Genomic DNA, 57,671 nt, shown 5'->3' with positions numbered 1-57,671 from the left:
TGGGTCATATCCCAAAAGATTTTTTGCTTTGGCAATAGAAGCTAAAGAATGAGGAACATCTCCCGGTCGCTCTGGTCCAAATTTAGGTTGAATGTCAATTAAATCGCTGTTATAGTTAAGCAAACGATCTTTGAGCAAATTTACTAATTCAATCAAAGAAGTACGCGCTCCGTAGGCAATATTATACACCTCATTAAGTGCATTTTTATTGTCGGTAACCAACGCCAATAAATTGGCCTGCACCACATTGTCTATATAGGTATAATCTCTAGAAAAAGAACCATCACCATTTATCACGGGAGACTCCTTATTCAGTAAGGATGAAATAAATTTCGGAATCACCGCCGCATAAGCTCCGTCGGGATCTTGTTTTGGGCCAAACACATTAAAATAACGTAACCCAATAGAATTAAAACCATAATTACGCTTATAGACACCAGCGTAATATTCGTTTACAAGTTTGGTTACTGCATAGGGAGAAAGCGGTCTTCCGATCTCGCTTTCGATTTTTGGCAAAGCTTCATTATCCCCGTAAGTCGAAGAACTAGCGGCATAGACAAACTTGGATACTCCGGCAAGTCGAGAAGCCTCCATCATATTTAAGAATCCGGTAACATTAACCGAGTGTGTAAGCAAAGGAGTTTTTAAACTACGTGGAACAGAGCCAAGCGCAGCTTGATGGCTTACATACTGACATCCTTCTACAGCTTTTTTACAGGTTTCAAAATCCCGTATATCTCCTTCAATAAAACTGAAATTGTCATGTTCTAGAAAAGGTTCTATATTCTTTTTCTTTCCTGTAGATAAATCGTCTAGACAAGTAACAGAAGCTCCTGCCTCTAAGAGCGCTTCAGTGAGGTTAGATCCTATAAATCCGCAACCTCCGGTGACGAGTACGCGCTTGCTTTGTAAATCTGTAAAATTCATTTTAGTAATGAAGTAGGGTTGAATTTTGCTAATGTATTATAAAGTGGTGTAATTCTCACACATAATTTTAACTTTTTTTTAACTGAAAAATGTAAACTTAACAACTTTTAGGTTTTCCAGTTAAACTTATACTAAACGGTTTTAACACGCTCTTAAAGTGAAAAATGCCGCTTAACTTTGAGTATTAACTTTTACGATAATTAGATCATGAACTATTTAAATTTAGATCCAAAAAAAACTGAAGCTACCGTTGAGCAGCTTAATGTTTTATTAGCAGATTATCATATTTATTATCAAAAACTGCGCAACTTTCACTGGAACGTTGTGGGTGAAAATTTCTTCGATCTTCACGAAAAGTTCGAAGAGATGTATAACGACACCCTGATCAAGATCGATGAAATTGCCGAGCGTATTTTGACGCTGAGATACCAGCCCGTTAGCCATTTATCAGAATATCTTAAAATGGCAAACCTCAAAGAATCCCCTAGTGAAACTGCCGATTTAGAAATGATAGAACTATTACTCGAAGATCACGGCAAACTACTCACACAGATGCGCAAAACCGTAAATTTTGCAGATGAAGGTGGCGATGAGGGAACAATTGATTTATTAGGCGCTTACATCAGAGAACTTGAGAAAACGAGTTGGATGCTTGACAGTTGGAGAATGACAAAATCTGAAACGCATAAAAAATCGTAATTTATACAACAGAACTAATCAACCAAAACGTACATATGCTTTTACTTCAAGAAAACACAAATTCTGATTGGACCATTTTTGGTTTTGACCTTTACAAACTTATTGAGAAACTTCAGGGATGGGGTGAAAGTTTTATTCTAAAATTGCCCAATTTTCTTGTTGCGGTTTTAGTTTTTGTACTCTTTTGGCACGGTGCTAAATACGTCTCAAAATTTGTTCGCAATATTTTGATGCGTGGTGTGAAGCAAGATTCAATAAAAGTGATGGCAGGTCAAACTGCCTTTGCCATCACTGTTCTCATCGGCTTTTTTATTGCCCTTGGAATTATGGATCTTGATAAAGTACTTACATCAGTTCTTGCAGGTGCCGGTGTTGTAGGTCTTGCAATAGGTCTTGCCTTACAAGGAACTTTAAACAACACCTTTAGCGGTGTGATTTTAAGTTTTATGCCTAAACTTCAGCTTGGTGATTGGGTTGAATCTAACGATTATTCAGGTATTGTTGAAGATATTACCTTACGCAACGTTACCATTAGACAAGCTGATAACAACTATGTAATTATCCCTAATGCAAACATTGTTGACTCGCCATTTAAAAACTGGAGTCAAACCCAACGTTCTCGTGTATTTTTGAGTTGTGGAGTAGGCTATGAGAGTGACTTAGAAGCTGTAAAAAAGTTAACTATTGAAACATTGACAAACGAGTTTGAGCAGCAAAGTAATGAAGATATCGAATTTTTCTACGAAGGTTTTGGCGACAGCTCTATTAACTTTGTAGCGCGTTTTTGGGCACCGGTGACCAAAAGAAAAGATATGTTAGTCGCTCAAGACCGTGCCATTATTGCTATCAAAAAGGCTTTTGACGCGCACGATATCAATATTCCATTCCCAATTCGTACGCTAGATTTTGGTAAAAATAAATTTAGATCAGAAACCATTACCATAGCTAATTCTGATAATTCTAAACGCTAAAAACAATGCTACGGTTCTTAATTGGTGCTAGTTTTGCTTTATTCTTAATCAGCTGTCAAGATTATGGCCAATTGGAAATGAAAGGCAGCCTTGAACGAACGTTAGCAGAAGTTTCAGGTCTTGCCTTGTTTGAAGGGGACACCCTTATTTATACCGCTACAGACCACGGTAATCCAAACATAATTTACGGCTTGGATACTTCAGGAAACATCGTAAGGGAATTAAAAATAAGTAACGCTCCCAATGAAGACTGGGAAGATTTGGCCAACGATGCTGAAGGTACCTTATACATTTCTGATACAGGAAATAATGAGAACGACCGGGAAGACCAATTTATTTACATTATTAGAAACTTCAATGAGCTTCCCCGCGACGCAACTTCAGCCACAGCAGAACGCCTTACGTTTACCTTATCTGATCAGGAAGATTATCCACCAGATCTTAAGAATCTTAACTTTGATATAGAGTCGCTCATTTATAAAAATGAATACCTGTATTTATTTACCCGAAACAGAAGCCGCAACTTTGACGGTGTTACAAAAGTCTACAAATTACCTGCACTTCCCGGCAATTTTGAAGCCGAACTCATAGATGAATATTACGTTTGTGATGATTTAAATACTTGTGCGATCACAGGTGCAGCTATTTCTTCAGATGGAAAAACCATAGCGCTCCTTACAACCAACAAAATATTGCTTCTATCTAATTTTAAAGAAGAAAGGTTTTTCTCAGGAGATATCACGACTTATGAGACCGGCTACAATTCTCAAAAGGAAGGTGTGGCTTTCAAAAACGATTCTACACTATATCTCGTTGATGAGCGTCGCGCGCAAACCGGAGGAAATCTCTATGAATTCAGTCTAAAATAGATCATCTCGTTTTTATAAAGGCAACATGCTGCAATGCGCAGCGTTTATAGTATTTTTAAGCTGCATCAGACAATAATACTATGATTGAAGAACGACTTTCTCAATTAGAAGCCGAAAATCAAAAGCTCAAGGAGCAATTAGACCGTCAGGAAAACAAGAAAAAGAACCGCCGTAAACTGGGTTGGAATTTTCTCAAACGCTCTTCAGGAATTATTTTAGGCGCACAACTAAAAAAGAGCATTGAGAAATTTCTGGACGAAATCGCAGAACAGCAGCGCGTCTCCAGAGAGACCCTTTCAGACTTGCTAAGCAGCATAATTATCAGATTGACACGAGTAGGGTTTTTATTGATCCTTACTGCTGTACTCCCTTCTATCCTACTCATTTTTCAAACCTATTATTTAGGAAAACAGAATATGTTGATCACCGGTCAAAGCGAAATGTTTAAACAACAAAACAAACGTTTAGATCAACAAACCTACCTACAAGAAGCAGAGCGCCGTGGACAAACCTTGCTCATTATGGACAATATGCTGAAAGAAATAAGCACCGATGTTTCCAGAAGCAGTGCTAACGCGATTGACGATGCAACGGCTGGTAGACTCATTTCCTTGAGCAAAATGCTGAAACCTTATAAATATCTGGAAAACGATAGCTTAATCGCAAGAGTTACAAGCCCCGAACGCGGGTATTTGTTGGTTTCTTTATTAGAAACAGGAATTAACCTCAACACGACCGCCCGTTCACGATCTAACGGAAGACTCATTGAACGTCTTGATTTTACCTATGCAGAACTACGCAATCTATCACTAAAAGGTGCAGACTTGATACAAATCGATTTATCTAACGCCGACTTAAGAAATTCAAGTTTTAACGGGATTGATTTTGAAAAAGCAAATCTTCAAAATACGTGGTTACACGAGACCAACCTTACTTATGCCAGCCTAAAAGAGGCCAATCTGGAACATGCCGTTTTACAAAATGCTATTTTAGATTATTCAAACCTGCAAAATGCTAACTTATCATCTGCAGATTTGCGTAATGTGAGTCTGGTAAAAACAAAATTATTAGATGCTGATTTCACCAATGCCAGAGTAAACAAAACTTTTGAGCAAGATGTAACGCAACAACTCAATGCCGCTCAAAGGGAATGGTTGTTTTCAACCTTTGAGGTGGTCGAAATTGAAAAGGACAACTTTCAGCTGTTACCCATCAGCAATTGATCAGGCTATTTTTTCTTCCACTTAAGCTGAAATAAATCTTTTCTTCGGTCTACCAAATTATGAACACTACCAAATTGATTTAGTTCTTTCAATAGATCAAGATCTACATCTGCAACGAGAATCATCTCAGCATTTGGCGTCGCTTCCGCCTTAACGCCGTTTGTAGGAAACTGAAAGTCACAGGGTGTTAACACCATACTTTGTGCAAATTGCATATCCATATTATGTACTTTTGGGATGTTCCCCACGCTTCCGGCGATAGCCACATAACATTCGTTCTCAATAGCCCGTGCCTGCGCACAATGACGCACACGGCTGTATCCATTTTGCGTATCGGTTAAGAAGGGAACGAAGAGAATATCCATTCCTTCATCTGCTAGTAAACGACCCAATTCTGGAAACTCAACATCATAACAAATGAGGATTCCAATCTTACCGCAATCGGTATTGAAGGTTTTCAGTTTTTCGCCACCGCTCATCCCCCAGGCTTTGGCTTCGTCCGGTGTTACGTGCAGTTTATAAAACTTTTCTATCGTACCGTCACGTTTACATAAGAATCCCACGTTATACAACGTACCGTCTTCCATATACGGCATACTCCCTGTAATGATATTGATATTATAGCTCACCGAAAGCTCACTAAACCGATCTCTTATGCGCTCGGTATATTTTGCTAATTCTCGTATCGCATCAGGTTCTGATAAGTGATTGTACGCTGCCATAAGCGGAGCATTAAAGAACTCTGGAAACAATGCAAAGTCTGAACGATACCCAGAAATGGTGTCGATAAAATATTCGGCCTGCTCAAAAAGTTCTTCAAAATTTTTATAGGTACGCATCTGCCATTGCACCAAGCCTAAACGTACAACGGTTTTGATCGCATTTGGCTTTTTTGCCGGCTTTTGATAATAGATATTGTCCCATTCTAAAAGCGCCGCATACTCTTTTGATTGCTTATCTCCTTCTAGGTAATTTGTAATAATCCGTTTTACGTGAAAATCATTACTCAACTGAAAGTCAAGCACGGGATCGTTAATCTCACGCGCACGCACTTTCTCTATGTAGGCTTTTGGAGAAAGTTCTTTGGCATACTGATGATAGTTGGGTAATCTTCCGCCAAAAACAATGCGTTCTAAATTAAGATTCTCACACAATTCTTTACGATAATCATAAAGACGTCGACCAATGCGCATGCCACGGTACTTATGAGAAATAAAGATATCTATACCGTACAATACATTTCCCTTGGGCGTATGCGTACTAAAAGTTTCATCGCCTGTGATTTCCATATAGGTATGCGAATCAGAAAACTTCTCGTAATCTACCACGATAGAAAGGGCACAACCAGCGATCTCCCCGTTTACCTTGACCACTACTTGACCTTCCGGAAAAATGGAAACCAGTTTTTGCAGCTCCTTTTTCTTCCAATAAGGATCTGGAATATTGGGATAAACAGCGATCATGATCTCCTTGAGTTCTTCAAAGTCTTTTACTTTTAAATACTCAAGATTGATGGTGTCTATGCGTTCGCGCTTTTCTGCACTGTCTGAATTATCTATGTGATCTACTTCTTTCATATGTTATACACCTTTCGGCAAAAATTATTCTAAAAATTAAATCCAAAACCAAACGAAACCCGATACCCTTCGCTTGACTTAAATAAGTTAAATGTACCGCTCAAAGCATCTGCACTATTTACCCAAAACCCGATGCCGTAGGAATCGTGCCAACGCTCTGACCCCTCATCCAGATCTGACCATACACGACCCAAATCATAACCGCCAAAAACACCTATTTGTAACGGCAGAAAACCGGTCTTGAATGTGTTAAAGGCATATCGCAAATCTCCCGAAGCTGCAAAAGAACGCTCTCCGGTAAAACGGTCAAAACGGTAACCGCGTAACCCATTTGCTTGCCCTAGGGTTGCAGCCTGATAAAACTCAGTATTATCTCCAAATCTAAACTGACTGCGTGCTGTCGTTTTTAAAACCAATTTACGGTTGGCACTTATTGCATTATAAAATCCCAGACTAGGATTGAGGTAAGCAAAACGCTTCCCGCTCTCGCTAAGGCTGTTGGTAAACCCGCCGTTTAGAACAAAATCCATACCTCGGGTGGGCGCCAGTGCATTGTCTTTACTGTGATACTCATAACTTGCATCAAGAGTCGCAAAATACTTACGCTCTTCCTGTTCTATGATATCAACAATATCAATGTACCTCAAATAATTATTATCAACCTCAATACCTTCAAAAAGCCCACGTATAGAAAAAGTGCTTCCATAATCTGAATTACGCAAGAGTCCGGCAGATGCTTCCAGCCTGCTTAAACGCACGCGATTAAAATTCATTCCCAGTTCATCATCATTGTTACTGGTCTCGTTTCCGTAGCCGAAAAAGTTTCTGGCGTAATTAGGTGTCGTATAACGCGCACTTAGCGATAAATTCCAGTCGTTCATTATCCCTGCAAATTCACCGCTATACTTAAAATCCAGTCCGCTTGTTGCAAAAAAGTATAACATCTTAAAGCGATGCTGTTGCGAGAACGGGTTTTGTCTAAAGCCTTGAATGGTATAAACGTCTGTCAAACCAAGACTGATCCCATTGTCTGGATTGTACCCAAAAGCAGGTGTTATTCCATTGGTGCGTAATATTTGTTTCTGATAATCGTAGGTGTTGTAATCATAAACATCGGTAAGTCTAAAGTTTGCTCCACCCCGCTCTTCAATGGTATTGGGTAGACTTTCGTGATCATAAACTTTTACCTTTCTTCCATTCTTGATGCGGTAAATATCGTTGTTCTGCCCTCCAATAATTCGCATAAAAATTGGATTATCTCCGGTTCCTTTCACTTCAAAAACATCATCATCATCAAGGCCGTAAATCCATAATTGTTTGGTTTCATCAGAATAATAGGTGCGGTCAAGCATTACATCTGCTTTTTCTCCCCCTTTAATTCTATAAACCTTTACGTGCGTTTGATCATCAGATCGGGTAATCTCAAAATAATCATCTTTATCTGTCCCGGTGACCATTTGTAATTCTACCAGATAATCATAAAACGAATCTGCGATGCTTACCAAATTATCTCTGCGCCCTTTAAGATTCTTCTTGATCTCATCTATAGACTGCCCGCTTCGTACTTCCGGAGGCAAATCGTTAAAAGCTTCTTCTATAATCTCATCGGTGATGTGCTCTTTTATAAACTGCGCTTCGTCGTGCCAAACCGCTCTTCCCGAGCGCTGGGCTAATGCCCGATCAAGTTTAATCCCTGCGTTGTTAAACCATTTCATATCGTCAAGATTCTCATCATAGACCTGAAATTGTCTCGCCATACCAAAAAGTGTTCGTGCAATGTCGAGAATCGCTCCGTCAAAATTGGTGAACACCTGATCCCGATCTCTTGGGATAGGTATAAAAACATCCTTTCCGTTTTGATTTTTATATTCTGCCCAGCGCCATTGATCATTGTGACGATCCCAGTCTCCAACAAGCATATCAAACATACGTGCGCGTATATAAGCTTGTTCATCTACGATGTTTTCTTCATCGCTACGCAGTTTATCAAGAATATCATCTGTACTTTCAATATCATCAGGATATGCAAAAGTAGCTCCCGAATATTCCTTTGCTGGTCGCTCTACAATCATGTAAAGTTGCTCTCCATAATCTTCATTATACTTACCTAAAGCGGGTTGCTTAGGTACATAATAAAGACGTGGCGTCGTGTGTAATACTTGAGCGGCCTCGCTCAATCTTGGGATGGCAAAAGCTCCGTAAGGATGTGCAGAAGTATAAAAATCCTGTATTAAAGATTCCGGTAGTGTATTGTCAAGATCTTCTTCAATATCTGCATTTTCCTTCAGAATAACCTTTTGTAAAAACTGAACCGCGCTTTTACGCAAGGCACGCATATTATATTCTCTTCCACTCTTATCTTTTAAACGAAGTGATACCGTTTGATGTCCTCCGCCGGGACGCACAACTTCCAATCCTCCATAAAGCGTATCAAGAAGTGCTACTGGAGCTGTTATTTGTTTGCCATAAACCTCGCGATAATGTTCTCCCCAAACACTTTCAAAAAGATCTGAACGCTGGGTTTCTTCAATAGAATAAACTGAGGTTTTTAACGTCTGCGGAAAGCTTGTAGGCAATTGTGAATAATCTACAATTGAATCAGGCGCATAGACTTCTTGCTGAAAAAATAACTCCGGTTCACCGGTTTCCTGATTGGTACCGTAATATTGAACCCAGGACGAACCGTCTTCAAAAATATCGAGTTTCGCAAATCCCTCATAGTCAGAACTGAAAAGTCCGTCGTTACCCAAATAAGCATAAGATGATTTTGAACCTGATCCTGAAACGATCTGCCGCACTTCATCATGTTCTATATATTGTAAGCCATGCTCGTGACCAGAAACAAAAACGATCTTCTTATGTGTTTGACCCAGGACACGAATGCGCTTCATCAATTCGTTATACTTTTCATTAAAGCGGTCTTGCTTAGAAACACCGCCTTGCGTTCTGATCTGCGTAACGAGCGAACCTAAAATAGGCACAGGAATTTTTTGTTGAGAAGGAAATAAATGTTTGTCTATTGCAAATTTCCCACCGTGAACCCCATTGGTATACATTGGGTGGTGCATAGCTATAACCAGCGTTTTTTGCTGATTTTTTTTAATCTCCCCCTCAAGCTCTATAAAGAATTTTTCACGGTCTTTAATGTTATCACAATTGTCATTGATCTTCGGGCTCTTATCCCAATCTTCAAGATACCATTGTGTGTCTAGAATGATCAAATGAACCGATTCATTAATATCATAACTCACTAGCGGGCAGCCGTCCTTTGGCAAAAAGATATCATCAAGCCCCGTAACCTCTTTTAGATATTCTTCTTCGCGATTTAAACCGTGCAAGTGGTCGTTGTACCAGTCGTGGTTTCCGGGAATAAAAATGGGAGTTCCTGAGTAGTTGTCAAAAGTCTCCACTTGTGCATCTAGACGGTGCTGTGCCAGTGGACGTTCTTCAGTGCCTTCTGGTGGCATCCCCACAGGATAAATATTATCACCCAAAAAAATAGCAAATGAAGAATCATCATTTGCTTTGTCTAAAAATTTCTTAAATAATTTAATGCCTTCTGTACTTTGACCCATCTCAGAATTCCCTGCATCTCCTAACAGATAAAAGGTTCTGTCAACCTTCTTAGATGTTGGGTAAATCCCTTGCTCTACGCCGTCTTTATACCTTGAAGTATAGGTTGCACAAGCCGAAAAAAACAGAAGTAAAATAAGTGTTAGAAGTATGTTATTTTTTATCATGCAAATTATTTTGGAAATTCTTTTTCGTATTTTTCCTTACTTTAACAAGTATACTCTATGGCTGAAACAGCAGAAAAATCTACAGAATCTTTTTCAAAAGCAGATCAGTTTGTTTTAGAACTTTTCAAGGAAAAACTTCCAAACAGTTATCTCTATCACAACTACAACCATACTGTGAGAGTTGTTAAAAGTACAAAGGAAATCATCGAAAATTCTCAAATTAATGTTAAACAGAAAGAGGCATTAATACTAGCCGCATGGCTTCATGATACCGGTTATACCGTTACTAGAGACGGGCACGAAAAAGCAAGTGTCGAGATCGCTAAGGAATATATGGCAAAGGAAAATATCGATGCCGAAACTCAAGAACTTGTCGAGCAACTTATCGCTTCGACCAAAATGGGTGTTGAGCCTCAAAACGAATTAGAGCGCATTTTAAAAGATGCCGATAATTCGCATTTTGCCAAAGATTATTACGCACAAACCAGCGAGTTTCTGCGTCAAGAATTACTGTTGACTGAAACCAAAAAATTCTCTCCGGCAGAGTGGCGCGAGGAAAACATTCAAATGTTTACCCACAAGCATAAATTTTATACCGATTATGCAGCGCGCAACTGGAAAAGTCAAAAAGATGAGAATTTAATTTCTCTCCTTAAGAAAGAAAAAAAGAAGAAGAAAAAATACCGAAAAGAAGAAGTAAAAGCCAAACTGAAGGCCAAATATAAAGATGAAAGTCCAGATCGTGGCGTTCAAACCCTATATCGTACTACGCTAAGAAATCATATCAAACTAAGTGATATTGCAGATACTAAAGCCAACATTTTATTATCTGTAAATGCGATTATTATTTCGCTGGCACTTTCTAATATGATCCCAAAACTAGATGCGCCAAGTAACCGTCACTTATTGATCCCAACATTAATTCTTGTGATCTTTAGTGTTGCTTCGATCATTATGTCTATCCTTTCTACACGGCCCAATGTAACTTCAGGAGAGTTTACACGTGAGCAAGTAAAGAAGAAACAGGTGAACATCCTTTTCTTTGGGAATTTTCATAAAATGAAATATGATCAATATCAATGGGCGATCAATGAGATCATCTATGATAAAGATTACATCTACGAGGCGCTTACAAAAGATTTATACCTTCTCGGTGTGGTGCTCAATAAGAAATACCTGCTATTGAGAAAAACCTATACCGTTTTTATGGTTGGAATTATCGTTTCGGTAATAAGTTTTATTATCGCATTTTGGTTAATTTAAATCAGCATTCAAAATTAAAAAAGCCCCGAAAATCGGGGCTTTTTTAATTTGTAAACGTGAGCTTATTAATCTAAGATTTCCATGAGATCTTCGTAAGTGATCGTCTCTTCATCATTTTGTCTAGGCAATTTAGAAGTGTATAATACATTTACACGAATTGCTTTCAATCCTACTACACCTTGTACATCTTCCAATTCTAGATACTCTACTTCGGTACCTAAATATTCTTTGCGCTGCAGGTAATTGATATATCTCGTGTATTCTTCAGCATCTGCATCCTGAGAATAAATGATCGCAATTTTTCCTTTTTGTGTGATACGCTCTTCGGTTCCTTTTACTAACGCTTTGTCGATGCGTTTTTTGATGATTTCATAACGTGCGTTGTACGTTCCATCTACATCAAATTTCTTTTCATCCATTCGATATCGAATAGACAACGTAGTACTAAAAACCAAAATTAAAGAAGCTGCATCAAGCTGTAGCTCTGCCCCTTCCTGCTTGTGGTAAAAATGATTTTCCATTTCACACATCGTGCACAGCTGCCACAATCTCAAATTATAGAGATATACTTTATTAAACTTATCACTAGGCGTCATTGAAGCACCAATGTAGATGTTGTGATCTACACCGTCTGTTTTGTAACGCTCAAAATAATGTGGAAAAATCTGTTGTGCTTCTTGTTGTTTTCTGTCTAAGAACGTTGCCAGATTTTGATTGATCAACTGTACCGTATCATCGTAATTCTTGCGGTTCTCATAGATCAACCCCGTATCTTTATTGATCGAAGTTTTATAATTATCGATCGCTTTTTTAAGTTCAGGGATTTTGGTGTTTAAATGACTCAATAACGGATTGACTTCATCCTGGAGCAAAGCAAACACTTCGCTTTCACTATTGGCATTCAAACGCTCGGTAATTTGTTCTGTAAATTCTTCTATCCTGAATTTTACTTGCTCGTAAATAGGCATCGGAGCTGTTTCTATCGCTAATTCAAGAATAGTATGAACCATTTTCAACTGAATCAAAATATCCTGCTGAATTGCTTTATTACGCTCGTCAGACGAACCTACAATATCTATTTGACCATATAAAGGATAAACATCTTCAAAAGCAATATCCTTAAACGCAGCAAATTTTCCTTGGTTTTGATTGGCTATAAAACGCTTAGCCTCCTCTTCAAAAATCCATAATACACTAGGATGAATACTTGTGCATTCACTTTGGATTACGGCTTTGATTCGGTTTTCTAACTCAAACTTTTTACGTTCTACCGTTGAAACAATGTATGGCATCACATCATCCAACTTGGTCGCATTAAGACTATGAAGTGCATTTTTCTTAGTAGAGACCAACTCAAGCACCGCCATAAGTTCGTTACCTCTAGCCACAGGAGCTAGAATACAACTCTTTATACCTTGAGCTTGTAAATTTTTTGCCAGCATATTTGAACTATGCTTATGCGCATACTCATCAACATCTGCAATGGTAAAATACTTCTTGTCTTTAATTAAAGTGTCATAAGAACACTCGCACATACTTTGTCTACAATCTGTGCGCATCTTATCGTTCAAAATAAAGCTAGAGCCTACACCGCCGTTCATTCGAGTAAAACAGTCGTCTTCCTGATTAAACTCGGTAAAACCAACTTGTAGATCTGGAATATTAAAGATCGAACTGAATATACTCTGAAACTGCTTTTCAGCATCAGTTTTGATGTTTTTTTGAGAAAGTAACGTACTCTTTAAGTCAGAAATTGAATCATCTACCGTAACATCGGTTAAATTTAAAATGGTAAGCCCTTTAAGAATCCAGCTTTTTGGAGGAAAATATTCTTTCCACATATCAAAGTCATCACCGTTTTCTATAAGCTTATCTACGATCTCAGGAGTGATTTCAATAGAATTTTCGGTAGGCTCGCAAAAGGTAAAATCGGCATTCATCGACGCTCTATACGTACGCATCACACCATTTTTATCTGGAATTTCATAAAAAAGCGGACGTTTAAAATCGATCTCGTAGTTGTAATAACTATTCAGAATGATCACACATCCGATGATATAAAAGTATTCAGGATCAAGATTGCGTATAGAAAGACTAAAATCTTCACCGGCATCATTCATAATTGCAGAAAAACGCTTGGTAGGATTAAAGATCTTATTCATAAAAGGCATCGTAGCCGCTTTGATCTCATTCTTGGTCAATGCTGCCGGAAATAGATTGTCTAAAAGCGTCCCTAAAATATCCTGATATTCGTCAATCTTATCAGGATCTTCTATTCCTTCAATCAATTCTGGATAGCTTTCGGCATAGTTCAAGACCGACTTGAGGTACTCTCTAGTAACCTCATTTTGCGACTGTTTCATGCGCTTTTTAAATTCCTCTAAAACCTTAGCGAAACTCAATTGTACTTGCAGTGGAAACTCTTGTAAATCTTCCATAAGCCTTTTATTTCTAATCAAAATACTAAAATTGATGGGAACCCGTTAGAACCTATTGGTCTTTAACAAAGGTTTAAACTTACACGCCAGGCTATAAAAACTTAAACCTATTTTCAATGCGTTGACCGATCATCGATTAAACCTCAAAATCCCGTATATTGCACGCCTAATTAAATACCTCTATAATGAATAAATATTTTTTAGCACTTGCAGCAACAATGCTACTTATATCCTGTGGTTCTGATGGAAATTTTAAAATTACAGGAACCACACCCGACATCAATAATGGAACCTATGTTTACTTGCAGAAAATTGACATCAACAATCAAATTCTCAATGTAGACACCACAGTTATCAAAGATGGAAAATTCAGTTTTACTGAAGATCCTGTTGAAAATTCAGAATTGATGGCATTATCTTTTCAAAAAATTCGTGGTAATGTTTTCTTTATTTCTGAAAACGAAGAGATTTCTATAAAGGCCTACAAAGACAGCTTATACACTTCTGAAGTTGATGGCGGCGCAGAAAACGACGTGTTCAAATTGTATTATGATGATGTGGTGACTTCTAACAATGAAAAGCAACGACTTCAACAAGAAGGAATGGCCGCTATGCAAAGTGGCGATACTGCAAAGGTTAACATCATTCGTAACGAGTTTGAGCAAATTAACGAGGCAGATACCAGAAGACGTATAAAATTGATCAAAGAACATCCTAATAGATTTATTAGTATTATCAGTCTTTCTGAACTTGTAGGAACCCGCGCTATTGAATCGAGCGAGGCTGAAGAATTATTTGAAAATCTTGATGCTTCTTTAAAAGAAACCAAAAAAGGAAAACGTCTTAATGAGATGATCGCAAAACTTAAATCTCAGGAAGCGGCAGCTGCTCAGGCAGAAATAGGAAATAAAGCTCCGGCATTTACCGCACCTACTCCAGAAGGAGGAGAATTGGCTCTTGCGGATGCTATGGGATCAAAATATACGATTATCGATTTTTGGGCGAGCTGGTGTAAACCTTGTCGTCAAGAAAATCCAAATGTAGTTTCAGTGTACAATACATATCACGATAAAGGTTTAAACATTATAAGTGTTTCTTTAGACCGTGCTTCTGCAAAAGATAAATGGCTTGCTGCTATAGAAAACGATAAGATGGACTGGTTTCACGTATCTAACCTGATGGAATGGCAAGATCCGGTTGCTCGTAAATATGGAGTAACTGCTATTCCTGCCACCTATCTTATTGATGCTGAAGGCGTCATTATTGATAAAAACTTACGCGGTGAAGCCTTAGTTGCTAAAATGCAGGAGTTATTAGGAGAAGGTTAATCTTCACTTTCTAAACGCTTGAAAACTTAAAAATAGAAAAGCCCCGGATGAATATCCGGGGCTTTTTTAAATATCAATATTAAGTATTGAATGCTTAATTCACATCCCACCAAAGTCTGGTACCACCGGTATCAGGACCTCCAAGTAGGTTGATCGCTTCAGTAACTGCTTCTCCGTTTGAAGAGATCTCATTAGTTACATAGATCACACGTTTCATCAATGATGTACCTACTCCTGCATCAGGATTATCTGTATAAAGAAGAGGATAGATCACTTGCTCATCTGTTCTTCTTAAATCTGCCCAGGTTTCCCAAGATTCAGGGAAAAGTGCAAGATATTTTTGTACAGCGATCTGCGTGCGTTGTTCTGCTTCATTTGCAGACCAGCTTACCGGTAGATCAACAGGTGTGTCATACAGATCAAGATCAGGATATAACTCTGTAATTACTGGTACAACCGGAGTAGAATTTCCTGCGATGTAAGAATCAATCGCAGCAGAATCTGTAATATTCCATTGGTTCATAGATAAACGGATACCGCTCTCGTAGAAGCTTTCTGCGTTTCCGTTCATATTCCATCCATTTAATGCTCCTTCTGCTCTGTTTAAGTAACATTCAGCAGCCATTAAAATTTCGATAGGTTTAGTTTCTCTGTAGTCATTACCTAAAACATCATCGTTAAATGCTGAGAATTCAGTAGTACCAAACTGGTCATTTAAACCTCCTGCAGGCTGACCTCTAAACTCTCCATCTTCAGTAGGTGCAAACCAAACTTCCATTCGTGGATCATCGTATCCCTTTAAAATACTTTCCATAGAAGCAGTCATATAATACCCCCAGCTGTTAACAATCATATTTAAGTTGTTAGGAGTAATATCACTTGTTGCAAAATATGCGCTCTCGTCATTACTTTCCATAACTCCGTTGGCTACAGCCAATTCTGCTTGTGTTTGTGCTCTTTGAGGATCTACATCAGAAATTCTTAAAGCAAGTCTTAAACGTAAACTGTTTCCAAAAGTTCTCCAGTTTTCAATATCTCCATTATAGATACGGTCTGAAGTTTGAAAAAGTCCGGCTGTAGACTCAGAAGTTGAACTCAATACAGCGTCTGCTTCATCTAGAAGAACAAAAAAGTCATCATAGATTTCACTTTGAGAATCATAGGCTACGCTTTCTGCTCCAGAACCTGCTTCAGTATAAGGAATAGGACCGTAATGATCTGTCATCTGGTTGTACATAAATACCTTCCAGATTTTTAGAATTGCCTGCGCTTCATCGTCACCTTCAGTTGCTAACATTGCATTTTGCAATGCTGGTACTGCTACGGTGTAAAATCTCAACCATCCACGTGATTCAAAGCCTCCAAAAGCATTTCTTTCGGTACTAAAACCAGTATTCATATACTGTACGAAGGTTGAAGAAATAATTCCTGTCGCGATACCCCAAGTTCCCTGATCATCAACTCCCGGAGAAGAATATGAACCATTGTGGGTCCCAGCATACTGTGCCGAAGCAAATGCAGGCCCTGCAAGACTCGCGTCAAGCTGATCTGTTGTTAGGGTATTATCGTTTGTATTTATCTCGTCAAAATCATCTGTACACCCAATAGCCAATGCGACCATAAGCGAAACAGCTGTTGTTTTTATATTTAAGTATTTTTTCATTTTGCTATTTTTTAAAATCCAAATTTCACACTAACCCCATAATCTCTTGTAGAAGGGATGTTAAAAGACTCTATACCTTGAAGGTTACCGGTACCTGCTCCTTGCTCAGGATCAAAATATTCTGCTTCGTTAAGAATAAAGAATAAGTTACGACCTACTAAAGAGATATTTACACTTTTGAAAGGTGAGTTCTCTAATAAACGCTGTGGCATTGCATAACCTAAAACCAATTCTCTTAAACGAATATTTGTTGCATCAAAAATAAACGGCTCTGCTACCGGAGTACGCTGTCCTATAGCGGTCCAGTACTGTTCTGCTGTAATATTTGTCGTGTTTTGTGAGTATGTACCATCACCATTGTCTACAACACCATCTACAACAAAACCATTTTCACGACCTGCAAGAGTCATTTCATTTACCCCTAAACCTGCTTGTCTAGCTTGAGTATATGAGATCACATCACCACCTATACGCATATCGATCAAGAAGCTTAAAGAGAAATCTTTGTATCTAAAGTTGTTCTTAAGACCACCGGTCCAATCTGGGTTAAAGTTACCACCATAAACATCAAAACTATTTGTTGCTAACGGAATACCCGCTTCATTAACGATAACTTCTCCTGCATCGTTTCTTTGGAAACCTTGCACGTATAAGTCACCATATTGACCACCAACAACAACTTTACTTCTTACTAAACGTCCTTGACCTAAAACAAGTTCGTCTCTTCCTTCAAAGATCGAAACGATCTCTGAATCATATGAAGCATAGTTTGCTAAAATATCCCAAGAGAAGTTTTCAGTTTCTACCGGAGTTGCAGTAAGCGATACTTCTATACCACTGTTTTGTACTTCTCCTCCATTCACGATGGCATTAGAATATCCTGAAGACTCTGGAGTATTGATGCTGAAGATTTGATTCTTGGTATTTGTTTTGAAATACGTGAAATCAACTCCTAATCTATTGCTTAAGAAACGTACATCTGCACCAAATTCAACCGAATTTGAAATCTCTGGCATCAAGTTAGGGTTTGCTGCTGTAGTTTGCGCATAAAGCATACCGCCGTTACCACCGATGTAAGAAAGCTGTGGACTTAACTGATAAGGATCTGTATCATTACCTACCTCTGCGTAAGAAGCTCTCACTTTTGCATAGGTGAAAAATTCTGGTAATTCTACCATTTCTGAAATGATACCAGAAAGACCTACAGAAGGATAGAAGAATGAACGGTTTTCTTCTGGTAATGTAGAAGACCAGTCATTTCTAGCAGTAACATCTAAGAATAATTTGTTTTGGTAACCTAACTGAGCAAAACCGTAAACAGAATTAATCTCTTTTTCTCTCTTTGTTGAAGATGAACCAATAGTTTCTACGTTAGCTAAAGCAAAGAAGTTACGTAAGCTCAATACACCTCCAGAAGTAAGAGAAGCACTGGTTTGCTTCAGCATGTTTGCACCTGCATTTACATTTAAACTGAAGTCACCAAATTTATTTTCATACGCTAATAATGCGTCACTGTTGATCTCTCTTACAGTCTCGTAGTATTCGCTGTAAGCACCTAAGTTGTTATTGAACGCGTTAGTCGCATAGCGATTTCTAAACGTTTTATTTGTCATATCATCGATACCGGTACGCACTTGTAAACTTAAATGATCGGTAAACTGATACTTTAATGAAGCCAAACCTATAAAACGGTTTCTTCTATCTGTACGAGCATCATTTCTAAGTGCAGACCAATATGGGTTACCACCTGGCGCACCTACCTCATCTCTAAAGTAGTTTGTTTGTAATTGCCCTTCAGCATCATAATATTCAAAATCACGATATTGACTGTGTGCAATACTACGTGGTAATAAGTAAGCTGATGTACCAATAGACTCCTCACCTGTTCGCAATAAGTTATCTATATCCTGAACGATGTAATTGGTTTTAACATCAACAGACAATCTATCTGTAAGCTGACTGTTTAAACGCAAGTTTGCGTTATGTCTGTTCAATTTGTTTCCTCCTACGATACCTTCAGCAGTAGTATTGGTATATGAGAAATATGCCTGTGTTTTATCACTTCCTGTAGTAATAGAAAGGCTATTTGCAAGATTATAACCTGTTTGATAAAAATCAATTACGTTATCCGGTTGTGGAGAATAAGCGTATGTAGCTGGACCATCATAGTCAGGGTTTCTTACAAGTTGCCAAGCTTCTACCTGACTTCCATCAAGTCTACCACCCCAGCTAGAGCTTGAATTAGGAACATAAACTCCGTTTGTACCTTGACCATACTCATTTTGTAAGTTCAATAAGTTATATGCCGAAGATGCCATAAAGTTTGAAGAAACTGTAATACTTGTTCCTTGTGCTCCGTTTCCTGATTTTGTTGTAATTACAATCACACCATTACTTGCACGTGTACCGTAAAGTGCGGCTGCAGAAGGACCTTTCAAAACACTGATGCTTGCGATATCATCAGGGTTGATGTTTGAAATTCCGTCTGGTTGTGTTGTACCTCCCGTATCTATATCAGAATTACGGTTTCCTGATCCATTACTAATAGGCACACCATCTACTACATAGAGCGGTTGGTTATTCCCGGTAAGCGATCTGTTACCACGTAAGGTAATTCTTGAGGCACTACCTACACCGTTTGAGGTTGTAGAAAAGTTAAGACCTGCAACCTTACCCGATAACGAGTTTGCAACGTTTAACGAGCGTGCTTCAGAAACTTCATCAACTTCTACGTTTTGCGCAGAATACGTGATCGCTTTCTTTTCTCGTTTAATACCTAAAGCTGTTACAACGACCTCACCAAGTTGTTGCTCATCTTCTTGTAATTGAACATCAATAACGGTTTGATCTCCAACAGTAATTTCTTGAGAAGTAAAACCTAAAGAAGAAAATGTAAGAACCGCATCTGAAGTTGTTAAGTCAAGAGTGTAGTTACCATCAAAGTCTGTTGAGGCACCGTTGCTCGTTCCTTTTTCAATGACATTTGCTCCGGGTAGGGGCATGCCGGTATTATCTGTTACCTTACCGGTAATGGTTTGCGCCACCACGCCTTGCATAAAGAGCAGTGTAACAAACCCAAGTATGTACTTTACCTTCACATTCATGTTTGTTGAATTTTGAGTTAATTAATTGTTATGAAAAACTTAATACAACTTAAAGGTGTCTATAAATTTGTGTTAAAAGAAACTATTTCGACATATAACATCTGTGAATAGGTTAATAACGTCGCAATTCGCATAAAGGAACCCTAGTACACCCTAAACGACATTACAGCATTTTTATAGATTTAAATCTATCAAGCGAAGAATCACTTCGATTTGCACAATACCTGATATATTGTCTAACGAACGCTCTTGAAGAGTGAGAAATCCGCAATTCAAAAAGGGAGAGAATTGGGCTTCTTATTTAGGATGAATTCTAAAAAAAGACATAAAAAAAGCCTGATTTCTTTCGAAATCAGGCTCCTCATTTTGTTATCCTTGGTGAATTATGCTTCCATTGAAGCTTGAACACCTGCAGACAATCTTTTATAAGTTCCGTTTTCTAAACGCTCTCTAATTGCTGAAAATGCATCAAGCGTTTCTTCAACATCTTGTAAGGTATGAGATGCTGTAGGTATTAATCTTAGAAGAATCAACCCTTTTGGGATTACAGGATATACCACAATAGAACAGAAAATGCCGTGGTTTTCACGCAAGTCCTTTACAAGCGCCATCGCTTCAGGAATACTTCCTTTTAAATATACCGGCGTAACACAACTTTGTGTCGTACCAATATCAAAGCCACGTGCTTTAAGACCATTTTGAAGCGCATCTACATTCTCCCAAAGTTTTGATCGAAGCTCTGGCATAGAACGCAGCATATCTAGACGCTTTAACGCCCCCACAACCAACTGCATTTGCAATGACTTAGCAAACATCTGTGATCTTAGGTTGTATTTTAGGTAATCTATAATTTCTTGATCTGCTGCAATAAAAGCTCCAGTACTTGCCATTGACTTTGCAAAAGTTGCAAAATATACATCGATACCATCTTGTACTCCTTGCTCTTCTCCTGCTCCAGCTCCGGTAGCTCCTAAGGTACCAAAACCGTGCGCATCGTCGACAAAAAGTCTAAAGTTGTACTTTTCTTTAAGCGCTACGATTTCCTTTAAGCGCCCTTGCTCTCCACGCATTCCAAATACACCTTCTGAGATCAAAAGGATTCCGCCTCCGGTTTGCTCCGCAAGTTTTGTTGCACGCTGTAAGTTTTTCTCGATACTTTCAATATCATTGTGCTTGTAGGTAAAACGCTTACCCATATGTAAACGTACGCCGTCAATAATACACGCGTGCGCATCTACATCATATACAATAATATCATCTTTTGCTACCAATGCGTCTACCGTAGAGACCATCCCTTGGTAACCAAAGTTTAACAAGTAAGCTGCTTCTTTTTTAACGAACGCTGCAAGTTCATCCTGCAATTGCTCGTGTAATGAAGTATGCCCACTCATCATACGCGCACCCATTGGATATGCTGAACCGTATTGTGCGGCAGCTTCTGCATCTACTTTACGAACTTCTTCGTTATTTGCAAGTCCTAAATAATCATTTACACTCCAGGTAATAACGTCTTTACCTTGAAATTTCATACGGTTTGAAATAGGCCCTTCTAACTTAGGGAAAACAAAATATCCTTCTGCCTGTGCTGCCCATTTTCCTAAAGGACCTTTGTCCTTATAAATTTTGTCAAATAAGTCTTTCATACATCAATATTCCAACAAAAAGCTTCTACTCATACTTTTTGTTATTCATTCTAATTTCTTACCAATTTAGGATTATTCAATTCTATTGTACTTCTACAATTTAAAAGTACTATTTAATAAATTCTATTTTTTGTGCTGCAAATTCGTTTTGACTGTCAAAGAATCCTTGCTCATTCATCCAGTCGTCACTATAGATTTTACTCATATAGCTTCGGCCGTGATCAGGAAACATAATTACCACTTTAGAATCTTGATCAAACTCCCCTTGTTCTGCCATTTGGATCGTTCCTTGCACTGCTGCGCCACTGGTATACCCCACAAACAGACCTTCAGTTTTTGCAATCCTACGTGCGGTATGTGCACTATCTTCGTCAGAAACTTTCTCAAAGTAGTCTATCACATCAAAATTGGTAGCTGTTGGGATCAGGTTTTTACCAAGACCTTCTATACGATATGGGTAAATTTCGTTTTTATCAAATTCCTGAGTCTCGTGGTATTTCTTTAGCACACTTCCGTAAGCGTCTATACCAAGAATTCTAATATTTGGATTCTTTTCTTTTAAATATTTAGCGGTTCCCGAAATTGTCCCTCCGGTTCCACTACAAGCAACTAAATGCGTGATCTTACCTTCGGTTTGTTTCCAAATTTCAGGACCGGAAGATGCATAATGCGCATCTGCATTTAATTGATTAAAGTATTGATTGATATAAACTGAACCTTTGGTCTCGCTATGTATACGCTTGGCCACTTGGTAATAAGATCGAGGATCGTCTGCGCTCACATTTGCAGGGCACACATAAACCTTTGCGCCCATTGCTCGTAGCGCGTCGATTTTATCTTTTGAAGATTTAGAACTAACGGCTAAAATACATTTATAACCTTTAATTATACTCACCATAGCAATACTAAAACCTGTATTACCTGATGTAGTTTCTATAATGGTATCACCCGGTTTTAAGATTCCTTTGCGCTCTGCGTCTTCGATGATGTAAAGCGCGATTCGGTCTTTTGAAGAATTTCCCGGATTGAACGCCTCAACCTTTGCAAAATAAGACCCTGGCAGGTCTTTTGTAATTCTGTTAAGTCGTACTAAGGGCGTATTTCCTACCAGCTGAAGGACGTCATTATAAACGTTAAGGTGTTCTTTCATAGAAGAATTATCGTTTCGAGTACTCGTTTAGTATTTCCTAAAACCGTTATTTAAAACCTTGCAAATTTACGGGAAATATTTGGATTTAGTTGGCTTTTCCTGCTAAATCAATTAAAAAGGCATAATCTTTAGCAGTCTCTTTTAAGGCTTCAAAACGTCCTGAAGCCCCGCCATGACCTGCATCCATATTGGTTTCAAAGTAAATTTTTGTGTCTGCAGTATTCTTATCTCTCAGACGTGCAACCCACTTCGCAGGCTCCCAATACTGTACTTGGCTGTCATGATACCCAGTAGTAACCAAGATATTAGGGTAATTTTGCACCGTTACCTGATCATACGGCGAGTACGATTTCATATAATCATAGTACTCCTTATCATTAGGATTTCCCCATTCATCATACTCTGAAGTTGTAAGTGGGATCGAGTCATCAAGCATAGTAGTAACCACATCTACAAAAGGTACTGCTGCGATCACACCGTTATACAACTGCGGAGCCATATTCAAGATTGCGCCCATAAGTAAACCACCAGCAGAACCACCATAAGCATAAAGGTTTTTCTCACTGGTATAGCCTTCTGAGATCAAATGTTTTGAGCAGGCGATAAAATCGGTAAACGTGTTACGCTTTTTAAGCAATTTCCCGTCTTCGTACCAATTTCTTCCTAGATACTCACTGCCGCGAATATGGGCTATGGCAAACACAAACCCATTATCAAGCAAACTCAATCGAGAAGTGGAAAATGAAGGATCTGTGGTGATCCCGTAACTTCCATAGGCATATTGTAGTAACGGATTACTTCCATCTAGTTCTATTCCTTTTCTATAAACTAAAGAAATAGGCACCTTTACACCATCTTCGGCGGTGGCCCAAATGCGTTTAGACTCGTAATTGGCTTTATCAAATTTTCCTCCTAAAACTTCAACTTCTTTAAGCACTTCCTTTTCCTTAGTGATCATATTGAAAGAAACTACAGAGGGCGGCGTATCAAGTGAGTTAAACGCATAGCGTAAATACTGCGTATCAAAGTCGGGATTTATACCACTGTAAGCAGTATAAGTCTCACTATCAAATGGAAGATAATAATCTGCCGTACCATCCCAGCGCTTGATATTGATTTTGTTCAAACCGTCATTGCGTTCTTCGATAACCAGAAAATCTTCAAAAATCTCTACGTCTTCTATAAGCGTATCGTCGCGATGCGGAATCACATCAACCCAATTATCTGCTGAAGTTTGACTAACCGGAGTTTTCATCAGCTTAAAGTTGGTCGCATCATCTTTATTGGTAACCAAGTAAAAATGCCCCTTAAAATGCGAAACACTATACTCCAAACCTCTTGTTCGTTCTTGCAGCACCTTAAACCCAAAATCAGGTCCTTTTGCTTCGGTAAAACGGTATTCTGTGGTTAACGTACTTGAAGCACCTATAAAAATATACTCCTTCGACTTTGATTTAAAAACGCCCACGTCAAAGGTTTCATCTTCTTCTTCAAAAACCAAAACATCCTCTGAAGGATCAGTCCCTAAAACGTGTTTGAATATCTGACTACTACGCAACGTTTGAGGATCTTTCCGCGTATAAAAAATAGTCTTATTATCTCCTGCCCAAATCGCTCTGCCGGTTGTATTTTCAATTCGAGTATCGTAAAGCTCGCCGGTTACTAAATTCTTGAACTGTAACACATACTGTCTTCGGCTTACGGTATCAATACCAAAAACAGCGATCTCGTTATTTTCAGAAACAGAATAACCTGCTTGCTTGAAATAGCTATGGCCTTCAGCCATTTCATTATTATCAAACATCACCTCTTCTGGGGCAGTCATCGTTTCTTTTTTTCGGCAATACAGCGGGTAGTTCTTACCGGTTTCAAAGCGCGTGTAATACCAATATCCATTGTATTTGTAAGGTACGCTGGCGTCATCTTCTTTAATGCGCGCCTTCATCTCTTCAAAAAGCCTTTGCTGTAACGGTTTTGTATGCGCAGTCATTTGCTCGTAATAGGCATTTTCTGCTTCGAGATAAGCGATAACATCAGGATGATCCCGTTCATTCATCCAGTAATATTCGTCAATACGAATATCACCGTGCTTTTCTAATTCGTGAGGTATTTGCTTGGCATCCGGTGGTAAAACCGACGCGTTTAGCGCTTCTAATTGATTTTTCATACAGAACGCAAAAATAGCAGTAATCGCTACAATCAACGAGATTTTTTTAAATTTCTTAAGCTCGATTAAGCACACTAAATTTGCAAAACAACTCTTAATTAAAAATTGAAACTATGTTTGGAGATATGATGGGAATGATGGGCAAGATCAAAGAAGCCCAGCAAAAAGCCGAAGACACAAAAAAACGCTTAGAAAGCGTTTATATAGATGAAAAAAGCAGCGACGGACTTATAGAAGTTAGCGTGAGCGTTGCAGGACAAGTCAAGAAAGTAGACTTTAAAGATGAGCTTCTTGAAGACAAAGAGCAATTAGAAGATTATCTTATTCTAACCTTGAATAAAGCGCTTTCAAGAGCTAAGGCAACTTACGATCAAGAGCTTGCTGCAGTGGCAAAAGAGGGTATGCCAGACATTCCCGGGCTTGAAATGTTTAAATAAGTAAAGCTTTAGTTTGTTACAAACACTTGTACATTACAGCTTACATTTTATTATACCCGGGTTAATTGCCCGGGTATTTTTTCCTGAGTATTGGATTAAAGCCTGGTTAATTATGATCGCCACCATGCTTGTTGACCTTGATCATTTGCTAGCCAGCCCTATATTTGATCCCGATAGGTGCAGTATCAATTTTCATCCGCTTCACTCCTATTGGGCTATCGCCGGGTATTGTATCTTGTTTTTTATTCCAAAATGCAGAGTAATCGCCATCGGACTTTTATTTCATATGCTTACCGATTTTCAAGACTGTCTCTGGTAATTTTATCTTATGCTTCAAACCATCCACCATATCGCAATCATTTGCTCAGACTATCCTACATCTAAAACTTTTTATACTGAAATTTTAGGCCTAGAGATCATTAAAGAAACTTATCGCGAGGAACGAAAATCATACAAGCTTGATCTGGCTTTAAATGGCAACTATATTATTGAGTTATTCTCGTTTCCTAATGCCCCGCAACGGGTTTCACGCCCTGAAGCGCAAGGCCTGCGTCATCTGGCATTTTCGGTAAACGACATTGAATCAGCCATTGATGAGCTCAATGCAAAAGGCGTTACTACAGAAGCCATTCGCGTTGATGAAATTACCGGAAAACGCTTTACCTTTTTTGAAGATCCAGACCAGTTACCACTGGAATTGTATGAAATTTAATCCCGCTTAAACCAGTACTTCTATAGCATCAAAAACTTCGCTTACCAGTTTGTACGACTTTAAACGCGCCTCCTGATCATAAATATTGGCGATCACAATAATTTCATTTACCTGTGTCTCTTCAACAAAGGTTTTTAATCCTTCAGCAATAGTTTCTTTAGAACCTATAAAACTGTAATACATCATTTTTTCGATCTGCATACGTTCCATAGTGCTCCATTCTGCGTCCATACTTTGCACCGGTGGTGGCAATGGTTTTCTTGTATTACGGATCACACCCAGCATAAATTTCTTTGCGCTGGTTGCGAGGTATTCTGCCTCCTCATCTGTATCTGCAGCGATGATATTGAGACAAGCCATAGTATAGGGTTTATCTAACTGGGCAGAAGGTTGAAAGTTTTGATGATATAAACGTAATGCATCGTGCAAATGAGTGGGTGCAAAATGACTTGCAAAGGCGTAGGGTAACCCCTTTTTACCGGCAAGCTGAGCGCTAAAAGTACTCGAACCCAATAAATACAACGGAATATCAAGCCCTTCTCCCGGTGTTGCTCGTACGGCTTCAGTACTGTTTTCTTCTGAAAGATACATTTGCAACTCATTGATATTATTAGGAAAATCTTGAACCGTTTCCTGTTGATATCTTCGCAATGCCATCGCTGTACGTTGATCGGTTCCCGGCGCTCGGCCTAAACCAAGATCAATACGATTAGGGTGAATTGTGGCCAACGTCCCAAATTGCTCTGCTACAACTAATGGTGCGTGATTGGGAAGCATTACTCCGCCAGAACCCACACGAATACGTTCTGTTCCCTGCGCTACATGATTGATAAGAATTACCGGGGATGCACTGGCTAAACTTTCCATATTGTGATGCTCAGAAATCCAAAACCTGTGGTAACCAAATTGCTCTGCATGCTGTGCTAAATCTAAACTGCGTGCAATAGCTTCTTTTGCAGTGATGCCTTCTACAATAGGCACGAGATCTAAAACTGAATATTTTATTGAGGACAACGTAGTATTCTTTGTATTTTTCATAAAAATTTAGTCTCTACATAAGACGCATCCTTACGTAGAAATCCTCCTGATTTTGTACGCTGACTGTCTTTATAAATAACTACACCATGAGAAAAATCCTCTATCTCGCTCTAGCCTTCACACTACTAATAAGTTGTAAACAAAATACTTCAAAAACACCTGCTTCAAACTTTCCTATTAGTGTAGGTTGCTATGGATATTCTGATGAAAATTCAAACATTACCTTTCAAGTCACCCGGGTAGATCCCATAGTACAAGGAACACTTATTTATAATTACGCAGAAAAAGACCGAAATTCTGGTAGCTTTAGTGGCTCAATAGATCAAAATATTATTCTTGGCACCTATACCTTTATTTCTGAAGGAATTGAAAGTACACGTCAAGTTGCTTTTAAGATTGACGGCGACCAACTTATTGAAGGGTTCGGCGAGGTTACTTCGTCTGGGAAAATGATGGCTTTTAAAAATGCTTCAGATCTAAATTATAACGGCGACATCACACTTACTAAAAATCAATGCGCGAATTGACGCCATTTTTATACAAGTTTGAAACCACTAAGTGTATTTAGCCAAATGCGCGCAGCTATTGCTATTGCTGAATCGATTTAGTGTGAAATACACATTTAAAAATTCCATACCCTAGATTTACAGCATTTTGGGTAATTTTATTTAAAATAATCACCTCAGCTTATCTATGAAGAAAAAAAGACCTTCTCTTAAGGACATTGCAGAAGTTTTAAACGTCTCTACCACTACAGTTTCGTTTGTTTTAAACGGAAAGGGAGAAGAAAAAAAAATATCAAAAGAACTTATTGCTAAGGTAGAAGCTTACCTAAAAGAGATCAATTACAAACCTAATCTTGTTGCCCGAAGCCTGCGTACAGGAAGTACACGGGTTTTGGTTTTTATGGTTGAAGATATAAGCAACCATTTCTTTTCAAAAGTAGGACGACTCATTGAAGACATTTCTTATAAAAATGATTACCGCGTACTTTTTTGCAGTACCGAAAACGATTTAAAACGCACTCAGGATCTCATTCATCTTTTTCACGAGCGCCAAGTTGATGGTTTTATTATAGTTCCGCCATTAGGTATTGAAGATGATATTAAACATCTGATGGAGCACGAAACCCCGGTTATCCTTTTTGACCGAAAAATACCTTCGCTAAATACCGATTATGTAGTCATCAATAACTTCGAAGGTGCAAAAACATCAACCAAACACCTCATTGATTCCGGTTATAAAAATATCGCCTACATTACGGTAGATCTCGATCAAGGTCAAATGCAAGATCGGGAAGCGGGTTATCGCGCTGCAATTGAAGAAGCCGGTTTAAATGAAATCACGCTCAAATTACCATTTAATACCACGACGGTTAGTGAATCTCGAGAAAAGCTTAAAGATTTTATCAAAGAGCATAACGACATAGACGCTATATTCTTTGCCACAAACTACCTATCGCAAAGCGGCCTAAAAGGCATTCATCAAATAGACCCTAATCTCATCAATAAATTGGGGATTATTAGCTTTGACGATAGCGGGTTTTTTGAAATGTACTCGCCTACCATAAGTGCTTTTGCTCAGCCTATTAAAGAAATGGCCGAACAGCTTATGCGCATCATGCTTAAAAAGCTAAAAGAAAAAGATACAAAACCAGAGTATCTAACCTTAGAAGGAAAACTTGTAGCACGGGAGTCTTCGCAACCCAAGACAACCAAGCTCTAACTTTAATTTTTTCCTCATAAATGTGCGCCGTTCCTTCTTAATAGGAGAACGGCGCATCTTTTTTTAATTCAATTACCTTTAGTAAACTACATCAAATCAAGCCTCCTAGTAGTATCGCTTTGACTTTACAATAGATTGAACGTTGCAGGACACCGCAGGATTACTATATCGATATATATGAATACTTTTAAGTGCTATCGAATTGTAAAAAATATGATGAAATCACTCCAGAGTTACACGCTTAATACTTTATTAATTTTAACACTAGTGCTGCCATTAGGTGCTTTTGCTCAGGATAAATTTCCTGACGGAAGTATTATTCCAGAATGGTTTCACGACACCACACCTACCGATATTGCTACCTTGGGCAAACAGTATAGACTTACCGATTATGGTGTAGTCAAAGACAGTACGCGCATTCAGACTGAAAAAATCCAGGCAGTTATTGACACTGCTTACGCACAAGGCGGAGGCGTAATTATTGTGCCCGAAGGTACTTTTCTAAGCGGTGCTCTTTTCTTTAAACAGGGCACACACTTATATCTTGAAGAAAATGGAGTTCTAAAAGGAAGTGACGATATCAGCGATTTCCCTGTTGTGGTGACGCGTATTGAAGGGGAAACCGGCAAGTATTTTCCCGCTCTTGTAAATGCTGATGGAATTGACGGCTTTACCATTTCTGGTCAGGGAACCTTAGATGGAAACGGTCTGCGCTACTGGAAAGCTTTCTGGCTAAGACGAGAATGGAATCCTGATTGTACTAATAAAGATGAAATGCGCCCACGTCTGGTTTACATTTCTCATTGTAAAAACGTTCAGATTTCTGATATTAAACTGAAGAACTCTCCTTTCTGGACAACGCATTATTACAAAAGTGAATACATCAAACTTTTAAACCTGCATATCACTTCTCCTAAAGAACCTGTAAAAGCACCAAGTACCGATGCGGTAGATATTGATGCCTGCCAAAATATGTTGATCAAAAATTGTTACATGGCCGTTAATGACGATGCTGTAGCTTTAAAAGGCGGAAAAGGTCCACACGCTGATGAAGATCCAGACAATGGTGAAAATAGAAATATTATCATCGAAGACAACACCTATGGTTTTTGCCACAGTGCATTGACTTGCGGAAGTGAATCTATTCACAATTACAACATCATTTTCCGCAGAAGTACTGTAGATACTGCACATCGTATTTTTTGGCTCAAAATGCGTCCTGACACTCCCCAGCATTATGAATACATCACTATTGAAGACATAAAAGGAAGTGTGAGAAGTATGATCTTAATTAAACCCTGGACACAATTTTTCAACCTTAAAGGTGAAAAAGATATGATCACTTCTCAAGCCAATAATATCACCATGAGAAATATCAAACTTTCTTGCGAAATGGGCTTTAATATTGAAACCTCAGACCAATATGAGCTTTCTAATTTTTCGTTTGAAAACATCAAGTTAAAAACCTCAAATGCAATGCTTGACAACACGAACAATATTGCAAACCTGAAGCTGGATGCTGTTGATGTTAAGACCAAATAAGATCAAAGTATTGACTTAAAAATAAAAAAACCTCACGCCTTTGACGTGAGGTTTTTTTATTTCAAAAGTGTGTTGTTGTATCTTAAATAACATCCAAAGCTTTACCTACTTTAGTAAAAGCAGCTACAGCTTTTGTGATATGTTCGTCCTCGTGTCCTGCAGAAAGCTGTACACGAATACGTGCTTTTTCTTTAGGTACTACCGGATAGAAAAAGGCAATTACATAAATCCCTTCGTCCAATAATCGAGCTGCAAATTCCTGAGCTAATTTTGCATCATACAGCATAATAGGAACAATAGGATGCTCTCCAGGGATGATGTCAAAACCGGCATCGGTCATTTCTTTTCTAAAACGCTTCGCATTATTCTGCACTTTTTTGATCAAGTCACCAGACTCGCTCAGCATATCGATGGCTTTGATCGAAGCTCCGGCGATTGCCGGTGCCAGTGTGTTAGAAAATAAATAAGGTCTTGATTTTTGACGCAACATATCTACAATCTCTTTGCGAGCTGCGGTAAAACCGCCCGAGGCTCCGCCAAGGGCTTTACCATAAGTACCGGTAATGATGTCAACGCGACCCATTACTTTATTATACTCATGAGTTCCTTTACCGCTCTCACCAATGAATCCTGTGGCATGGCAATCGTCTACCATAACCATTGCGTCATATTTTTCTGCCAGATCACAAATTTTATCCAGCTGTGCGATGGTACCGTCCATAGAGAACACCCCATCGGTTACAATCAATTTTCTACGCGCTCCTGAAGCTTTTTTCAATTCTTCCTCAAGCGCTTCCATATCGTTATTTTTATAACGGTGACGCGCTGCTTTACACAAACGTATTCCGTCTATGATACTTGCGTGATTCAATTCGTCTGAAATGATCGCGTCCTCTTTCGTCAAAATAGGTTCAAAAACACCTCCATTTGCATCAAATGCCGCAGCATACAGGATACAGTCTTCCATCCCTAAAAACTCAGCGGTCTTACGCTCTAACTCTTTATGAATATCCTGAGTCCCACAGATAAAACGCACTGAAGAAAGTCCAAACCCGTGACTTTGAATGGCTTCAATTCCCGCATTAATGATGTCAGGATGTGCTGAAAGTCCTAAGTAGTTATTAGCACAAAAGTTAAGCACCTCACTCCCCTGCTGCGTATTGATTTCAGCACGCTGTGGTGTAGTAATGATGCGTTCTTCTTTATAAAGACCAGCTTCTTTTATCTCTTCTAATTCGTGTTGTATACTTTCTCTTACAGATGTAAACATGATTTTATTTTTAGGCGAAAACGCTCAGGTTTCTATTTTTTTTTAACTCCAGACGATAGATCATCTCTTCGGTCATACGCTTTAGATCGTAACTGGGCTCCCAACCCCACTCTTCTCTGGCACAAGTATCGTCTAAAGAAATCGGCCAGCTTTCTGCAATTTGTTGACGGGAATCTGGTTGATAGGTCACCTCAAAAGCAGGAAATGTTTTCTTGATTTCTGCAGCGATAATTTCTGGGGAAAAACTCACTCCTTGAATGTTATAACCTACGGTCTTGATATCGCGTTTTGACGCTTCCATCATTCTAATGGTAGCATCTATCGCGTCGTCCATATAGAGCATAGGAAGCTGTGTATCAGGCTTAAGATAACAAACAAATTCCTCATTATTAATGGCTTTATGAAAAATATCTACAGCATAATCTGTAGTTCCGCCGCCGGGTAACGACTGATAGCTAATTAAACCGGGATAGCGCAGGCAACGAACATCCATATCATATTTTGCGTTATAATATCGTGCCCAGTGCTCTCCGGCTACTTTGCTAATACCGTAAACGGTAGTCGGATTGAGACCAAAATCCTGAGCTACGTGTTCCTGTCTAGCATCTGGACCAAAAACAGCAATCGAACTTGGGAAAAATACTTTCTGAACGTCATTCAAACGTGCAGCCTCTAAAACATTAAAAAATGTGGTATTGTTTAAATCCCAAGTTTTTAAAGGTTGCTGTTCTCCCTTCGCTGAAAGTACCGCTGCCAAATGGTAAATTTGAGTAATATGATGATTGCGTACCACCTTATCCATGGCTTCAAGATTAGTCGCATCGAGCGTTAAGGTCTCGCAATTGAATTCGTCCCGAATATTTAGATCGGTTGCAACAACGGCTTCGCTTCCGTATTTGTATATTAAAGCTTCAGTTAAAGCTGTTCCCAGCTGACCAAAAGCTCCGGTAATCAATATTTTCGGTGTGCTCATATCCTATCAATTTTTCAATATAAAATTAGAAAACAGACAGAAACAACCTTTTAATTATCTGTTAAATAGAAAAAACTAAGTGTTTTATTCTGTTGAAACAAACTTTAAACCTATTTTTATCTGATACGATCTATATATTATTATTCGTTCAGTAATTTTATCTGTCATGACCGAAAAACTTGATGAAACCGACCTGAAAATTTTAAGAATTCTACAAGAGAATGCTAAAAAGACTACCAAAGAAATTGCAGAGCAATTGCACCTTACAGCTTCTCCGGTATATGAGCGTGTACGACGCTTAGAACAAAAAGGCTATATTAAAAACTATGTAGCCTTGCTTGACAAGAAAATGCTCAATAGACCTGTGACCGCGATCTGTATGGTCTCGCTGCGCTATCACAATGAAGGATTTATTGACACTTTTGAGCGTCAGATCAAAGAGTTGGTAGAAGTTCAAGAATGTTATCATATGGCAGGTAAAGTAGATTTCTTCTTAAAAATCCACTTAGAAAGTCTAGAGGAATATCACGAGTTTGTGCGTACCAAACTCTCAAAAATTCAAAATATTGGCGTTTTGGAAAGCTATTTTGTGCTTAAAGAAATTTACAACACTACGACCATCGCTATTTAAGCGGCGTTTTATAATCTGACGCCCGTTTAAAGCCTTGTATTTTTAAATGAGCTTCGTCGAGTTCTACGATACTAAAGCTATTGTTCTCGAGTCCCTCATAGTCTACCATTCCCAATTGGGTGATGTAGTGAATTCCCTTTATCGTTTTGAACTCTTCCTTGTGTACGTGTCCGTGAAAACATGCGACCACTTTTTGAGAAGCTTCCATAACCTCCTGCACTTCTTGATGATTGGTAACATGAAACTTTGAACCTTCTTTATAAAAGGGATAAAGCGGATGATGACAAAAAACTAAAACAGGCTTTTGCGCTTGGCTCAAAGTCTGCTTAAACCAACGTAACTCTTCCTGCGGTATGTTTGCGTCTTCCCAGTCGGCACCTTCAGCATAAAAATGATCAGTTCCTTCTGCATCATAATTTGCATCCAGCACAACACAAACAAACGCTGAAGTTTCAAATGAATAATAACTTTTGGCCTGCTTCTGTCCTGTATTTTTGATAGTATTTAAGAAGTCGGTTTTACGTATGCTGTCTACATCGTGATTCCCCAATGCGTGATAGCCATCACCATTATAAGTTTGAAAAACAGTCTCGATTTCCTGCAAATACTTTAAAGTCTCTTGCTGATTTGCTTCTGCCCCTTGATCTTTAAAATCTCCCAAATGAATTAAAAAATCCAGTTGTCCTTCATTTAAAGCTTCAATTGCTTCTTTCATTTTTGGTAAAGCATCGCGGTAAAAACGCGTTCCTGCCGGTTCACGATCTGCATAATGCGAATCTGTAATGATCCCAAAACGCAAGGGTTTTACAACGTTCTTAGCACTCCAAAGTACGCTTGGCATAGCGAGTACTGTGGTTCCGCTAAGGGCAAAAAGTTTGAGAGAACTGCGTCGACTTATGCTGGCTTGTTTCATAGATCACAAATTTAGATTTAATCTGATAGATAAAAACTCTCCCGTTATAGTTTAAAGATTTATTAAAGAGTTGAGTGCTGGTAGCAGATTTAGTAATCTTGAATATAACCTTTAAATACGCTATTTTGAAAGAATTGATGCTTTCCCTCCTTTGTTGTTTCGGTATGTTTTTTCTTCAAGCTCAAGAAGATCAGTTAGAACTCCTAGACCTTCAACTGGCAAATTATGAGTATCCTTATGAAGTGACTACTATTGAGGTACACGCTCAAAACCAAACGCTCGAAATGGCTTTTATGGATGTCAAACCGAAGAACTACAACGGGAAAAACATCATGCTGTTACACGGTAAAAACTTTAACGGTGCGTATTGGAGCACCACAATTGAAGCCTTGACCGCAGAAGGTTTTCGTGTGATCGTTCCCGATCAAATAGGATTTGGAAAATCGGCTAAGCCCGATTATTTTCAATATACGTTTCAGCAATTGGCGTTGAACACTAAGGCTGTTTTAGACAGTATTGGTGTTGAAAAAACTGCAGTCTTAGGACATTCGATGGGCGGAATGCTCGCCACCCGATTTGCTTTGATGTTCCCTGAAACTACCGAAAAACTGATCTTAGAAAATCCTATTGGTCTCGAAGATTGGAAGTTGAAAGTACCTTACAAACCGGTTGAATGGTGGTATAAAAACGAATTGAAAAAGAGTTATTCTTCAATAAAAAACTATCAACTAGAAAGTTATTACGACGGGAATTGGGATCCTTCTTATGATGAGTGGGTAAATCTGTTAGCAGGCTGGACGCTTAATTCTGATTATGAAACCATCGCTTGGAATGCAGCGCTTACCTACGAAATGGTGTTTACCCAACCGGTCGTCTATGAGTTTGAGAAAGTAAGTGTTCCCACCTTACTCATCATCGGTACTCGAGATCGTACTGCGCTAGGCAAGAATCTGGTAAGTGACGAAGTGCGCAAAACGATGGGGCTGTATGACAAATTAGGGAAAGCTACACAACAGAAAATCCCTAACAGTCAATTGGTTGAAATTTCCAACACCGGTCACCTGCCGCACATTGAGCGTTTTGAAAAATTTATTGCACCTTTGAAGACCTTTTTAAGCAATTAAATGAGTTCAGATCAAACCCCGCAAATCAATCTTAAACAAAGTTCTGATGAAGAGCTGGTAAAAATCATTACGGTTCAGGTGCATCACTATGAACCGCATACCGTAAAAGCTGCTGAAGCCGAAATCGAACGCCGCGGAATTGACAAAATGCGTATGGCGCATTTGGTTAAAAAAGTAGCGCAAGAAAATACCGCGGTTCAGGAAATTCAGGATTACGTCACCACAACATGGATGCGGTTTGTGAATTTTTTAATCGACTTTATCGTATTTGTATTGTTGGTACTCATAGGTAGCTTATCACTAGATTCATTTTTTGTGACCTCAAATAGTGATTTTCTCCTATTCATTGGTTACGGTATGGTGATTCTTATCTTCTTGCTATATCACGGTCTTGCCGAATACTTCTTTCAGAAAACCGCTGGTAAATATGTCACGAACACCAGGGTAGTGACCAAAGATGGAAAAAAGCCGGGAGCAGGCACTATTGCTTTGCGTACGCTATGCAGGTTAATTCCTTTTGATCGTATTTCTTTTTTAATTACTAAAAACGGCTTTCACGATCGTTTCTCTAACACTAAGGTAATAAAAGACCCCAGCTAAAAGCTGAGGTCCATTACTAGTTTATTTGAAGCCTTTTATCCCATTTTTACGAGTTCGTCAAGTTTACTCTTAAAAGTAATAAAGGTCTTTGCCAACTTTTCAATTTGCTCTTGAGCCTCTTCAAAATTCTTTTGTTCTATCGCTTCACGCACGCCGGGTAAGGTTTTGACACCATAACCTGTATAGAATCCCGGAGCGTAAATTTGATGTTTGAACCAAGGACGTCTAGGCAATCCGCTGTCGCTCAATAAAGCTTTTTCAAGATCTTTCAGCTTCGCGTTTACCATTTCCTGTTTTGATGCACTTAAGCTGGTAAAATCGGTTTTTGAAAATCCCTGAACACTTGCTTTTACTGAAGCTAAAGCGTTTTGCAGGGGTGAGAAGTCAAGGTAAGGCACATCGCTTTCTGCTGTGGGAGCCTTCAAATTATCTTTAGGATCTGCGGCGAGCACATAGGCTTTTTCTGCAACCAGTTGCTGTTGCTTTTCAGCTTGCTTTCGCATGGAATTGGTAGTTTCAATAACTTCATCCATATATTCTGAAACCGTTTTATACCACGCGTTCAATTCAAAAGGTAAAATATCGGCGTTTGCCATGCGTAAGGTTATATGTCCGGCAGTTTTTGCTAAAGTCACTCCGTATTCAAAACCGGGATCTTTAAAGCGCGTATAATGCGTGTAACTATCAAAAATCGTATGGTATTCTCCACCCGAACTTTCACCACCAAAACCAAGGTTTAGGGAAGGGATCCCGGTATGCTGAATAAACGGTGTATAATCTGATCCTGAGCCTAAGGCCGAAAGTCCAAAAGAACTGTCCCGTCCAGAAACTTTAGCGGCCGCAGCGCGACGTTCTACAAGTGAAACTCCCGTTTGCGGATCCTCGATATCGCTGGCGATTTCCTGAACCATCGTCTCCAGCGTATGCGAGCCGCCCACTCCTAAAAATCCGCGACCATTCCCATCGGTATTGATATATACCACAGCTTTTTCTTTAAGTAGGTCCTGATGATCTTCTACCCATTCGGTAGAACCGATCAAGCCGGGTTCTTCGGCATCCCACGCACAATACACGATCGTACGTTTTGGCTTCTTTCCTGCTTTTGCCAATTCTCCTACGGCACGAGCTTCTTCCATCAAGGCGACCATTCCGCTTACAGGATCTGAGGCACCATGAACCCAGGCATCGTGATGATTCCCACGCATCACCCACTCGTCTGGATACGTAGCTCCTTTAAGTTTTGCAATAACATTATACGCCGGCTGCAACTGCCAGTCAAACGCTAATTTTAAATGCACTTTTGCCGGTCCCGGACCTATATGATACGTCACCGGTAAACCTCCTCGCCAAGAAGCGGGCGCAACCGGACCTTCTAAGGCTTCCAGAAAGGGTTTTGCATCGGCATACGAAATAGGCAATACCGGGATTTTGGTAATGGTAGGAGCATCTTTACGGTCGAGACGCTTGGCATTTTTGGTCGCTCCATAACCCGGTGTTAACACATCTCCCGGGTATAAGGGCATATCCATCACACTCCCGCGTTGTACGCCGGTTTCGGGCTTAAAAGCACCTTCGGGATACACATCTCCTTGCACATAACCATCATCTGCGGGGTCAGAATAAATGATACAACCTATCGCTCCTTTTTCGGCGGCGAGCTTTGGTTTGATACCGCGCCACGAACCGTAATATTTAGCAATGACTATCTTCCCCTTTACATCAATTCCCAATTTTTCTAGTTCTTCATAATCCTTAGGGACGCCATAGTTCACAAATACCAGCTCTGCAGTCACATCACCATCTGTAGAAAAGGCATTGTAACTGGGCAATAGGGCTTCTCCCTGCTGGGTGTATTTATCTTCGGCAATAGGTTCTGGTGCTAACGCAGCTTTAAATGTGGTGGGAGCCGTAAGCTCTAAAAGTCGAAGCTTAGGATACGGAAACAATACCTGATATTCTTCAATCTCAGCATCGTATCCCCAGGATTCAAACTGTTCTTTCATCCATTCGGCATTCTTTTTACCGTATTCGGTACCTACATAGTGAGGTTCTGCAGCCATAAACTGCATCCATTCGTCAAGATTTTCTTTTTTCAGCTTAGCATCAAATTGCGCTTCTAAAGCCAACTGCTCCTGTGCACTTTGAGGAGTAAACCCTTGAATAGTTTGCGCCATTGCTGTGTACGACCACGTGCAAAGCAATAACAAAACGTAATGTTTTTTCATAAATAATTCCTTGTGTTAGTTTAGACTTGATGCTCATAAGTTAAGAAATAACTCCGGGGCAACTCTCATACACTAACCTAAGCAGGTCACTTTTATGAATTCTAAAAATATTGAGGAGTTAATTGATTAAATTGGCAAGAATTTATTTTGATGTACCTTGAAAAAATAATGCGTTTTGTTTATCGTTTTAGACTAATTTCGCCCGCCTTAAAAACTAAAAAATTAGATGCAAAAGAAAGCACTTATACAAGAATTACGCTTACGCTTAAATGCAAAACTCAACCAATTGCAGGAAACAAAAGCCAATCTTATCGAGTCGCGTGACAGCGATACCAAAAGTAGCGCCGGAGATAAATATGAGACGGGGGTAGAAATGATTCAGCAGGAACTGGAGCGTACGCAAGGGCAAATCGATCAAGTAGAAAGACAGAAGGATTTTTTAAACCGCATCAGTATGACGCCCAATACAATTATTGGCGAAGGAAGCTTGGTCATCACAGACAAAGCAAAATACCTTATCGGGATTCCTTATGGCGAACTCAAACTGGAAACCGGCAATGTGTACTGTATCTCTAGCGCGTCACCTATTGGCGAACTACTTACCGGCGCACAAAAGGATGATGTTATCAGTTTTAGAGAACAGAAGTTCACGGTAACCGAAATTCATTAACCCGTAGCCAATAAAGATTGAACCATATTTAAAAGCGCATTAGGTCTGATAGGTCGTTCAATATAACCTTTAACTAAAATATGATCTGCAAAAGCTGCCTTTTGTAGGGAACCAGGATCCAGCATCATAAAGACCTCTGTGCGCTTATCGATCTGCGGCTGAAAGGTTTCGATCTCTGAGAGAAATCTTGCTATACAGTGTGAAGATAAATTACCTGAAAGCAGAATGGTATCAGGATATTCCTTAATAGTAAAGCGCTGCTCACCTAAAAAGTACTTATATCCCGCTTCACAAGAATCAAAACGTTTGATGACGATTTGGCCATATTCGTTCTTAATCAGACGCTCAATGAGATCTCGGTTCACCCGATCTTCATCAATTATGTAAATCACTTTTGCAGACATCGTTACCCCTAATTTGATGACTATAAATTATATTAAAACACTCGGCGAAATAAAATCATCCTGCGCTATCCTGATTCTTTTTTAACAAAAAAACCGACCATCTAGGTCGGTTTTCATCAAAGTAACTTGTAAATAAGTTATATTAATGCTTGAATAAAGGTCTGTGTCCCATCATGTTATTTACCTCTCCTGCAATTTCTTCAAGCTTCTCATCATCTTGATAATTTACAATTGCAGCATCGATAAGCTCAACCACTTTTTTCATATCCTCTTCTACCAATCCACGAGTCGTTACGGCAGCAACACCAATACGCATTCCTGAAGTTACAAAGGGTGAACGGGTATCAAACGGTACCATATTTTTATTAACGGTAATATCTGCTTTTCCTAATGCTTCTTCTGCATCTTTACCGGAAATATCTTTATTTCTCAAGTCGATCAACATCATATGATTGTCGGTTCCGCCGGAAATGATATCATAACCTTTAGCTACAAATTCAGCCGCCATAACCGCAGCATTTTTCTTAACCTGAACCATATAGTGTAAGAAGTCATCAGTAAGCGCTTCACCAAAAGCGATCGCTTTTGCTGCGATGATGTGCTCTAATGGTCCACCTTGATTTCCAGGGAAGATTCCGCTGTCTAATAAAGACGACATCATTCTTAGGTTTCCGTTCTTCAGCTTGATTCCGAATGGATTTTCAAAATCTTTCCCCATCAAGATCAAACCTCCACGTGGTCCTCTTAAGGTTTTATGTGTTGTAGTTGTTACAATATGACAATGTGGTACAGGATCACCTATGATTCCTTTTGCGATCAAACCAGCAGGATGTGCCATATCGCATAATAAAATTGCTCCTACTTTATCTGCGATCTCACGGAAACGCTTATAATCGATCTCACGGCTATATGCTGAAGCACCGGCGATGATCATTTTTGGCTGCTCTTTTACCGCAAGTTCTTCGATCTTATCATAGTTCAATAAACCGGTTTCCTGATCTACCCCATAAAACACAGGGTTATATAAACGACCAGAAAAATTTACAGGCGAACCGTGCGTCAAGTGACCACCATGTGCAAGGTCAAAACCTAAAAAAGTTTCGCCCGGCTTCATCACTGCATGAAAAACTGCAGTATTTGCCTGCGATCCTGAGTGTGGCTGTACGTTTGCGTACTCGGCACCAAAAAGTTCTTTAGCGCGGTCGATGGCGATTTGCTCTACCACATCTACCACTTCACAACCTCCATAGTAGCGCTTTCCGGGATACCCTTCGGCGTATTTATTGGTAAGTACAGAGCCAGCAGCTTCCATCACTTGCTCGCTGACGAAGTTCTCTGATGCAATTAACTCTAAACCATTAAGTTGACGTTGTTTTTCTTCCTGAATAAGATCAAAGATTTCAGTATCCCGTTGCATGCTTTATAAAGTTTGTTAAATTAGGTGCAAAAGTAGTGATTCCAATTGGTTGGTACTATTTTAATTCTATATTTGAAATGAGCATTTACTAACATTTTATTAAAAATTTATGCCTTCCAAAGCAAACGACCCCAAACGTAAAACATGGCTGGAGACTCCCGCCCAGACCGACTTTCCTATACAAAATATTCCTTTTGGGGTATTTCTTACCCGTGATGATATCATCACCATTGGTACGCGTATAGGAGATTTTGCCATCGATCTAGGTGCGTTACATCAGCTTGGCTATTTTGAAGGAATACCGCTCACCGATGATATCTTTTTACAGGATACGCTTAATGATTTTATAGCAGACGGTCGCAAAACCTGGCGCGCCGTGCGTAACCGCATTTCTCATATTTTTGAAGAAAGCAATCCAGACTTGCGTGATAATGCAGAGCATCGCGATACGGTGATCTTTGCGCTAGACGAGGTCGAAATGCAACTGCCGGTACAGGTAGGAGATTACACCGATTTTTACAGTAGTAAAGAACACGCAACAAACGTGGGCAAACTCTTCCGTGGAAAGGACAGCGAGTTGATGCCCAACTGGATGCATATGCCTGTAGCTTATCACGGGAGAAGCAGCTCTATAATTCCTTCGGGAATCCCGGTACACAGACCACAAGGTCAGAAGTTGCCTAATGGAGCTACCGAACCTATTTTTGGTCCTTCGCGCCAATTAGACTTTGAATTGGAGATGGCCTTCATTACCACAGATGCTAACGAATTGGGACAACCGATTCCTGCTGATCAGGCTGAAGAATACATCTTTGGGTTGGTCTTGTTCAATGACTGGAGTGCTCGAGATATTCAACGTTGGGAATATGCCCCTTTAGGACCCTTTTTAGGAAAGAACTTTGCATCTTCTGTTTCTCCCTGGATCGTCACTTTAGACGCTTTGGAGCCGTTTAGAACTACAAGTCCAAAACCGGATAAAGAATTGCTTCCGTATTTAAATTACTCGGGTAAGAAAACCTTCGACATCAAATTAGAAGTAAGCATCAAACCTGAAAACAAAGAAGAGACCGTAGTTTCTAAATCAAACTTTAAGTACTTATACTGGAATATGAGTCAGCAATTGGCACATCATACCATTAATGGATGTCCGGTAAACAGTGGTGATATGATGGGAAGTGGAACGATTTCCGGTCCAACACCAGACGCTTACGGCTCGATGCTCGAACTCAGCTGGAAGGGTTCTAAACCGGTAAAACTTACCGAAGGCGGTGACCGTAAATATATCGAAGATAAAGATACCGTGATCGTACGCGGGCATTGTGAAAAAAGCGGTGCTGCTCGAATAGGTTTTGGAGAAGTTTCTACTAAGATTCTTCCGGTATTCAAGCACAAGAAAAAGTAATAATAGAATATACTTCTTATTGAAAAACGCGCTAAATCTCACCGTATTTAGCGCGTTTTTTAATTTTAGAACAATACCTTTGTCTTCAGAAAATGGGGTGCTTACACCAATTGTTGTAGGCTGAGATGATACCCAGAGGCTTTACCTCACACCTGATCCGGTTAGTACCGGCGTAGGGATTTTGTACTACACTACTTGTGTGCTTCTGCCCGTTGGGCTCATCTCCTCATTCCATACATTTTAATTGATCACAATGGAGGAGTTTTTTATGAATTTTGTCTGGCTGCAATGGATCGGTACCGCTTTTGGCGTGACACAGGTGTTGCTCGCTCGCAAAAACAATGTCAACAATTATATTTTTGGGATTATTGGTATTCTTATCGGGATCTGGGTGCTGTATCATTCTAAGCTTTATGCAGATATTTTACTACACCTCTACTATCTCGCTATGAGCATTTACGGCTGGCTGTACTGGAAATTTGGTAAAGAAAAACAAGAAGCTCCAATCGCCTATTCTACAAAAAACGAACACCTAAAAGCCGGCGGTATTGTTCTTGGCTGTTTTATATTGATGAGCTATTGGCTTACGCAGCATACCGACTCAGATGTACCGTATCTGGATGCAGTTGTGAGTGCATTTGCCTGGGCAGGAATGTGGTTGATGGCTAAACGTAAAATAGAAAACTGGGTATACCTCAACATCAGCAATATCATTTCGATCCCGTTGTTGATCTATAAAGAATTATACATCTATGCCGGTCTTACCGTGTTTCTCTTTATCGTAGGTACTTCGGGATATTTAAAATGGCGCAAACTCATTAAACAAGAAAGCTATGAGCAACTTAGCGAAGCTTAATAAACAGGATTTTGGTAAATCGGTTTTTGATGCGGAAACCCTAAAATTAATAGCAGAAGAACAACTTTGGAAGATCTGGGTGCCTAAAACGTATGACGGACTCGAATTAGCTCTTACTGAAGGTTTAAAGACACTACAACAACTGGCCAGCATTGATGGCAGTCTGGGATGGACGGTCACGCTTTGTAGCGGCGCCAATTATTTTATAGGGAATCTGCTTCCTACAACGGCTTCGACGATCTTCAAGGCTTCAGCAAATCCTATTTTGGGAGGAAGCGGCGGACTCTTTGGCACTGCACACAAAGAAGGCGATCATTACCGTCTTAACGGAACCTGGAAATATGCTACCGGTGCGCCATACCTTACGCATTTTACGTTGAATGCAAAGATCATTGAAAACGGAAAAGAAACATTCAATGAAGACGGTTCACCTGTTTTTAAATCCTTTGTAATACCTCGTGAGGCGGTACATATCATCGACGACTGGCATACGATGGGACTGCAAGCTACAGCAACCCAATCCTTTGCTGTGACTGATCATTTGGTACATCAGGACTTTAGTTTTGTTTACAATGAATTCTATTTACCGCAAGACATTTTTAAGATCAACTTCAGGGTCTTTGCAGACCTCACCCTTTGGGTAAATTATATCGGGATGGCGCAACATTATCTGGCGGAAGCTTCAAAACTTCTAGAGCAAAAAACACTAGAACAATCCCATAAAATTACTACCGAAGCCACAAACCAACTGTTTAACTATGCGCAACAAATTGAAACGATAACCGCTGATAATGCGGTATTCACAGCGGTTCAGATTGAAGAATTACACACGACAGCAGCTGCTTCGGTAAAAAGACTTTCACAGCTCTTAATTGAATTGCATCCCCGTTTAGGAATCAAAGCCGCAAGTAGTCAACATCCGCTTAATCTCATCTTTAGAGATTATTTTACAGCTACACAACATCATATTTTCACCCGCTAAACCCAATTATACAAAACAAAAAAGGAACCAACAGGGTTCCTTTTTTGTTTTGTATACTCTTAAAATTGTTACCATTTAATAATGGCACTCGCCCAGGTAAATCCGCTACCAAAGGCTGCCAAAACCACTGTATCACCTTCTTTGATCTTACCTTCCTCCCAGGCTTCGGTTAACGCGATAGGAATAGAAGCCGCAGTAGTATTTCCATATTTCTGAATGTTGTTATACACTATATCGTCATTCAGCTTGAATTGTTTTTGTACAAACTGAGAGATACGCAAATTCGCCTGATGCGGGATAAGCATATCGATATCTGCAGCGGTGAGTTTGTTCTGTGCCAAACCTTCCTGAATGACTTCAGCAAAACGCACTACAGCATTTTTAAACACAAACTGTCCGTTCATATAAGGATAATACGGGATATCTTCCTGTGGATCTTTCTCGATCAACTCCGGCACCCACTCCATCGTACTGGGTCCTTTTAGCGACAACTCTAGCGCATGTTTTCCTTCACTATGCAGATGGGTAGACAAAATACCTTTGCCGTTATCTTCCTCGCGGGTTAACACAGCCGCTCCTGCCCCATCACCAAAAATCACAGAAACACTACGCCCACGTGTGGTCATATCAAGACCTCCACTGTGATTTTCAGAACCTATCACGAGGATGTTTTTATACATTCCGGTTTTGATAAATTGGTCGGCAGTAGAAAGCGCATAAACAAAGCCGCTACACTGGTTACGTACATCAAGCGCGGGTACCGTGCGCATCTCCAGCATTTCTTGTACCTGCACCCCACACCCCGGGAAATAATAATCTGGACTCAGGGTCGCAAACACGATCATATCAATATCCTGAGCCGTCATTTTTGCACGTTCTAATGCGATCTTTGCCGCTTTAACACCCATCACAGCTGTGGTGTTGCCATCACCATCTTTTATGTGACGGCGTTCTTGTATACCGGTACGCTCTTGAATCCACGCATCGTTCGTATCCATCATTTTCGATAGATCATCATTGGTGACTACATTTTCTGGGACGTAAGCGCCCATTCCGGCAATTCGAGAATTATACATAATTTATTAAAATCTAGTTCAATTAAGAATCTGTTAGTAAACAGAATTAATAAGCGTTGTAATATAGTGTTTCTTCAATTTGTAGCGTGTTAGCAGTTTCTTATTTAGCTATGCACGCATAGCATTAACACGGTGCTTCGGGCTTTTTTCAGTAAATTAGAACAGTATAAAAACTTCCTTTTTGTCTAATGCATAGACATAGAGTTAATTAGATCAACAAACACAAAAACTATGAAAAGAATCAACCTGCTAAGCTTGTTTTTACTGCTTACTGCTTCGGTAGTTGCACAGGTAAATCTAGATTATCAAAAACCTCCGCAAGAGATCTTAGATCTTGTAGATGTGCCGCGCGCTCCTTGGGTGTTAATGAATACCGAAGGCGACACTATGCTTTTAATGTATCGCGACAGTTATAAAACCATCGCCGGACTTTCTGAAGAGGAATTGCGCCTTGGCGGACTGCGTATCAACCCTAAAACCAACATTGGTAGCCGCACCACCTTTTACAAGAACATCAAGATCAAAGGAATTGAAGAGACTGAAGCTCGCGAGATCAATGGCCTGCCCGAAGATGCGCAGCTCAGCAATTTTAACTGGTCGCCCGACGAAAGTAAAATGGCGTTTACAAACACCATTGAAAACGGTGTGCAAGTATGGATTCTTGATCTGGAAACCGCAACAGCAAAACGGGTAACCGAAGCTTTTGTTAATGCCAATATGGGCAATCCTATCAGCTGGTTTAAAGATGGAAAAAGTCTGCTTGTGAATATGCTTCCGGCTACGCGAAAAGAATTGATCAACACGGCAGAAGCCGTTCCTACAGGTCCAACGATCTCTACCAGCGACGGTTCTAAAGCACAAAACCGTACGTATCAGGATTTGCTTCAGAATCCTAATGATGTTTTCAACTTTGAGCAATTGGCGACTTCAGCCTTAGTAAAAGTAAATCTTGATGGAACTTCAACCTTATGGAAAGACGCTGCGATGTACAGTGATGTTTCTTTTTCTCCTGACGGAACGTATATCATGACGAGTACTATTCACAAGCCCTTCTCTTACATCGTACCGTATTATCGCTTTCCTGAAACCGTGACCGTTTATGATCAAGACGGTACCGAAGTGAAAGTGGTTAATGAAACTCCATTGCTTGAAGAATTACCACAAGGCTTTATGGCCACACAAACCGGTAAAAGACGTATCTCCTGGCGTGCCGATCAGCCGGCAACCTTATATTGGGTAGAAGCTTTAGACCAGGGAGATCCTGAAGTTCAAGTTGATTATAGAGATCAGGTATTTATGCAAAAAGCGCCTTTTACCGGTGCTGCGCAAAAAGTGATCAAAACCATCAACCGCTTTAGCGGAATCACTTGGGGAGACAGTACCACTGCCGTGGCCTACGACCGCTGGTGGAATACACGAAATACCAAAACCTATGTATTCAACCCTTCAGATGGGAGTAGTACGGGCGAAGTCATTTCAGACCGAAGCTATCAGGACACTTACAGTGATCCCGGTAATTTTGTAACTCAGGATAATGAATATGGGCGTTCGGTACTCACATTGGTTGACGGCCACGCCTATTTGATGGGAGATGGATTTAGCGATAAAGGTCAGTTCCCTTTTATTGATAAGATCAACTTAGCCACTCAGGAAACCGAACGTATTTATGAATCGGCTTACACCGATAAACTTGAAGACCTGCAAAAGGTTTTAGATATCGAGAGCGGTAACGTGTTGGTACGTATTGAAGCTCCTACAGAATATCCTAACTACTACATCAGAAACTTAAACGACAATAGTCTGGACCAGATCACCGCTTTTGAAAATCCATTTAAGAGTATTCAGGATGTACACAAAGAATTGATCACCTACAAGCGTGAGGACGGTCTCGAACTTTCGGGAACTTTATACCTGCCTGTTGGCTATGATATGGAAAAGAAAGAAAAGAAGCCGATGCTGCTCTGGGCGTATCCACGTGAATACAAAGACAAAAACAGTGCTTCACAAACCACCACAAATCCTAATGAATTCACCTACCCGTATTACGGGTCTATGGTCTATTGGGTAACCCGTGGTTATGTGGTACTTGATGATGCCGCTTTCCCTATTGTAGGAGAAGGTGATGAAGAGCCTAACGATACCTTTAGAAGTCAGTTGGTTGCCAATGCCAAAGCTGCAATTGATGCCGTAGATGCTTTAGGATATATTGACCGCGACCGTGTTGCAGTGGGTGGTCACAGCTACGGAGCCTTTATGACCGCTAACCTTTTGAGCCACTCCAATTTATTTGCTGCCGGAATCGCACGAAGCGGAGCTTATAACCGTACGCTTACTCCTTTTGGCTTTCAGTCTGAAGAGCGTAGTTACTGGGAAGCTCCGGAAATTTATTATGAGATGAGTCCGTTTATGCATGCCGACAAGATGAAAACTCCGCTATTGCTTATTCATGGTGTTGCAGATAATAACAGTGGTACATATCCGCTTCAAAGTGAGCGTTATTTCAACGCACTTAAAGGTTTAGGCGCAACGGCACGATTAGTGATGTTACCTAAGGAGAGTCATGGATATGCTGCCAAAGAATCTATTTTACATATGCTTTGGGAACAGGATCAGTGGCTTGAAAAGTATGTCAAAAATCGTGACGTACAAGAGATCAAAAAACAAGAAGAAGTAAAACAATAATGCAGTAAGTAGGTCGCAGTGAGCAGCGTAAAAGAGTACGCCGGTCCACGTCTGCTCACTGAGACTAAACACTGAACCTATGCATTTTAAACTAAGTATTCCAGAACCATGTCACGAAGACTGGTCGCAAATGACTCCAAGTGCGCAGGGACGCTTTTGTAGTAGTTGCGAAAAAGAAGTGATTGATTTTACACAGCTTTCGCGAAAGCAAATTATAGCTAATGTACAGCGTGGTGAAAAGATCTGTGGGCGGTATCGCAAAGATCAGTTAGCTACCGCCTATTTTATTCCGCAGGAAAAGCCTGCTTTTAAGCATTTAGGTATTGCTGCGGCTTTTACATCACTCTTGGCTTTATGTGAGCCGGTACAGGCACAACAATCACAGCCTTTATTAGCATATTATCAAGCAGAGGCTCGTGTTGATGAGGACAAAAAAGAAAGCGGTCAAGATTCGATTGCCATTAGAGGTAACGTTACAGACGAGCTAGAGAATCCTATACACAAGGCTCGAGTTACGTTGGCGGGCACCAAAATAACTACACTGACGGATACAAATGGAAACTATTGTATTACAATTCCAAAAGAACCAAATACTGAAAAAGTAGTACTACATTTTGAATACCTCTTTTATGATCTCAAAAAAGTACAACTAAGTAAAACGACACAGCGTATTAATGTTACTCTTGATCAACCTATAGTTGTTGGCGAGGTGGCGGTTGAATATGATCCCAAACCGGCAAAAAATTGATCTGCTGAATACAACTGAAAGTCTCGGTATGCAAAAGGATTCCTGCCGAGACTTTTTTTATACTATTCTAGAAGAAGTAACTACAGAATACTGAATACTAAAGCCATACACTTTAGCAGCGTACAAAGCTATGCGTGCATAGCAAGTGTGCCTTGGAAATAGCAGGCATCCCACCTAAAACCGCTACCTTTACGCACAAGGCTTTGAGTGATACTATGAAGCTTTGCTTAAACATTAGTTTTTAACTTTTGAATATAAACAATGACCCTAAATAACATACGTCTTGAAGTAATGCAAACCGTAGGTAAGTCTATGGATGAGCTTATAGGCAAATACCTGAAATCTGTAGAAGAGAACTGGCAACCCACAGATATGCTACCAGACGCTACAAATCCAGAATTTATTGACGACGTACGAGAGATCCAAGAGCTCTGCCGCGAGATGGATTATGACCTGTTTACGGTTTTGGTAGGGGATACTATTACCGAAGAAGCCCTTCCTACCTACGAATCTTGGTTGATGAGTGTACAGGGAGTTGATCAGGTAAACGGAAACGGCTGGTCAAAATGGGTACGTGCCTGGACGGCCGAAGAAAACCGTCACGGTGACTTGCTCAATAAATACTTATACCTCTCCGGACGTGTGAATATGCGCGAGATGGAAGTAAGTACCCAATACCTCATCAGCGATGGTTTTGACATTGGTACTGGAATGGATCCTTATAAGAACTTTGTATATACCAGTTTTCAAGAATTGGCAACCAACGTTTCACACCGCCGTGTAGCTTCATTTTCACGTAAAGCAGGAAATAAGCAACTGGCAAAAATATGTAACACGATAGCCAAAGATGAAGCGCGTCACGCTTCAGCCTATATGGATTTTGTACGCCGTATTTTTGAACTGGACCCTAGTGAAATGATGATGGCTTTTGAAGCCATGATGAAAAACAAGATCGTTATGCCGGCGATGTTCTTACGCGAAAGCGGACAACAAATTGGCGAACTGTGGGAGCACTTTTCTGATGCAGCACAACGCTCTATGGTGTATACCACTCAGGATTATATCACCATCCTAAAATCTTTGATCGCCGACTGGAACATCAACGACATCAAAGGACTTAATGACAAAGGAGAGCGTGCTCGCGATTACCTGATGAAGTTACCAGATCGTTTAGAACGTATTTCACAACGTATCGTAGTGCCTAAACGCGACCATACCTTTAAATGGATCGCCACCTAAAAGGCATTTATACAGCATACTAAAAACCCCGATAAATCAAGTTTATCGGGGTTTTTTATGAGCTCTGCTCAAGGCGTTTAAGCACAAATGATCTTCCATTCTTGAGCGTGTGGCAAATTCTTAGCCGAAATAGGATAGCTGAATGAGGTATACGAACTGATCGATGCCTTGAGCTCATCTAGCGTCTGATGCGAGACATAGCCTATTTTTTGAAGCAAAGCCCCGGCCAAGGCTCGCGTGCGTGCTTGATAATTTAAAGCCAACTGCGCCACGGTTTTATGTTCTCTGGAGGAAAAGTGGATCAAACCTTTTGTTATATGATAGCACAACTCATCTGGCGTGGCAAAGGCTTGCTTTGATAATGCGCCCAACATATCTAAGAGTTGAAAATAAGGGATATGCGCAGGCTTGATCACATTTTTCTGTCTGATAAATGAAACTTTGAAGGGTCCACGTTTTATGGGGTTTCGCTTTTCGGCAATGCCTACTTCAATCTGCGTGCCGGCCGGTAAATTAAAGCCTAACTCGTTATAACTGCTTTTTCCAGTAAGGTATCCTATTTGTTTTCCTTCTTCAAACAACAGATCTTTTACCACCTCATAAGGCTTCAACTGCGGTGCTCCATCCGCTTTATAGAATTTGTCTTTTGCCAGTTTATTTATTTTACCGCTTTTGGCGAGTCGGTTCAAGTACCGCTCCACGGCCTGTTCGGTTCCCGGATTTTCTTCAAAATCGTTGTGTGTAAACACGTATCCGTAAGGCAATTCTTCTATTTGTTCTTCAAGATATTCTATATGTTTCATAAGCGTATGCGTATTCGGCTAACTAAAAGACTAGCGCAATCGATTGATTGTTACAGTGCTAACGGAATAATTATGTTAAAACGTATATCAAAAGTGCTCTTGTTCTTTTTCACCAATGCTTTAGACGCACAAGTTTTCTAAACGTTTAAAGGAGGTTGAAAAGATTTTAAGCGTGATTTATAGGATTGAGAAGAATCAATGGAGTACCAGCAACACAAAAGAATTGCTGGTTCCTAGTTAAATCCCGCAAGTTACAGGACTAAAAACTATTGACCTCCTGTACATCACCCTGATAAACAGCTATATTTGTGAGGGTAATATTTGTTGTGTGTCATAAAAACATTCTACAAAACAAATAAATTATTAGACTACTTTTAAATGAATTATTAATATTCTTATTTTTTTGTCCTTATATTTGTAAACGATTTACATTTTTTAAACGAAAAATAGAATGTTAATAAACTTTTCTATAGAAAACTTTAGGTCAATTAAGAATAAAGTTACTCTTTCATTTGAAGCTTCTAACTCAAATGATTTAGAGGATTATTTTATCATAAACGCTCCAAATAATGTTAGGCTATTAAAATTAGGTCTAATTTATGGAGCTAATGCTTCAGGAAAAACTACAATACTAAAAGGTTTAGAGTTTTTACAAGATTTAATATTAGAACCTGCTGAAAAAAAAACTGAAAAACTTGACTTTCAACCTTTTCTATTTGATAAAGAAACAACTGAAAAGAACACTTTGTTTTCAATTGATTTTTTTCAAAATGGAATCAGGTATTTATATAATTTAGAGCTAAATCAAGAAGCAATAATTTCTGAAGAATTATTCTTTTACAACCCTAAAAAAGCTTTGGTATTCAATCGTACTACTGAAACCAAAAAGCAATTAACTGAAATATCTTTTGGTAGTAAAATCAAAATTAACAAACAATACAAAACAACTTTAGAAGCTAACACTTTATGGAATAATACTGTATTGGGCGGCTACTTAAAAACCAATTTTGAATCTTTAGAATTACAAAATTGTACAGATTGGTTTGAGAGCAAGTTAAAACCAATGATATCATATAAAACTGATTTGTTAATTTATATATCAAAGCGAATAGAGTCAAATAAAATTAACAAAAGTGATATTGTTGAGTTTTTAAAGAGAGCTGATTTTAATATTTCTGATATTATTATAAAGAGTGAAGAAAGAGAAATTGATTCTGACTTACTTGATTTCTTAAATAAAAAAACTCTTATGACTGATGATAAAATTGAAAAGATAAGAGAAAAAGGGAAAATCGAAAGTAAAGAGATTTTATTTCAACATTCATTATTAAATCAAAATTACATACTTCCCTATAATGATGAATCGCAAGGTACGCAGAGATACTACCAATTTAGTGGATTATTAAGCCTAATGATAAAAAACGAAATGATATTTCCAATTGATGAAATTGAATCTTCTTTACATCCGGATTTATTAAAACACTTCATTTTATCCTTTTTGGCTAATTCAAAAACATCTCAATTAATTGCTACAACTCATCACAGAGAATTATTAATTGAAAAAGATATTTTTAGAAATGACGCAATTTGGTTCACTGAAAAAACTGATGAAGGCTGTACGGACTTATTCTCTCTAAATGAATTTGATTCATCTGTTGTTAGAAATACAAGCTCAATTTTCAATGCTTATAAAACTGGTAAATTAGGAGCTGTACCAGAATTGAGCGATTATTATATAGAGTTAGACAATGGCTAGGAATAATAGAAAAACTCACAAAAGGAAAGGAAAAAAAACCTTTTCGATTATTGTGGATGGAGAAACGGAAGTTTGGTATCTACAAATGCTAAAGAAAAATGAAAAACTACCTAGAATTGATATAAAACCAGAGCTACCAAAAAAGAAAAAGTTATCAGAACAATTTGAAAGTGTTCTTGAAAATGCTAAAGATTATGATAAAGTAATCTGGATAGTTGATTATGATACCATAATTAAAGAAACTAACGAAGCTAGAAAAGGAGAAAAAACACCTATACAATATTTAAAAGATTACATAAAAGAAATTCAAAATTCAAATAATATTGAAATATTAATCAATGCTCCTTGTTTAGAATTTTGGCTACTCTTACATTTTGAAAAAACAGGTAAATTCTTTTCAAATTGCGATGATGCTGGCAAAATTTTAAAAAGAAAATATTTGAAAGATTATGAAAAATCTGAAAAGTACTTCAAAAAAAGAGATAACGACATTTACCAAAAATTAAAAGAAAATCAAATTACAGCAAAAGAGAATGCAGCTCTTTTAGGTGAATTTGACTTTAATAATCATAACAAAGCTCTTTCTGAAATATATAAATTATTTGAATTTTTGGAAATAAAATAGATTACGCCACACAACAAAGACCTAAGTTAAATTTTATCCCATAATTTGGTCAAAGGGCAAGCCGCTCTTGGGGATTGTAAAAGCTTACTTTCCTACCACGTTCTAACAAATACCCAACCCATCCCCGTAAAATCACAGTTCAGAAGGATTAACTATCCCAGCCTGTAAAGATGCTCTAGGTTTGCGCAAAATTACGGTATGAACAAAAGCTATCACTTACTGAAAAAGGGAATTCTATACACCTTAAGTGTTTGCTCCTTATTTACTGTTGCGGGATATGTTTATCTCTATGTGCTTCCCAAAGGACCTGCGATCACGACAACTTCTAAAATCAAGAATGGTAAAGATGCCTTTGTAATGTATGCCTATACCACTACTAAACGCAAAAGCATCAAGATATGGACGTACAAACCGGAGCGTTGGAAAGATAACGACCAGATAGTGTTTATTATGCACGGCGGAGGCCGCAATGCTGAAGACTACTTGGATGCTTGGGTTGAGATCGCCCAAAAGAACAACCTGCTACTCCTCGCTCCTGAGTTTGCCAATACCTTTGCGAAATACACCACAAACGACTATCAGGAAGGGAATCTCTTTACGTTTTTTGGCACGCCAAACCCAAAAGAGGAATGGGCTTATAGCGTTATTGAAAATACGTTTGACCACATTAAAGCAACCCATAAGATCAGTAACGAGCAGTATGCTATTTTTGGGCATTCAGCGGGTGGACAATTTGTACATAGAATGATGCTCTTGATGCCGGAAGCACGAATAAGCACTGCTATTGCAGCAAATGCAGGCTTTTACAGCTTTCCGAATGAACAACTTGAATTTCCGTACGGTCTCAAAAATACAGAGGCAAAGCTTCAGGAAGCCTATAACAAAAAGTTGGTAGTCCTTTTGGGCGCGCTAGACAATGACCCGGCTTTGGGAACGTTTAGAACCACAGCCCAAGCTATGCAACAAGGACAACACCGATTAGAACGCGGAAGCACGTTTTTTAACGCCAATAAAGAATTAAGCGCCACCCATAAGTGGAACTTCAATTGGGAGCTAGACACCATCCCAAATGTAGGGCACGACTATAAAAAGATGTCCTTACAAGCTGTTAAATGGTTAACCCCACAATCTTAGTAGTTTCTTTTTCTAAAGTTTAAAACATACAACTGCCCGGGCAACGTGTTAAGGTACCGCTTATACAACAAGCGAAGCAGGTTATACACTATCGTGGGCTACTTAGAAAACAAAGTTTAAATTTATACAAATTTGAACGCTATGCTACATTGTATTCTTGTTGATGACGAACCTCGGGCTTTAGAGACCTTAGCCTGGGAACTTGAGCAATTTAAAGAAGAAATCAGTGTGGTGCAGACCTTTACGCAACCGGAGGAAGCCATCACGTACCTTAAAAAGAACCCCATAGACTGTGTTTTTCTTGACATAGAAATGCCTAGTATGGATGGGTTTCAGTTACTGGAACAGGTAGGACGTATTGACTTTGCGATCGTGTTTACCACAGCCTATAACGAGTATGCCATACAAGCTTTAAAAAAGGAGGCCATCGATTACTTGCTCAAACCCATCGACAGCGATGACCTGCGGCAAGCGATTCAAAAGATAAAAAAACATAAGTCTAATACCGAAGACAATAAAAAATTTGAACACCTGTTACTGCACTTTAATGAGCGCTTTCAGCATAAGAAAATAGCGATAAACACCGATGGCAAGTTGGTTTTTCTCGATCCCGACGAAATTTGCTACGCTGCCTCAGACGGCAACTACACGACGTTGTACCTTGAAGCAGCAAAGAAGATCGTAGTGACCAAAAAGCTCAAAGAAATAAACGCCTTGCTCCCGGAGCATCAGTTTTTTAGAGTGCATCATTCTTACATCATCAATATGCACAAGATCAAAGAATTTTTAAAGACCGATGGCTATATTATCCTTGAAGATGGTAGTAAAATTCCGGTATCAAGGCAAAAGAAATCGCAGTTTCTCAATAACTTTTAACCCATAATTCACCTTATACAAACGTTACTTTTGGGCAGCAGCCTTGACGACATATTATACAACAGCACCTCAAACGGTTTGGGGCTGGCCGTATTGGCGGTACTTTCGTATATGGGAGGCTATCACTTGTTTCTATATGCACAAAACCGCAGAATACATTACCTGTATTACAGTCTTTTTATTCTGATCTCGGTAATTATGTTACTGCCCCGTATAGAGAATGCATTTACGTCGCCATTTTTGCTTCAGTATAAAGGGATGCTGAACGCCATTCACTTTCCGCTACAGGTAACTTCCTATATGGCATTTGCAGGTTTTATACTCGAGATCTTAAAACTGAAAGAAGTCAGTCGTAAGTATTACCGCCTAAGCTACGGCTTCATCATCGGTTCGATTGTATTGTTTGTGCTGCTGTATCTCTTTGATGTTCTTTTTGGTACCAACTATGACATCCTGATCTATAGTACCGTTTTTGTTCCGGTATTTACGATCCTTACATTTATCGGGATATACTTTATTTTAAAGGCAGACAGTCCGGTGAAGTATCCCATTCTTATCGGCTTACTCATTTTACAGATTCTTTCGACTTACGTGTATATTGCCGGAAAAGGCAAAAGCTATGAAGAAACACAAGGCTTGTTGTGGATCTACTATCTGGCGGTGCTCTTACAAAATCTGGCTTTTGCCATTGCGATAGGAAAGGATCAGGCGCTTTTGTTCAAAGAAAAAAACCACCTGCAAAAGCAGTATATCCGGCAGCTGGAAGAAAATCAGAAAATAAAAGAAAACATCAACCAGGTCCTTGAACAAGAGATCGAAGCAAAAAAGGAAGAGCTTCTCAATGCTGCTGCACGCCAGGAACACGAAAAGCAGAAAAACCTGAAGCTGCATTTTGAGAACGAACTGAACGCCCTGCGCCTCCAAAGCTTACGGAGTCAGATGAATCCGCATTTTATATTCAATGCGCTCAACAGCATCAAATTATTCCTCATAAACAATCACACCAAAGATGCGGTGTATTACCTGAATAAATTCTCAAAACTCATACGGCATGTCTTAGAACATGCCACAACCCCAAGCATCAGCCTTGAGAAAGAACTGGAGATATTACAGATCTACGTTCAGATAGAAAACCTGCGCACGCAGCTTCCTATTGACTATACGGTCACTATTGACCCGGAGATCAACCCCGCCCAGATCCCCTTTCCTCCTCTTTTATTGCAACCCTTGCTTGAAAATGCCATCCTTCACGGTCTGGCACTCAAAGAAACTAACAAATCCCTCAGCCTTCAAATTCAGCGTAAAGCGCAAGCACTTGTCATTACCGTTACCGACAACGGTATAGGCCGAAAAGCCGCAGCAGCACTCAGAGCGCATAAACACATCAAAAAGAATTCTTTAGGTGTAAAGTTGGTCGAAGAACGCCTGCAGTATTTTTCTAAAACCACACAAAAAGAAACAGCGCTGAAGCTTATCGACCTGACTGCAGCAGATGGAAGTCCTGCCGGCACCCAAGTCAAGATCTCGATCGCACTCTAAGTCACTGGCTCTTACCAGTTATACAAAATTGCGCACCAAGTATACATCTCTGTAGAAACACCTGCTGTTCACTCCCTAGTTTTAGCGTATAGAAGTTTTTTAATACTCAAACTATGAACAAAACTACACCGGTCATCATCGCTACAATATGTGCTTTATTTAGCCTTCCGGCGGAAGCACAATTCCTAAAAAAGCTCACCAAAAAATTGGAGGATAAAGTCCTCAATAAGGTAGACGAAACCCTGGAAAAACAACCCAAAGAAACTACCGAAACCACTGAAACATATCAGAATGCAACCGTACCTAAGTTCGCTTCCAACATCAAAGGGGAAATGATCGTGCAAGATGAAGCTTTAGTGTTTGAAGGATTAGACTGGCGGCTTCAGCTCAACAAAATTGACCTAAGCAACCTGGGCGCTGCGGTAAAAAAGTACGAAGGCGATAGGCTTACCCCTCCTGTAGACGCCTATCCCGCAGGCTACGCGATGCTGAGCAGCCTTACCGAAGATGGATATTTGCTTCCTGATGCAGCACAAAATACGATGGTGCACATCTATAAATTGAATAAAGACACGCTCAATTTTGCGTTTAGAGGCGTATGGCATTTTATAGATCCCGATAAGCAAGACCAGCCGTTGAGTAAAGAGGTTTTTGTACTTACCAAAAATATTATTGATAAACGTCGCGAGGCTTCCGCTGCAAAACCTTCGGCAAGTGGTAGTAGTACCAACACATCCACTGCGGCATATCCATTTACACCGGAGCAAGAGGAAAACATCAGCGCGATGAACGGGAACTACTTTTTTGACCAGTCGATGACGGTTTCCATAAAAAGTGAAGGCGTAGACCCTGTCTTCAGCACGTATTATTTCAGTTCTGATATCCCGGGTATTTTTTGCAATACTATTGAAAGCGGAGCGCAAGAAGGTACTATGAAAACCCTGTTTACTCCCGAAGGCTACACTGTGTTGATCGATATGGGTGCTATGAAGATCAAAAAATCGGTATCCCAAAAACAGATCGACCGTATGGCCGGTGGTTTGAACTTAAAAGAAACCGACCAGAATACCCAGGCAGAACGTACCGGACGCACTAAAAAAATACTGGACTATACCGCTGAAGAATATAAGATCCTATCAGAAGGAAAACCCATTTATTTCTGGACCACCGAAGAAGAGATCCCGGTGCAAGCTTCTTTTATTCCCCTGTTTGGCCAAAACCCCAGACTTCCCTTTAGCGGTGCGGTACTCGAGATCAATGCAGAAGGTATAAGCATTACTACGACCGCGTTTGATCCCGCCGCAAATTTGAGTGTAGATACCTCAAAATACAAAGCGATGGGAATGAATCCTTTCGGTAATAATTAAAAGAAAAGCTATGAAGAATTACCTACTCCAAGCACTTCTTATGCTCGTGCCTTGTATGATCTACAGTGGAATTACTACATTAGACTGGACATAGAGTTGAATGAATATTATTGCAAGTTGTTAACTTAGCAATCATGAGACGT

Annotated in this window: 46 protein-coding genes (1 of these 46 running past the window's edge); 28 read left to right on the top strand and 18 right to left on the bottom strand. The window is 39.5% G+C overall.

Annotated features, from left to right (window positions below; all coding sequences use genetic code 11):
- Positions 1 to 927, bottom strand: partial view of an SDR family oxidoreductase gene (locus WA338_RS06965; RefSeq protein ID WP_273016525.1) — the 5' portion only. The gene continues 78 nt to the left of window position 1, outside the view; the window shows 927 of its 1,005 coding nt (coding positions 1-927); it begins with the start codon at positions 925 to 927; the stop codon falls past the left edge of the window.
- Between the two features lie 207 nt (positions 928 to 1,134).
- Between WA338_RS06965 and WA338_RS06960 the strand changes: the two genes are divergently transcribed.
- The 4 genes from WA338_RS06960 (at position 1,135) to WA338_RS06945 (ending at position 4,689) form a co-directional block, all read left to right on the top strand.
- On the top strand, positions 1,135 to 1,626 hold the full coding sequence (locus WA338_RS06960; protein ID WP_273016523.1) for a Dps family protein: 492 nt from the start codon (positions 1,135 to 1,137) through the stop codon (positions 1,624 to 1,626).
- Positions 1,627 to 1,661: 35 nt separating this feature from the next.
- Positions 1,662 to 2,597, top strand: a complete 936-nt coding sequence (locus WA338_RS06955; protein ID WP_272985900.1) for a mechanosensitive ion channel family protein — start codon at positions 1,662 to 1,664, stop codon at positions 2,595 to 2,597.
- A gap of 5 nt (positions 2,598 to 2,602) precedes the next feature.
- On the top strand, positions 2,603 to 3,466 hold the full coding sequence (locus WA338_RS06950; RefSeq protein WP_009780724.1) for a hypothetical protein: 864 nt from the start codon (positions 2,603 to 2,605) through the stop codon (positions 3,464 to 3,466).
- A gap of 80 nt (positions 3,467 to 3,546) precedes the next feature.
- Positions 3,547 to 4,689, top strand: coding sequence for a pentapeptide repeat-containing protein (locus tag WA338_RS06945; RefSeq protein ID WP_009780725.1), 1,143 nt, complete (start codon positions 3,547 to 3,549; stop codon positions 4,687 to 4,689).
- A gap of 5 nt (positions 4,690 to 4,694) precedes the next feature.
- Here the strand turns inward: WA338_RS06945 and WA338_RS06940 are convergent, their stop codons facing one another.
- Positions 4,695 to 6,266, bottom strand: coding sequence for a bifunctional GNAT family N-acetyltransferase/carbon-nitrogen hydrolase family protein (locus WA338_RS06940; protein WP_009780726.1), 1,572 nt, complete (start codon positions 6,264 to 6,266; stop codon positions 4,695 to 4,697).
- Between the two features lie 29 nt (positions 6,267 to 6,295).
- Positions 6,296 to 10,006 carry a metallophosphoesterase gene (locus tag WA338_RS06935; RefSeq protein ID WP_009780727.1) on the bottom strand — a complete coding sequence of 1,237 codons (3,711 nt, stop codon included), beginning with the start codon at positions 10,004 to 10,006 and terminating at the stop codon, positions 6,296 to 6,298.
- A gap of 57 nt (positions 10,007 to 10,063) precedes the next feature.
- Here WA338_RS06935 and WA338_RS06930 point away from each other — a divergent pair, with 57 nt between their 5' ends.
- Complete coding sequence (locus WA338_RS06930) at positions 10,064 to 11,269, top strand: Pycsar system effector family protein (protein ID WP_009780728.1); 1,206 nt, start codon at positions 10,064 to 10,066, stop codon at positions 11,267 to 11,269.
- Positions 11,270 to 11,334: 65 nt separating this feature from the next.
- Here the strand turns inward: WA338_RS06930 and WA338_RS06925 are convergent, their stop codons facing one another.
- Positions 11,335 to 13,707 (bottom strand): GAF domain-containing protein, encoded by a 2,373-nt coding sequence (locus WA338_RS06925; RefSeq protein WP_272985901.1) that lies wholly within the window; start codon positions 13,705 to 13,707, stop codon positions 11,335 to 11,337.
- Positions 13,708 to 13,892: 185 nt separating this feature from the next.
- Here WA338_RS06925 and WA338_RS06920 point away from each other — a divergent pair, with 185 nt between their 5' ends.
- Positions 13,893 to 15,035, top strand: coding sequence for a TlpA disulfide reductase family protein (locus WA338_RS06920; protein ID WP_272985902.1), 1,143 nt, complete (start codon positions 13,893 to 13,895; stop codon positions 15,033 to 15,035).
- Between the two features lie 94 nt (positions 15,036 to 15,129).
- Here WA338_RS06920 and WA338_RS06915 read toward each other — a convergent pair whose 3' ends face one another.
- From WA338_RS06915 to WA338_RS06895, 5 genes are all read right to left on the bottom strand, one after another.
- On the bottom strand, positions 15,130 to 16,698 hold the full coding sequence (locus WA338_RS06915; protein WP_272985903.1) for a SusD/RagB family nutrient-binding outer membrane lipoprotein: 1,569 nt from the start codon (positions 16,696 to 16,698) through the stop codon (positions 15,130 to 15,132).
- Between the two features lie 11 nt (positions 16,699 to 16,709).
- Positions 16,710 to 19,802: a SusC/RagA family TonB-linked outer membrane protein gene (locus tag WA338_RS06910; RefSeq protein ID WP_272985904.1), complete on the bottom strand. Its 3,093-nt coding sequence runs from the start codon at positions 19,800 to 19,802 to the stop codon at positions 16,710 to 16,712.
- A gap of 383 nt (positions 19,803 to 20,185) precedes the next feature.
- Positions 20,186 to 21,445, bottom strand: coding sequence for an aminotransferase class I/II-fold pyridoxal phosphate-dependent enzyme (locus WA338_RS06905; RefSeq protein ID WP_009780733.1), 1,260 nt, complete (start codon positions 21,443 to 21,445; stop codon positions 20,186 to 20,188).
- A gap of 109 nt (positions 21,446 to 21,554) precedes the next feature.
- Positions 21,555 to 22,595: a PLP-dependent cysteine synthase family protein gene (locus WA338_RS06900; protein ID WP_272985905.1), complete on the bottom strand. Its 1,041-nt coding sequence runs from the start codon at positions 22,593 to 22,595 to the stop codon at positions 21,555 to 21,557.
- An 85-nt stretch (positions 22,596 to 22,680) separates the two neighbouring features.
- On the bottom strand, positions 22,681 to 24,762 hold the full coding sequence (locus WA338_RS06895; RefSeq protein WP_272985906.1) for a S9 family peptidase: 2,082 nt from the start codon (positions 24,760 to 24,762) through the stop codon (positions 22,681 to 22,683).
- 113 nt (positions 24,763 to 24,875) lie between these two features.
- Here WA338_RS06895 and WA338_RS06890 point away from each other — a divergent pair, with 113 nt between their 5' ends.
- Genes WA338_RS06890 through gloA2 form a run of 3 tightly spaced genes read left to right on the top strand, consistent with a single transcriptional unit; the run spans position 24,876 to position 25,911 of the window.
- A complete protein-coding gene (locus WA338_RS06890) occupies positions 24,876 to 25,199 on the top strand; it encodes a YbaB/EbfC family nucleoid-associated protein (RefSeq protein ID WP_272985907.1) in 324 nt (107 codons plus the stop codon).
- A 13-nt stretch (positions 25,200 to 25,212) separates the two neighbouring features.
- Positions 25,213 to 25,518, top strand: coding sequence for a DUF6122 family protein (locus tag WA338_RS06885; RefSeq protein WP_272985908.1), 306 nt, complete (start codon positions 25,213 to 25,215; stop codon positions 25,516 to 25,518).
- A gap of 9 nt (positions 25,519 to 25,527) precedes the next feature.
- Entirely contained in the window at positions 25,528 to 25,911 is a 384-nt protein-coding gene (gene gloA2, locus WA338_RS06880; protein ID WP_272985909.1) for an SMU1112c/YaeR family gloxylase I-like metalloprotein, read from the top strand.
- A 6-nt stretch (positions 25,912 to 25,917) separates the two neighbouring features.
- Here the strand turns inward: gloA2 and WA338_RS06875 are convergent, their stop codons facing one another.
- Entirely contained in the window at positions 25,918 to 26,949 is a 1,032-nt protein-coding gene (locus tag WA338_RS06875; RefSeq protein ID WP_272985910.1) for an LLM class flavin-dependent oxidoreductase, read from the bottom strand.
- An 86-nt stretch (positions 26,950 to 27,035) separates the two neighbouring features.
- On the opposite strand from WA338_RS06875, the gene WA338_RS06870 reads away from it, so the two are divergent.
- The 3 genes from WA338_RS06870 (at position 27,036) to WA338_RS06860 (ending at position 30,216) form a co-directional block, all read left to right on the top strand.
- A complete protein-coding gene (locus WA338_RS06870) occupies positions 27,036 to 27,476 on the top strand; it encodes a hypothetical protein (protein WP_272985911.1) in 441 nt (146 codons plus the stop codon).
- Positions 27,477 to 27,642: 166 nt separating this feature from the next.
- The gene (locus WA338_RS06865) at positions 27,643 to 28,674 is read left to right on the top strand and encodes a LacI family DNA-binding transcriptional regulator (protein WP_272985912.1); all 1,032 of its coding nucleotides are present in this window, start codon (positions 27,643 to 27,645) and stop codon (positions 28,672 to 28,674) included.
- 213 nt (positions 28,675 to 28,887) lie between these two features.
- Positions 28,888 to 30,216, top strand: coding sequence for a rhamnogalacturonidase (locus tag WA338_RS06860; protein WP_272985913.1), 1,329 nt, complete (start codon positions 28,888 to 28,890; stop codon positions 30,214 to 30,216).
- 82 nt (positions 30,217 to 30,298) lie between these two features.
- On the opposite strand, the gene kbl is transcribed toward WA338_RS06860, so the two are convergent.
- Positions 30,299 to 31,486, bottom strand: coding sequence for a glycine C-acetyltransferase (gene kbl, locus WA338_RS06855; RefSeq protein ID WP_272985914.1), 1,188 nt, complete (start codon positions 31,484 to 31,486; stop codon positions 30,299 to 30,301).
- Between the two features lie 10 nt (positions 31,487 to 31,496).
- Positions 31,497 to 32,459: an NAD-dependent epimerase/dehydratase family protein gene (locus WA338_RS06850; protein WP_009780744.1), complete on the bottom strand. Its 963-nt coding sequence runs from the start codon at positions 32,457 to 32,459 to the stop codon at positions 31,497 to 31,499.
- 166 nt (positions 32,460 to 32,625) lie between these two features.
- Here WA338_RS06850 and WA338_RS06845 point away from each other — a divergent pair, with 166 nt between their 5' ends.
- Positions 32,626 to 33,090, top strand: coding sequence for an Lrp/AsnC family transcriptional regulator (locus tag WA338_RS06845; protein WP_009780745.1), 465 nt, complete (start codon positions 32,626 to 32,628; stop codon positions 33,088 to 33,090).
- Here WA338_RS06845 and WA338_RS06840 read toward each other — a convergent pair.
- On the bottom strand, positions 33,083 to 34,003 hold the full coding sequence (locus WA338_RS06840; RefSeq protein ID WP_009780746.1) for a metallophosphoesterase family protein: 921 nt from the start codon (positions 34,001 to 34,003) through the stop codon (positions 33,083 to 33,085). The genes WA338_RS06845 and WA338_RS06840 overlap by 8 nt on opposite strands.
- 164 nt (positions 34,004 to 34,167) lie before the next feature.
- Between WA338_RS06840 and WA338_RS06835 the strand changes: the two genes are divergently transcribed.
- Positions 34,168 to 35,127, top strand: coding sequence for an alpha/beta fold hydrolase (locus tag WA338_RS06835; RefSeq protein ID WP_272985915.1), 960 nt, complete (start codon positions 34,168 to 34,170; stop codon positions 35,125 to 35,127).
- Entirely contained in the window at positions 35,128 to 35,727 is a 600-nt protein-coding gene (locus tag WA338_RS06830; protein ID WP_272985916.1) for an RDD family protein, read from the top strand.
- Positions 35,728 to 35,762: 35 nt separating this feature from the next.
- On the opposite strand, the gene WA338_RS06825 is transcribed toward WA338_RS06830, so the two are convergent.
- The gene (locus WA338_RS06825; protein ID WP_272985917.1) at positions 35,763 to 37,952 is read right to left on the bottom strand and encodes a M28 family metallopeptidase; all 2,190 of its coding nucleotides are present in this window, start codon (positions 37,950 to 37,952) and stop codon (positions 35,763 to 35,765) included.
- A gap of 226 nt (positions 37,953 to 38,178) precedes the next feature.
- On the opposite strand from WA338_RS06825, the gene WA338_RS06820 reads away from it, so the two are divergent.
- A complete protein-coding gene (locus WA338_RS06820) occupies positions 38,179 to 38,622 on the top strand; it encodes a hypothetical protein (protein ID WP_009780750.1) in 444 nt (147 codons plus the stop codon).
- Here WA338_RS06820 and WA338_RS06815 read toward each other — a convergent pair.
- Both WA338_RS06815 and glyA read right to left on the bottom strand, forming a co-directional pair.
- Positions 38,619 to 39,026, bottom strand: coding sequence for a response regulator (locus tag WA338_RS06815; protein WP_009780751.1), 408 nt, complete (start codon positions 39,024 to 39,026; stop codon positions 38,619 to 38,621). The genes WA338_RS06820 and WA338_RS06815 overlap by 4 nt on opposite strands.
- Positions 39,027 to 39,168: 142 nt before the next feature.
- Complete coding sequence (gene glyA, locus WA338_RS06810; RefSeq protein WP_009780752.1) at positions 39,169 to 40,443, bottom strand: serine hydroxymethyltransferase; 1,275 nt, start codon at positions 40,441 to 40,443, stop codon at positions 39,169 to 39,171.
- A 109-nt stretch (positions 40,444 to 40,552) separates the two neighbouring features.
- On the opposite strand from glyA, the gene fahA reads away from it, so the two are divergent.
- From fahA to WA338_RS06795, 3 genes are all read left to right on the top strand, one after another.
- On the top strand, positions 40,553 to 41,845 hold the full coding sequence (gene fahA / locus WA338_RS06805; protein WP_009780753.1) for a fumarylacetoacetase: 1,293 nt from the start codon (positions 40,553 to 40,555) through the stop codon (positions 41,843 to 41,845).
- A 253-nt stretch (positions 41,846 to 42,098) separates the two neighbouring features.
- Complete coding sequence (gene pnuC / locus WA338_RS06800) at positions 42,099 to 42,701, top strand: nicotinamide riboside transporter PnuC (protein WP_009780754.1); 603 nt, start codon at positions 42,099 to 42,101, stop codon at positions 42,699 to 42,701.
- Entirely contained in the window at positions 42,679 to 43,683 is a 1,005-nt protein-coding gene (locus tag WA338_RS06795; protein ID WP_009780755.1) for an acyl-CoA dehydrogenase, read from the top strand. Before pnuC ends, WA338_RS06795 begins: the two co-directional genes overlap by 23 nt.
- Before the next feature lie 68 nt (positions 43,684 to 43,751).
- On the opposite strand, the gene WA338_RS06790 is transcribed toward WA338_RS06795, so the two are convergent.
- Positions 43,752 to 44,759: a 3-oxoacyl-ACP synthase III family protein gene (locus tag WA338_RS06790; protein ID WP_009780756.1), complete on the bottom strand. Its 1,008-nt coding sequence runs from the start codon at positions 44,757 to 44,759 to the stop codon at positions 43,752 to 43,754.
- 231 nt (positions 44,760 to 44,990) lie between these two features.
- Here WA338_RS06790 and WA338_RS06785 point away from each other — a divergent pair, with 231 nt between their 5' ends.
- From WA338_RS06785 to WA338_RS06775, 3 genes are all read left to right on the top strand, one after another.
- A complete protein-coding gene (locus tag WA338_RS06785) occupies positions 44,991 to 47,441 on the top strand; it encodes a S9 family peptidase (RefSeq protein WP_272985918.1) in 2,451 nt (816 codons plus the stop codon).
- 79 nt (positions 47,442 to 47,520) lie between these two features.
- Positions 47,521 to 48,189 (top strand): carboxypeptidase-like regulatory domain-containing protein, encoded by a 669-nt coding sequence (locus tag WA338_RS06780; RefSeq protein ID WP_272985919.1) that lies wholly within the window; start codon positions 47,521 to 47,523, stop codon positions 48,187 to 48,189.
- A 261-nt stretch (positions 48,190 to 48,450) separates the two neighbouring features.
- Positions 48,451 to 49,428, top strand: a complete 978-nt coding sequence (locus WA338_RS06775) for an acyl-ACP desaturase (RefSeq protein WP_009780759.1) — start codon at positions 48,451 to 48,453, stop codon at positions 49,426 to 49,428.
- A 77-nt stretch (positions 49,429 to 49,505) separates the two neighbouring features.
- Here the strand turns inward: WA338_RS06775 and WA338_RS06770 are convergent, their stop codons facing one another.
- Positions 49,506 to 50,231 (bottom strand): hypothetical protein, encoded by a 726-nt coding sequence (locus WA338_RS06770; protein ID WP_272985920.1) that lies wholly within the window; start codon positions 50,229 to 50,231, stop codon positions 49,506 to 49,508.
- Between the two features lie 451 nt (positions 50,232 to 50,682).
- Here WA338_RS06770 and WA338_RS06765 point away from each other — a divergent pair, with 451 nt between their 5' ends.
- The 6 genes from WA338_RS06765 to WA338_RS06740 all read left to right on the top strand — a co-directional run bounded on the left by WA338_RS06765 (position 50,683) and on the right by WA338_RS06740 (position 57,528).
- On the top strand, positions 50,683 to 51,987 hold the full coding sequence (locus WA338_RS06765; protein WP_272985921.1) for an AAA family ATPase: 1,305 nt from the start codon (positions 50,683 to 50,685) through the stop codon (positions 51,985 to 51,987).
- Complete coding sequence (locus tag WA338_RS06760) at positions 51,980 to 52,612, top strand: RloB family protein (protein WP_273005472.1); 633 nt, start codon at positions 51,980 to 51,982, stop codon at positions 52,610 to 52,612. The genes WA338_RS06765 and WA338_RS06760 overlap by 8 nt, the downstream gene beginning before the upstream one ends.
- A gap of 198 nt (positions 52,613 to 52,810) precedes the next feature.
- On the top strand, positions 52,811 to 53,746 hold the full coding sequence (locus tag WA338_RS06755) for a hypothetical protein (protein ID WP_272985923.1): 936 nt from the start codon (positions 52,811 to 52,813) through the stop codon (positions 53,744 to 53,746).
- 141 nt (positions 53,747 to 53,887) lie between these two features.
- On the top strand, positions 53,888 to 54,622 hold the full coding sequence (locus WA338_RS06750) for a LytR/AlgR family response regulator transcription factor (RefSeq protein WP_272985924.1): 735 nt from the start codon (positions 53,888 to 53,890) through the stop codon (positions 54,620 to 54,622).
- Between the two features lie 30 nt (positions 54,623 to 54,652).
- Positions 54,653 to 56,161, top strand: a complete 1,509-nt coding sequence (locus tag WA338_RS06745; RefSeq protein WP_009780768.1) for a sensor histidine kinase — start codon at positions 54,653 to 54,655, stop codon at positions 56,159 to 56,161.
- 113 nt (positions 56,162 to 56,274) lie between these two features.
- Positions 56,275 to 57,528: a hypothetical protein gene (locus WA338_RS06740; RefSeq protein WP_272985925.1), complete on the top strand. Its 1,254-nt coding sequence runs from the start codon at positions 56,275 to 56,277 to the stop codon at positions 57,526 to 57,528.
- Positions 57,529 to 57,671 lie beyond the last annotated feature (143 nt).

It is taken from the genome of Leeuwenhoekiella sp. CH_XMU1409-2, assembly GCF_037029365.1.
GTDB classification, from domain to species: Bacteria; Bacteroidota; Bacteroidia; order Flavobacteriales; family Flavobacteriaceae; genus Leeuwenhoekiella; species Leeuwenhoekiella blandensis.
Note: the sequence above shows the minus strand (reverse complement) of the source record. Positions and strands in the feature narration are given on the sequence as shown.

Excerpts from the sequence above, each read along its gene's own strand:
- WA338_RS06960 (WP_273016523.1), top strand. The coding sequence starts at position 1,135 with ATGAACTATTTAAATTTAGATCCAAAAAAAACTGAAGCTACCGTTGAG.
- WA338_RS06955 (WP_272985900.1), top strand. The coding sequence starts at position 1,662 with ATGCTTTTACTTCAAGAAAACACAAATTCTGATTGGACCATTTTTGGT.
- WA338_RS06950 (WP_009780724.1), top strand. The coding sequence starts at position 2,603 with ATGCTACGGTTCTTAATTGGTGCTAGTTTTGCTTTATTCTTAATCAGC.
- WA338_RS06945 (WP_009780725.1), top strand. The coding sequence starts at position 3,547 with ATGATTGAAGAACGACTTTCTCAATTAGAAGCCGAAAATCAAAAGCTC.
- WA338_RS06940 (WP_009780726.1), bottom strand. The coding sequence starts at position 6,266 with ATGAAAGAAGTAGATCACATAGATAATTCAGACAGTGCAGAAAAGCGC.
- WA338_RS06935 (WP_009780727.1), bottom strand. The coding sequence starts at position 10,006 with ATGATAAAAAATAACATACTTCTAACACTTATTTTACTTCTGTTTTTT.
- WA338_RS06930 (WP_009780728.1), top strand. The coding sequence starts at position 10,064 with ATGGCTGAAACAGCAGAAAAATCTACAGAATCTTTTTCAAAAGCAGAT.
- WA338_RS06925 (WP_272985901.1), bottom strand. The coding sequence starts at position 13,707 with ATGGAAGATTTACAAGAGTTTCCACTGCAAGTACAATTGAGTTTCGCT.
- WA338_RS06920 (WP_272985902.1), top strand. The coding sequence starts at position 13,893 with ATGAATAAATATTTTTTAGCACTTGCAGCAACAATGCTACTTATATCC.
- WA338_RS06915 (WP_272985903.1), bottom strand. The coding sequence starts at position 16,698 with ATGAAAAAATACTTAAATATAAAAACAACAGCTGTTTCGCTTATGGTC.
- WA338_RS06910 (WP_272985904.1), bottom strand. The coding sequence starts at position 19,802 with ATGAATGTGAAGGTAAAGTACATACTTGGGTTTGTTACACTGCTCTTT.
- WA338_RS06905 (WP_009780733.1), bottom strand. The coding sequence starts at position 21,445 with ATGAAAGACTTATTTGACAAAATTTATAAGGACAAAGGTCCTTTAGGA.
- WA338_RS06900 (WP_272985905.1), bottom strand. The coding sequence starts at position 22,595 with ATGAAAGAACACCTTAACGTTTATAATGACGTCCTTCAGCTGGTAGGA.
- WA338_RS06895 (WP_272985906.1), bottom strand. The coding sequence starts at position 24,762 with ATGAAAAATCAATTAGAAGCGCTAAACGCGTCGGTTTTACCACCGGAT.
- WA338_RS06890 (WP_272985907.1), top strand. The coding sequence starts at position 24,876 with ATGTTTGGAGATATGATGGGAATGATGGGCAAGATCAAAGAAGCCCAG.
- gloA2 (WP_272985909.1), top strand. The coding sequence starts at position 25,528 with ATGCTTCAAACCATCCACCATATCGCAATCATTTGCTCAGACTATCCT.
- WA338_RS06875 (WP_272985910.1), bottom strand. The coding sequence starts at position 26,949 with ATGAAAAATACAAAGAATACTACGTTGTCCTCAATAAAATATTCAGTT.
- WA338_RS06870 (WP_272985911.1), top strand. The coding sequence starts at position 27,036 with ATGAGAAAAATCCTCTATCTCGCTCTAGCCTTCACACTACTAATAAGT.
- WA338_RS06865 (WP_272985912.1), top strand. The coding sequence starts at position 27,643 with ATGAAGAAAAAAAGACCTTCTCTTAAGGACATTGCAGAAGTTTTAAAC.
- WA338_RS06860 (WP_272985913.1), top strand. The coding sequence starts at position 28,888 with ATGATGAAATCACTCCAGAGTTACACGCTTAATACTTTATTAATTTTA.
- kbl (WP_272985914.1), bottom strand. The coding sequence starts at position 31,486 with ATGTTTACATCTGTAAGAGAAAGTATACAACACGAATTAGAAGAGATA.
- WA338_RS06850 (WP_009780744.1), bottom strand. The coding sequence starts at position 32,459 with ATGAGCACACCGAAAATATTGATTACCGGAGCTTTTGGTCAGCTGGGA.
- WA338_RS06845 (WP_009780745.1), top strand. The coding sequence starts at position 32,626 with ATGACCGAAAAACTTGATGAAACCGACCTGAAAATTTTAAGAATTCTA.
- WA338_RS06840 (WP_009780746.1), bottom strand. The coding sequence starts at position 34,003 with ATGAAACAAGCCAGCATAAGTCGACGCAGTTCTCTCAAACTTTTTGCC.
- WA338_RS06835 (WP_272985915.1), top strand. The coding sequence starts at position 34,168 with ATGTTTTTTCTTCAAGCTCAAGAAGATCAGTTAGAACTCCTAGACCTT.
- WA338_RS06830 (WP_272985916.1), top strand. The coding sequence starts at position 35,128 with ATGAGTTCAGATCAAACCCCGCAAATCAATCTTAAACAAAGTTCTGAT.
- WA338_RS06825 (WP_272985917.1), bottom strand. The coding sequence starts at position 37,952 with ATGAAAAAACATTACGTTTTGTTATTGCTTTGCACGTGGTCGTACACA.
- WA338_RS06820 (WP_009780750.1), top strand. The coding sequence starts at position 38,179 with ATGCAAAAGAAAGCACTTATACAAGAATTACGCTTACGCTTAAATGCA.
- WA338_RS06815 (WP_009780751.1), bottom strand. The coding sequence starts at position 39,026 with ATGTCTGCAAAAGTGATTTACATAATTGATGAAGATCGGGTGAACCGA.
- glyA (WP_009780752.1), bottom strand. The coding sequence starts at position 40,443 with ATGCAACGGGATACTGAAATCTTTGATCTTATTCAGGAAGAAAAACAA.
- fahA (WP_009780753.1), top strand. The coding sequence starts at position 40,553 with ATGCCTTCCAAAGCAAACGACCCCAAACGTAAAACATGGCTGGAGACT.
- pnuC (WP_009780754.1), top strand. The coding sequence starts at position 42,099 with ATGGAGGAGTTTTTTATGAATTTTGTCTGGCTGCAATGGATCGGTACC.
- WA338_RS06795 (WP_009780755.1), top strand. The coding sequence starts at position 42,679 with ATGAGCAACTTAGCGAAGCTTAATAAACAGGATTTTGGTAAATCGGTT.
- WA338_RS06790 (WP_009780756.1), bottom strand. The coding sequence starts at position 44,759 with ATGTATAATTCTCGAATTGCCGGAATGGGCGCTTACGTCCCAGAAAAT.
- WA338_RS06785 (WP_272985918.1), top strand. The coding sequence starts at position 44,991 with ATGAAAAGAATCAACCTGCTAAGCTTGTTTTTACTGCTTACTGCTTCG.
- WA338_RS06780 (WP_272985919.1), top strand. The coding sequence starts at position 47,521 with ATGCATTTTAAACTAAGTATTCCAGAACCATGTCACGAAGACTGGTCG.
- WA338_RS06775 (WP_009780759.1), top strand. The coding sequence starts at position 48,451 with ATGACCCTAAATAACATACGTCTTGAAGTAATGCAAACCGTAGGTAAG.
- WA338_RS06770 (WP_272985920.1), bottom strand. The coding sequence starts at position 50,231 with ATGAAACATATAGAATATCTTGAAGAACAAATAGAAGAATTGCCTTAC.
- WA338_RS06765 (WP_272985921.1), top strand. The coding sequence starts at position 50,683 with ATGTTAATAAACTTTTCTATAGAAAACTTTAGGTCAATTAAGAATAAA.
- WA338_RS06760 (WP_273005472.1), top strand. The coding sequence starts at position 51,980 with ATGGCTAGGAATAATAGAAAAACTCACAAAAGGAAAGGAAAAAAAACC.
- WA338_RS06755 (WP_272985923.1), top strand. The coding sequence starts at position 52,811 with ATGAACAAAAGCTATCACTTACTGAAAAAGGGAATTCTATACACCTTA.
- WA338_RS06750 (WP_272985924.1), top strand. The coding sequence starts at position 53,888 with ATGCTACATTGTATTCTTGTTGATGACGAACCTCGGGCTTTAGAGACC.
- WA338_RS06740 (WP_272985925.1), top strand. The coding sequence starts at position 56,275 with ATGAACAAAACTACACCGGTCATCATCGCTACAATATGTGCTTTATTT.